Below are 57,671 nucleotides of genomic sequence, written 5' to 3' on the forward strand. Positions count from 1 at the left end.
TGAAGTACAGATTCTAAGCCTCAAACCCAAGCATAAAGACTGTTTTACTTCTGAATTCTGGATTCTAACTCCTGAATTCTGCTGTATATGCTCAAGAGCTTTGCTCTGGAAAGTTTTTTCAAAAATCAAATCATTGCCTCATAGTTAGTTGCTAATTAACTTGCCTTACAACCCCAGATGAAATGGCTTAATTGTTTGCTCTCACAATATTGCTCAATTTGGCTTTGAGGTCTGCCCATGTAATACCTGCTAAACTGGGTAGCACAACATGAGCTTCACCCACGCGCTCAACCGGGCCGAGTCCTACTGTCCACATCTTGGCGGCTAAAGCAGCTTCAATGCCAGCTGCGGCATCTTCTACGACTACACATTGACTTGGTGGTAACCCTAGCAAGTTAGCTGCGAACAAAAATAGATCTGGTGCTGGCTTGGGTTTTTGGACACTATAACCATCTGCGATCGCATCTACTTTCTCAGCAATCCCCAATTTTTCGACAACTGTGTGGGCATTTTTGCTAGCCGAACCGATCGCGATTTTAATCCCGGCTTGGCGCAGTTCATCTAATAAGGCGATCGCGCCTGGTAACAAATCTTGGGGTGTAATATTTTCAATAGATTCAACGTAGTAGCGGTTCTTGCGCTCCATCATCTCTTGGATTTGAGCTTCCGAATACGGTCTATCTTTGACAATCAGCATCAGTGATTCCCGACGAGACACACCCCGCAACTCCTCGTTATCCTGCCGATTAAATGGTATCCCCTCTTCATCTGCTAGCCTTTGCCAAGCGCGATAGTGATACTCTGCCGTATCTGTCAAAACGCCATCTAAATCGAAAATCACTCCCTGAATCTCGGACGAAAGAGTCGCTTCGCTGTGTAATTGCGTTTTAGGAACTAAGGAAGAGAGACTTTCTGCCCTTCCTTCTGTACCCTGCACCCCTACCTCTTCCCTACCACCAATCTCCAGTTCTGAGCGCAAATCAAACTCGTGCCACTGACCACGCCAATGTACTTGGAATTTTAGGCGCGTCCAACCTGGGGGTAGGTGGGGATGAGCTACAGGGCCATTTTCTGTCATTTGGATGCCACCAAAGCCAAAAACCACCGCCTGCCAGATACCGCCAGCACTTGCACCGTGAATCCCGTCGTTAGTATTACCCCGGACATCTTGTAAATCTACCATTGCTGCCTGCATAAATCGTTCGTAAGCTGCCGCTGATTGTCCTAAATCCGAGGCTAGGATGGCGTGAATAGCTGGGCCCAGGGAAGAACCATAGGTAATATCTGTGCGGGGTGCGTAGTAATCCCAATTTGTCTGCAAGGTTTTTTGGTCGTAGGGAAATTCCGCTGATTGTCGCATCAGATAAAGCAGCATTAAGACATCTGGTTGTTTGAGTACCTGCCGCTTATTAGCTCCTTCAATACCCAGTATGGCTTGCATGGAACGAGTGCGCGGCTCATATTGATTTAAGTCGATATCTTCCAATTGGAAAAAGCCCTCGTACTGCTCGATCATGCCTGTTGCCGGATCGTGGAGAATCCAGATATTAGCGATGATATCTTGCCAGCGCGATCGCTGTTTGGCACTCAGATGCAATTTTTCCTCTAGTTCCCCTGCCCGTTCGGGGAAGGTAGCCTTTAGCCAATCATAGACTTTGATTGCTCTTTCTAAATGCCATTGCACCATGCGGTTGGTGAAGGTATTGTTGTGGACAAACTCGTGGTATTCGTCTGCACCAATGACTCCGCGAATTTCATAGCGTTCGTATTTGGGGTTAAACTCAACTCGGCTACCCCAGAATATCGCCGTATCTAGAACAATCTCTGCACCACAATCTCGCATCCACTCGTCATCGCCAGTTGCTTGCCAGTAGTACCAAATGGCATAGACAATATCTGCACTAATGTGAATTTCGCGATCGCGACACCAAATCCGCACATCTTCCCCATAGGGATCGTTAGGTAGCGCCCACCGGGGTGTAACTTCATCTCCTGTATCAGCACTTTCCCACGCAAACATCGCTCCTTTATACCCATCATGAGCTGCCTTGCGTCGCGCTCCATTTAAGGTGTGGTAGCGATAACTGAGGAGATTGCGAGCTAGATCGGGTTGAGTATAAGTAAAAAATGGCAGTATAAAAATTTCTGTATCCCAAAAAACATGACCGTGATAACCGAAGCCAGATAGAGTTTTGGCAGGAATACTTACCTTGTCATCATTTTTTGGAGCCGCAATTAATAGCTGAAACAAGTTGTAGCGCACAGCAAAAGCCGCCGTGCTATCCCCCTCAATCAAAATATCGCTTTTTTGCCAGATTTCATGCCATGCCTGTTCTTGGTCTTTCAGTAGCGTTGTGTAATCTGGTAGTAGCTTGAGTTTTTCTCGCGCTGCTTTTTCTGGTGCAGCAACATCTCGCGATGTAAAAACTGTGACAATTTTTTCTGCCGTTACTGTCTGGTTTGAGGAGGCTAAAAATGTGGCACTCAACGTAGGATACCCTGGGGCACTGTTAACCTGTAAAGATGCCTCCGCCCCAGAAATTGTCAACTTAGCTGCTAGACCGATATCAATTAGAGAGTTGCGAGTCCGGCGATGCAACCAAACACCCTGGTCAGTTTTGTCTTGTTCTAGACATTCCCAGTGATTAAAACCGGGATTTTCTGGATAGCCGTTGATACTAGCTTGAATTTCAATCAAACCATCAAAATCCAAGGAGGTGACTTGGCAGCGTTGCCCCAACACATGCTGATCTGCGATGCTGGCGAAGCGCTCAAAATGTATATCTATCGTATTTCCTGTAGGACTACGCCAACGCACAGAACGGCTCAGCAGACCCCGACGCACATCCAGTTGCCGATTATAGTCTAATATCTCTCCTTGATCGAGGCGGAAGCGATCGCCATTAATCGTTACCAGTAATGGTAGCCAGTCAGGACAGTTTACCAGTTCTGTGTATACGACAGGAACCTCATCATAGACACCGTGAATGAAGGTAGCTGGCAATGCACGCATGTAACCTTCTTCAAAGCTACCCCTGGTTCCTAAGTAACCATTCCCGATTGTGAACATGGTTTCTCGGTAGTGCAACTGGTCGGGGTCAAACTGGGTTTCGGTTAATATCCAATCGTTATAGATAAAATGGCGAGAACGACCTGTTATATCCATTGTGACCATCTTTGCTAAGGAGAGACTAAGAAAAATTTCTAAGAATTTTGAATTTTGATTGCAACCTAGCGATGCATATGCTGTTCTAAAATCTTTTCGGCTCTGGGTTTATAAATCAGATGAAATAAGCTGTCCACGTAGCGGACTCTAGCTTCGGTATTTTCTGGAGCTACAAAATTCCAGAAACCGTAGATTTTAGCTAGCAAAAGTAACTGATTGCTGTGTAATTGCCAGTTGTACTTATTACGAATTCGCTGGATCATCCAATCTGAGACTTCACTCCATTGTTCGGGATGAGCATCGCATTGGTTAAGGAAATCCAACATCCTATTAGCAGATCCTTCTAAATCTGTAGGGTTGAGAGTGAATTTATGTTCTCGCTCCTCAATAATTTCTAAAGCACCGCCAAATTGAGTGGCAAAAGTTGGCAAACCAGAAATCATCGCTTCCAAAATGCTTCTACCAAAGGCTTCAAAACTGGCAAAGTGAACATAAATACCTTTTTTATCAGCTACTAATCGGTAGACTTCGCCAATGTCACTACTAGGCAAACGCATCCCCAGCCAACGGATATGACCGTGGAGATTGTAGTGGTTGATAATATCGTGAAGTTTTTGGATTTCTGCGGCTTCTTCAGCGTTAACAGCTTCTGATGTATGCAACTTGCTAGTTAATATAAACAAGTTGCAATGCTCTTGCAAAGCCTGACTTTTGCCAAAGCACTCAGCCAAGCCAGTGAGATTTTTGATTGAGATAATCGGAGCGACACTAAGGATTGGCCGCTTGTCAGGGTTATCTAAGTGACCCAAAATTTGCGAATCTTCGCGGTTAAAAAGTAAGTCATTGAGATTTTGGCGAAGATTCGGATCGCGGTTTTCCGAACTGCTAAACGGGAAAAAAATGTTCTCGTTTACTCCTGGTGGCACCACGTTGAATTTATGACTAAATAAATCGATGCCATCAATTACGTGATATAGCTGGGGCATCGTAAAACATTTGTAGGATTCATACTGTCCAATACTTTCTGGTGTGCCGACAATTTCTTGATAGGACGAGGTAACAATAAAGTCGGCTGCATTCATGTTAATCAAATCAGCAGTGAACTGTGCCGAGAAATGGTAGTGATCCTCTAAATCCTGCCAGTAAAGATTACTAAATAGATGTTTCGGCTTTTCTAAAGCGTGGGCAATATGGCAATGGGTGACTTTGAGCTGTTTAGCAAGGAGAAAGGCAACTAAGTTGCCATCGGTGTAGTTACCAATCAGCAGATGTGGTTTACCTTTAAATTCAGCTAGCAGTTCTTTTTCTGCATCTTGGGCAAATGTTTCTAAATAAGGCCAAATCTCATATTTAGTAATCCAATTATTCGTAATTTCGGGATTGAATTCACCAAAAGGTACGCGCAATATCCAGCCATTTTCTGTACCTTCAATTTTTTCTCGACGCAGGTTGCAGTATGTGCCTTCGCAGTTAGGAATCAGCCGAGTCAAAATAATTACGTGGGGTTGAATGCCCAAACGGTCAAGACCAGCAAGTTGAATTTCTTTACGTAGTTTGTTTTCTAAGCTGCGCGCTTGTTCCACGACATAAACAACTTGACCTAATGTTTCATCTCTGCCAACAACTCCCTCTTGTCCCACCCAGCCGTGTATGGAAATCAGAACGACCCGAAAAACGGCAGGAACACGAGCCACAAATGCTTCCAGCATTGCAGGCTGTGGGTTGTCAATGAAGCGTTCGAGAAGTTCTAGGGTTTCGCGCACCCGCGAGGCTGTGTTACCCCAACCTGGTTCAAAGCCGAGTTCTTGGAGGTCAATATGAAATTTTTCGTAGGGTGTGTCAGGATGTTGCTGGCTAAGCAACTTGAGGACTTGCTGAATTTTTTGGGCTAACTGAGTACCTGAGTGAATGCGATCGTTGATCAGCATTTCAACACCATCGTAACTGAGTCGATGTAGTACTTTAAATAAGACCTCTAAACAGTAGTGAGGGTCTGTAAAGACCTGACTGCACAGATAACGGTTGAGAAAAGCTAGACCTTGACCAATATTTCTCGGATCGCTAATCGTTGGGGAATTAGCGTAAAAGGGATGGAGGTCTATATCTAGAATGTGGGGTTGGTAGCGATTAACTAGGCGATCTCTGACATCTAGCAATGCTTGGGGTGTCATGAGTTCAAATTTAGTAAATTCCTCTGTTAATCGCCAAACCTCCTGACTAGCAATCCTGGGACGAACGACAAACCAGGTACTTTCCTCTTCCAAAATGATTTCATGACAGTAGTGAATGAGTTTGCCTACTGAAGAAGAATAATAAAAATAAGTAGGCTTTTGGGATTGCTGGCAGTATTCCGCAAAAGCTTGTAAAATCTCATTTCTCAGGAAGTAACGCTTACCTGTATTACTCAGCATCAAAATTAACTGATGCAGAGCAGTTTTATCATCACTGTTTAAGGCAGCTTGAACTAGTTCATACATGACTAAGTCCTAAAACTCTAAATTAGGTCACGACCTCATTAGTTCTTTCCGCAACAAACAAGGTTTTAGATCGCTGGTGTTTAGAGGTACATTTCCTCTGTGATCGTAACTAAAGTATCAAGCCATTTACTTCTAGCTGTAGGATGAGATATTGCAGCGAATCTTAGACCTATGCTCAACAATTGTGCTACACATCAATAACTCCTTGTTCTGGGACTATATCTTTAGCTAAATTTCCATAAATTCCCATAATCTATAGAAGTGTTAAGGCAGATTAAGTGTTATTTCAGGGGAACGGCTGCGCCGAACAGGACTGGACTCACCATTTACTACCCTGCGGGAATGCCTCTAGCGAACAAGCCGGGGAACCCATCCAAAGCAGTGGCTCCCATAGGTAAATTTTAAAATCAAGTATGAATCCTATAGTTAAAAAAAGAGTGGAAGAAAGCATAACAGTCGCTTCATTCTTCCACCCTGGCATTTACCGCTGTAGAGAGCAGGAATATCTAGAGAAATTGCCTTTTTTCCAGGGTTAATGTTTATAATTAAGGCAAAATCTATCCGCGATTAGAATTCCTGGCGCAGTAAATGTTAAGTCTAATTATTATGATTTTCTCTTCTAATTTTTAGAGAAATATATTCCTGGTAAATAAATACAAAAAACTTGTAATTACTCAGTTTTTCCTGAAGTAATCTAATGGCTTGGTAGACCCTGATAACAACACCCTTGAAGTCGTTTATCTTCTCTACCTTAACTGTAATAATTGCTAGTTAGTTGCCAAATTGGCATTTTTAAAATACTTGAATTGTTCATGTCTAACTTTTTTACAGCGTTTTTCAAGTAAATAGACCACGCGTTAGGGACACGGCACCAGTAAGATTATTATATGTACCGAAAGATTGTGGATGCCGTGCCCCTACTTTGGATTTCTGGTTCAATAACCTGGAAACTGTTGTAATCTAAATTAATGTGATTAAAAATCGGCTATATAATATTAAACACAAGTAAGGGTATGGAATTCCCATACCCTTAATTACAAAATAGTTAATTCGACAGATTTTTCTTTTGCAACGATATTAATACTTGCGTAAAATAGCAGACAAAGAACTCTGTTTACGAAGATCCATCAAATCTGCCAAAGACTCTTTACTTTTCTCCATGCGATAGCTGTGTTCTGGTGGTAAAACTGTCATCAGCGGTTTTGTCCTAGATTGCATGGAGACAAGAGGCGTTAGTGATTGTGGCGGTACAAATACTTGGGGAGTTTTGGGAGACTGTGGTTGTACTCGTTGCGGTTGACTTTGTACCGTGCGCGTTGGATAGCGTTTAAGATGTTTCTGGACTTTTTGACCGTTTGCTGGACGGTTGAGGATGCGCAAAATTATCACACAACCACTAGCACAGCTGAGGGCGATCGCTGCAACCATCCATAAAGGCATAGGATTGCTATTCTCAGAGGGCGTATTGATTGCTACTTCAGCTACAGTTGTAGTTGCTACATCTGGGTTTTTATCTGGTTCTTCTGACTGTTGTACATTTCCCACAGAACCCAGGTTATACAAGGCAAGTACAGCACTTGCAAAAAACGTTGCTGATAACCCAATCAACAACAACCAAGGATGGCGTGCGACCAGATGTATCAAAACTTGTGAGCTACTGTTTGCTCTCGATTTACTGTTTGTCAGCTCTGGAGTGGCCCCAGTAGATTGGGTTGGCTCGTGCTGTACATTCTGACTATTTTCCATAGATTACTTTCAGATTTGTACCCCTCTTGATCCAAGATCATACTGGAGGATTCAAGTATCAGGTATCCGTAGCCAAATTTTGCAATAAAGTAACTTTTGTGTGCAGCTTAGACTACTAAATCCAATAAGTTTCTACAAAAACGCTAATTTTGACACATGTATGAGTTTTTGCTAGCTCATTGCTTTGCCTAACTCTTCGGTTCGACAGCAGAATCTCTCTCTATAGCTAGTTGAATTAGTTTATCTACTAGTTCAGGGAAGGATATACCACTATATGCCCATAGTTGAGGATACATACTAGTTGCAGTGAAACCAGGTAAGGTGTTGATTTCATTGATCAATACTTCACCTGTGGCTTCTACGTAGAAAAAGTCTACTCTTGCCAGCCCAGCAGCGTCAACAGCGGCAAAGGCTTGCAGAGCCATGTCTTGAATTTGACGAGCGATCGCCTCTGGTAACGCGGCGGGTATCAGTAAATCTGCTCGACCTTCAGTATATTTTGTTTCGTAATCATAAAAATCGCTATTATAAGTAATTTCGCCAATAACAGAAGCTTGGGCTTGATCGTTGCCTAAAACCGCACATTCTACTTCTCTAGCAACGACTCCCGCTTCCACAATTATCCGGCGATCGTAACTAGCAGCATTATCTAATGCCGCTTCCAATTCTTGCCGCGATCGCACTTTGGCAATCCCCACCGATGAACCTAAATTCGCAGGCTTGACAAAACAAGGGTAGCCCAGGGTGGACTCAATTTCATCACATAATTTCGGAAATACGCAAGGATTTGACCAAACTTGCGCTCTTGTTATTGCTTTGTACTTGACTTGGGGTAGTCCGGCTTGAGCAAAAGCGACTTTCATGCCAATTTTATCCATCCCTGTTGCCGAACCTAACACCCCAGAACCCACAAACGGAACTTGCATCAGGCTAAGTAATCCTTGAATTGTGCCGTCTTCACCGTTGGGCCCGTGCAGAATCGGAAACCAAAGATCTACTTGTTGTGTCTGTGGTGGAAATTGCCAAAGATTAGGAGTCGTTCCTTGGTTCTGAATAGCAGCGCCAGATGCTAAAACTTGTTGGGCGACTTCCCCAGCTTGCCAAAATCCATCTTTTTGGATATAAAAAGGCAGTATTTCGTACTTATTAGCATTTTGTTCTGCACTTAATGCTTTAGCGATCGCCCGTGCTGAACTAATCGAAACTTCATGTTCCCCAGAACGTCCGCCAAATAGTAACCCCACCCGCAGTTTAGTCATCTTCCGTACCTCTTAGCTCTTTCTCGCAGATAGCGTATCACAACCTGCTCAAAAATCTCGATCGGTTATCATTTCCCAGCCTGTAAACTGTTAACTGATTAACAATTACCTCAAAATCACAGATTGTCCTGAAATCTCAACAGGAGTAATTGTCTGAGCTTTACCAATCCTGTTAATATGCCTTGATGTCAGAAACACAACATCACCTCAAGAAAAAACTCGGTTGGTCTTTGGATGAGCGAGATCCAAGATTCATCGAATCACTCATGCCACTAATTGGGTGGTTCTATGACCACTATTTTCGAGTCCAAACTAGTGGTTGGCACCATGTCTCACCCCAAGAGAAAGTTTTATTTGTTGGTTCCCACAACGGGGGGCTAGCGGCTCCTGATATGGTGGTGATGATGTATGACTGGTTCCGACGATTTGGTGTAGAGCAACCAGTTTACGGTTTGATGCATCCCAAAGTCTGGGAGGTAACCCCACCAATAGCACAACTAGTAGCCAAAGTTGGCGCAATCATCGCTCATCCCAAAATGGCTTATGCTGCTTTGCGCTCTGGCGCTAGTGTAGTGGTATATCCTGGTGGTGCTGAAGATGTCTTTCGACCGCATTCTTTACGGAACCAAATCTATTTTGCAGGGCGACAAGGATTTATCAAGCTAGCACTGCGGGAGCGAGTACCAATTGTACCTGTGATTTCCACTGGTGCCCACGATACGCTGATTGTACTGACTGAATGCTATAACATTGTGCAGCAACTCCACAAATTGGGGATGCCTTGGTTGTTTGGAATTGATCCGGTAGTATTTCCAATTTATCTAGGCTTACCTTGGGGGTTAGCACTTGGCCCATTGCCCAACATCCCATTGCCTGTAACTATCCACACGCGGATTTGTCCACCGATTAAGTTTGAATATTATGGCAGAGAAGCCGCGTGCGATCGCGAGTATGTCAATGAATGTTATGAGTTAGTTGTTAGTCAGATGCAGCAAGAGTTAGACCAATTAGTCAAGCTGAGTGCTAAGTCATGAACACGATCGTAACTGCTAACCATTGCGGATATGTTCAAGATATCTGGATTCCAAACCAAATATGATTGTTAGACAGCCTTATCTTTTGGCTCCGAACCCTTGCGCACATGTTCAAGAAATTCAGGATAATTTTCTAAGTCTTCTGGAGATTCTAAAAATGGCATTTCAACCCAGCTAGCTTCTGCATTTAACTTGTCCACATAGGCATAAAATGCTTCTTGATCGTGCCGATGAGCCAAAACGTATGCCTGCAAGTCTTTGTGACTCATCGCCTGAAAGTTAGGTTTGCTCATTGCACGTATCTCCATCTGCCATTGGGATATATCTCAATAATATTCTCCTCACCTGCCAGAAAGAACACATTTCCTGTGCGTTCGTCTACACGAACCACATTTATAGGCAAGTAAAGTTTGGTAAACCAGCAGCACAATGTAAAGCACTGGGTCTTTTGTTCTGGCGTAGTAATAATAAAAGCTCCTTATGACTTCTCATCGCGCAGAGTATAGCACCTTGTACATTAGGATATTCAATTAGCATTGCTTGCACCACTTCTATATAATTCGCCAGCTAAAAGTGGGAACTTCGATAATTTTGACTTTCGCTAACTCTTTGTGTTGAGTTTCTTGATAGTTTCAGGGCGCATAAACGCTAGGGAAAAGAGAGGGTGCCTAATATGTCTTCTTTTGAATTAAATGACAGTAACACTTTTAAAGTGGATGGTATCCATATAGAAATTTGGGAGCCAAACCTAATAGTGTTGCCTGTTCCTAATACCACAGAAAACGCTAATATCTCTTTACAAATAACAATTTGCATTACTAACAATGCACTGTCTTCTTTCCCCTTCTTCTGTGACAAATTGTCTCCAGAAATCCTTGCCTCTAGTGGACAAGTAATACATCCACAAAAACTGATAAATGCTCAGATTACTCCAAGTATAGATAACAGCATTGCCATTCCATCTAAAAAGACTCTACTTTGCTATTTAATTGCAAAGTTATCTATACAAAATAACTTATTTCAACTTCAATGGAATATTTGTACCAGTTTCCAATTCTCAACTAATACTCACCATACTTGGTATCTTGATACTTTCCAACTAGGAATCTATCAACTTCGATTGATTTACAACAGCCCTAGCGGAGAGTTAATAGTTAAAGATAGACAAACTGGGGACAACATTTTACTCGAAAGCTATTTAATAGATCCCATAATAACAACATTTGTCAATGTTCAATTTGTTGAACCTGTGGAAACCGATCGCAAAGCTGTGGAAGTGAATGGTATCCGCTTTGAAACTATTGTGCCAGAGAACATATGGAGAATCTCGCTCTCCAACTTGTTCGAGGTCAGCCCCTCTGTAGAGATTGGAATTCGCATTACTAACAACTCATCAATCTCTGAGCGATTCTGTTCCTATACCACGTTGATTCCAGTACTCTTGGGAGAAAATGGTTTAATTTTAGGGCAACAACTAGGCGGCGGTAGCACTGGGTGGGTAGGTTCTAAGGAATCCGACTATCATTTAGTCAAGCCTCAAGAAAGTGTGACGTTTTTTGTTACTGCACACATTGAAGGGCGAACAGATGGTTTATTAAACCTAATAGTTAATGGTACAGGTTATGGCTATTGGTCGCTTGAGGGTTTGAAGTTGGGTATCTATCAGCTTCAGTTAACCTATAGAGCCTTAACAAACCCACCTGATGGTGGGTTGTTTGAAGATTTATGGAAGGGTATGGTGCATACCCCTTTTGTAGAGTTTTGTCTTATTCAATCTTGAAATAGACATCTACGAAATATTAATATTTTGTGGCGTTGGGACTGCCTTCTATTTACGTAGGTTTATGATCTAAACGGGTAGCTTGCTCTAAGGCGGCTTTTTCTCTGGATCTGCGAGCATAGGGTTGTAATTGGGTGCGATCGCAGCCAGTGAGGATACTCAAATTTTCTAAGCTAATACCTCGAATTAACATTTCTACACGCCAAGTATGTTGTGCTTGGGCGATCGCTGGTGGTTGTCCTTGAGGTGTTAACATTCCCTGGGTCCAAGTTTCCCAGCAACTCTGAATTTCTGAATCGGAAATTGGTTCTCCTGAAACGTTGAGAAACATCGCTTGTTGAGTATCTTTACGACTTTTCAGCCATTTAATTAAAGGATTATTAGTATAAGAGCCATAGTGTTTACCCATAATCCATTGATTCACAGGCACTTGGCGGACTAATCCGGGAGTGGTAATTTGCAAAAAGTGCCCTTGCTCATCATAGATTTGGTGCGATCGCTGCAAGCTAACCATTTCTGTGGGAGATAAGCCAGCAGCAAATAAGATATATGCCAAAGAATAATCTTGTAGTCCCAATCTCTTGGCTTGTCGCAGAATTTCATGGACTAAAGTTGCAGGTAAATCAGCTACTTCTGTGGTGATGCTGCTTTCTGGTAAGTTATTGATTACTGATTCTGGTGAAGGTGACATCGCACCGCGTAAAAACAACTCCACTAAATTCTCCAGAAAATCATCTCGGTCTTCCCAAAGTTCATGAAATTCGCTAGTAAATTCAATAACTGCATATCCTAAAAGCATTCCATTCAGCAAGCTGGCTAATTTTTCTGCCGGCAGATAGGTATTTAAGTGTCCTTGCTGAATTACCGTAGCTAAATACTGGGCCACATAGCGGTTAGCTTCTGTTAAACCCCTTCCCAAAGCACGGCGATTTTCCGCAGGGTATTGGTCAGCTTCACCTACTACAGATCTGACAAACTCTGGTACACGCTCTAGCGCAAGCAAGCTATCACTTGCATAATCTTTGAGGGCTTGGTAGACGCTACCAGGAGGGCTGGCGCGTCTTACCAAAGATTCACCTAAATTTTTAAAGGCCGCAGATTCTTCCAAAACAGCTAACAGCAATCCATGCTTATTGCCAAAATGCCGAAATAGCGTGACTTCGTTTACTTCTGCCTTTTCCGCAATTTGGCGGGTTGTAGTGCCACTGACTCCTTGAGCTGCAAATAGTTCCAGTGCTGCTTGAATCAGACGTTGACGAGCTGAATGAGTTGGAGATGCCATAAAAGCAATGCAAGCGGCACTTGCATATAAAGAAGAGAGTTGTTAAGATAAAAATGTAAGTGATACTTGCTCTACTTTACTGTAACCAACTTATACAGAACGGGTAAATCCCTTGTAGGTTGTGAAGCGCAATAGCCAAATACACCCAATGCAAGAGTAGATCCAAAAGAAAAGCAGGTCGCTTGATCGTTCATCAACAGGAATTTTTATGACTGCAAAATCTCTGGCGTTCGCCCCAGAGCGAGGAACGTCACTTCGCCTCAGTTGGACGAATGTCGTATTTTTCGGTACATTTCATGCTTTAGCTCTCCTAGTAGCTCCTTGGTTTTTCTCTTGGTCAGCGTTAGGTTTACTGCTGTTTTTGCACTGGTTATTCGGAAGCATTGGGATTTGTTTGGGATATCACCGACTACTGAGCCATCGGAGTTTCCAAGTACCGAAGTGGTTAGAATATGCGATCGCCCTCATTGGTGCTTTAGCTTTACAAGGCGGGCCGATTTTCTGGGTTGGTGGACACCGCCAGCATCACGCCCACACTGAAGATACAAATTTAGACCCATACTCTGCCAAACGAGGATTTTGGTGGAGTCATATGTTGTGGATTTTCTATCCACGTGCGGAGTTCTTTGATTACGAAGTTTATCAAAAATATGCGCCCGATCTAGCGCGTCAACCATTCTATCGTTGGTTGGATAAGTACTTCGTGCTGCTGCAAATCCCCTTAGGTCTGTTGTTATATGCTTTAGGTGGTTGGTCTTTTGTGATCTACGGCATTTTTCTGAGAGCCGTCTTGCTTTGGCATTCGACTTGGTTTGTGAACTCAGCAACGCACAAATGGGGCTATCGTTCCTTTAATGCTACTGACGACTCACGTAATCTTTGGTGGGTATCTATCGTTACTTATGGTGAAGGATGGCACAATAACCATCATACTTATCCCCATGTAGCGAAATCAGGATTTTCTTGGTGGGAAATTGATGTTACTTGGTGGAGCATCAAAGCTCTCAAGAGCTTAGGTTTAGCTAAAAAAGTAATAATGCCTCCCTCTAGTAGTGCAAGTCAAGGATAAATTCTTATTAAATTAGTATGTATCTACCCAGCCCACAGCGCGATCGCCCGTGGGCTAAATTATTTCAACTCCTTCATGTGCCAGCAACCAACGTTTTCGCTCCAGTCCCCCGGCGTATCCTGTAAGTGCAGCGTTCGCACCAACTACCCGATGACAAGGAAGAGCGATCGCCACTGGATTAAGTGAGTTTGCCATGCCAACAGCACGATAAGCAGTAGGCTTACCAATTCTTGCTGCTAGCTCACCATAGGAAATTGTATTTCCCCAAGGGATATTTCGTAATGCAAGCCACACTTGCTCTTGAAAGAGTGTCCCGCCAGTGCTTACAGGAATATCATCTAAGCTAGTGCGTAGACGCATTCGCGGAGCGTTGCCGCAGGCTAGCGGCTTTTCGTAAGACATCGCCCTCAAAATAAGCTTGAATTCTGCTACTAAAGCCCTGTGGGTTTTTCACATTGTGGAAGTTTAAGCTACGATAACGCCTCTGGAGTAGTTTCAACATTCGTTGCTCATAATCGACAAAGTCCAGAGAGCAAAGTTTCTCTCCATCCGAGACAATTACAATCGTCCCAATTTCTGAACTAATTTTATCAACTAGCAATTTCACAGTAGTGGCGTGAATGAAAAAATGTAGATATCAGCCCTAATCATTAAGGTAATCATTGTGTACTTGTGGCGGTTACTATATATTCGTAAGTCCTGTTTGTTTTGAATAGAGGCTATCTACATTGTGAACTCAGTCCGTATTGACGAACTTAGTAATGAAGCTTGCTCAATTTTGTATGATTCAGATGTCCCATGCATCATTATGGAATGGCACGCCTATGGAACGAGTACTCAGTTTCGACTGATTAGTGAAAACGTATTACAATTACTCATCGATAAAGGTCTTAGTAAAGTTGTTGCTGATACAACTAATCTCCCAATCATTGCAGCTGAGGATCAGCGTTGGGTGAATGAAGACTGGTTACCCCGTGCCATTGAAGCAGGTTATCATGCTTGTGGAATGGTTAACTCTCGCTTTTATTTCAATCGTGTAGCTGTTGAAAATGTAGTCAACAGAGTTAAATCAGATAAATTCCGTGTGGAATACTTTGATAGCCAAGCTGCCGCAAAAGAATGGCTAAAAAGCTTGTAGTTTCAATAACCAATGAAATTCGCTCAATTCAGCCTTTCAAGCAAAACAGCAATTAGGCATGGGGTACAAATCGCTTCAAGAATTGATGAATGCGTCACATCTCAAGAAAAATTAATATAAAAATTTAGTTAGCCTACCTTGAATTTTGGGGAATGCTATGAAAAAGCAGTTGACTCACAACTGTTAATAACCTCAATTTGCATAACACTCAAAATAGTATGGAACAGAAAGGAACTATAAAGTACCTTCGCAAATATACAGGAAGTCAAGGATTTGGCTACATTGCGCTTGAATCCCCAATCTCTAACTACAACAAGGATATTGTCTTCTTCGAGGATGACTTAGAAAACCTAACTTTTAAGTCCTTAAAAACAGGGATGGAACTAGAGTTTTTATTGGAGCAAAGACAAGATAAAAAAGGGCAGCCAGAGTGGATTGCTCGTCAAATTCATATGTCAACAGCCGCAGCATCCGCTCAAGGAGCTTTGCCTGTTATCAAAACATTTTCAACAAGTGTTAACTCGATCTCATTCAAACTTTTCTTAGAGAACTTAAGCCATGCTTTCGGGCTAATAGAGCAAATTAAAAGCAGTGATGAGTTTGAAGATGCTGTTTTCTCTCTATTGCGGCTTATTGGAATTCATGCTGTATATCAGTACAGCAGAGAAGCTCAAGCAGGACGTGCTGATGGATTCTTTATCCTTGAAAATCTAGCTGTTATGTATGATTGCACTCTCAGAGATTCGTTTGAGGAATACAAAAAAGATCAAATTGAAAATTACATCAACAAATTAAGTAATAAATCTCAACTCACTATTGAAACACGGAGAGCCGATGGAGGACGTGGATCAAAGACGCTTCAAATTCAAGGTAAATCTCGACAAGTTTGGATCATTACGCGAGGATCTACGCGTGAAATTCTTGATTTTGATGGCATCAAGGTTAAAGAAATTGCTGTAAAAGATTTAATTGCAATTGCCACTAAACGTTGCAAGCAACTTAGCTATGATGCTGATATTTTATCTAATGAACTATTAATGTTAGGAGTATAAGCTAACAACTAAATTTGAAACTACAAGGCATTAGGTTTGCAAGAGCGCTTGGCAGGCTAATACTTAGTTGCGGAAGTTATATCTTGCCTAGTGAAAGGCTGATCATCTAAGACTGCAAAGGAAGGCAGTGCGTAGAAAGGTAAGGGCACAACAATGTTGTGCCCTTACAATAATTTAGTGTTAAAAACGTGAATTATATAAATAAAAAGCACTTTTAAATTCCATTTCATATATACAAAAAGGATTAATTATATTGATTTAAATTCTCTTATGAGCGTTATTGATAAAATATTTAAATAACAATTTAAATTTAAGATTTGCTTACTTTCCACCCTTTGTCTGTTTGCTTGAGTGTAAAACAACCACTAGACTGCAAAAATTTAATAAAATTACCACTTATATGCAAACTCTTCATCTGTTGAGTAATTGATTTACTATATTTTTTAGTGAATTCACTAGCTAAAATTTCAGCATTAATATAACTTTCAGATGATTCATTAGTTAGACTTTTTATGATATTTATGAGTGCTTGTTTTAGATCTGCTGTTGTATTAATATTTGGCAATGAAGATTCTGTATTGATACTAGCTTGAGCTTCATTATTACTATCTGCTGGCTGAGATTGATTAACTTCCAATAGGGTTACATATAATTCAGAAGTCGCATCAATTTGATGAATAACAAAATCAGCAGGATAGTTAATAAAAATATCTCTAGCCTTTTTACCAGGTAAATAATGAGAAACTACTTGGCTAATAGTTACTTGATATTTATTTTTAAATATTTGTGATAAGTTTGAAAGTTTAATCCAAAAACTTTTACTGTTTATTTGCTCTATTTTTATTAAAATCTTTAACTCTTGAATAAATTTTTCAATGGATGAAATTTTGGCGGGTAAATTAGGAAAGCTGGTAATAGTTTTTCCAGTAAAAGAATTAAATACTTTTACAGTCTCTCCCTGCTTGCTAACGCGATACACTATTAATCCATTCTGCTGCATATGATTGCATAAGTTAGTCATAACCGTATCTGATGAACAAACAAAAACTTCTTTAGCGTTTGGGTAACGCTCATGGATTGATGAGCCAAAAGCTATCATTTTGCCATCAGCATGGTCTCGACCAGCAGGAACATGAATCAAATCATAGGCGCGATTATGTAATTCAACATCGATTGTTTTACCTATACTGCGCCAGTTAGCGAAGGCAATCTTGACTTGAAGAGGAAAATGAGAGACTTTAGTTAAAAACTGTTCAGCTTCCTGGTTGATAGTTAAGTTTTCTGCATCTAAAAGTAAAATTGCTATTCCTGTCTGCTGTAAAGAAACAACATGACCATTAGGCAGAACTGTTTCAGCCGATGTTACATCTTTGACAATATCTGTGCTATCTAAATCATTTTTATAAGGGTTAAGTTGATGAACTTTATGCAGTAATTCTATTAAGATTGGAGAATTAAAAGATTCGGGAGTCAACCAATTTTTTAGGTGTCCATTCAACTTTTGAATTAATGCATTCCAGTCTGTTGTTTGGCTCAGTATTGCTGCGAACTTAGATTCAATATTATTGCTACGCCACTGAATATGCTTAAATTTTTCGTTTAATAATTCTGGTTGCTGCTCTTGAATACAAATAATAGCTTGAAAAACATGGGATGCGATAATGTTTATTTGTGAATTATCTTTTTTAGTTAGTAACGACTCTTCATGTGGCATAGCTAAAACAATAATATATATTAAGATAGGCTGATTCAGATCATCCTGAAATAAGATAATCTACTAATGTTATATCTAGGCAAAAAACAATTTGATATCCGTGACAATGCCTAAGGGTAGGGCTTAAGTTGAGGATGTAGATTTAATGAACAAGTATTTAGTTAGCTAAAAATGCTCGGATGAAGTCAGAATTTCTTCAACAATTAGAATTGAAGTATCCCATTTTTCAAGCACCGACAGGTAGCCTTGCAGGGCCAGAGTTAGCAGCGGCAGTTTCTAATGCAGGTGGGATGGGTGCTTTGGCTTTAACTTGGACTAATCCAGAAGATGCAACTCGACTGATTCAAGAAGTTCGCTCTCAATGCGATCGCCTATTTCAGGTAAATTTTGTTTTAGCTTTTCCTCCCAAATCCCTCACATCTGCTTTAGATGCTGGTGTCAAAATTGTCACTTTTTCTTGGGGCGATCCTTCACCATACCTCAGCCAAGTCAGAGCCGCAGGTGCTTATGTGGGAATGCAGGTAACAAATGTTGCCGGGGCACGTCGAGCAATTGAGTTAGGAGTTGATTTTGTGATTTGCCAAGGCGTAGAAGCTGGCGGTCATGTACAATCGACTTCACCACTATGGAAAATCCTACCGCAAATTTTGCAAGTGGTTGGTGATATACCTGCGATCGCAGCTGGAGGAATTAGTACAGGAAAAAGTATTGCTCAAGCATTATCTATGGGTGCAGCTGGTGTATTGCTGGGAACCCGGTTTGTCGCTACCCAAGAAAGCCGCGCTCATCTAGTATACAAACAGCGTCTTACCGAAGCCAAAGCTGATGAAGCTGTTTTAACTGTTTGTTTTGATGGCGGCTGGGCTTATGCAGCTCACCGTGTCTTACGCAACTCTACATTAGATACATGGGAAGCATTTGGCTGTCCGCCTTCAGGAAAACGACCAGGAGAAGGCGATGTAGTAGCCACTACCGCTTCCGGGCAAATTATCCGCAGATATGAAGACTTGACCCCAAGAGTGGATATGTCAGGGAATCTTTTGGATATGTGCCTTTATGCAGGTAAAGGATGTGAGGAAATTAACGATATTCCCAATGTTGCCGATTTGTTAGCGCGTTTGTGGGCTGAATGTGAAACTGCTTTAATTTAAGCTGGCAATGTATAACGTTCTTCAATCGCAGCTTTAATTGCATTGCGACTTTCATTAGCTGATTTGTGCTCGCTTTTTTCAATTTCCGCAATTTCTTTTGCTAAGGATTCATCTTTAATCGCCTCTCTCAACCAACGGGAATAATCTCCTCGTTGCAGATGAAATAACCAGGTATCGTCATCTACACCCTCAGCAATTTGAGTGAACAAAATCAAATTTTGAGCGCGGAGATTTAACTTTGCTTCTGGCCCCCGGAAGTAAAAGCTTTTATCTTCCCCTAATTGGCCTTCTGCATATTTGCGAACATGACGACGACGTTCGGTATGTCCTGGGGTAATCTGAAAGCGGAAAGGTTCGGAATCTTCTGCACTGAACCAAGCTAGTGCTTCCCCTGGTTCTAAAGTTTGGGGTGTGAGTTGCGGCGGACAATGACCGATAGTTTCACAGAATGCTTTGATGTTTTTCTCTGGTGTTTTCCCTACAGTCAGGATTGTATCTACCAATGATAAGCCTGCTGATGCAACTTGATCGGGGTGGACAGTAATTAACATCATCCCCTTGAGTTGTTGGGGTAATGTCAAAGAAGCAGGGTTCCAGGATACAGGAATGAGATGATGTGCTTCATCTACAACTATCCAATGAGGACGGCCAGTACGCGATCGCAATTCCAATAAAACTGGTAGTAGTTCAGCGAAAAATGCCGGACGATCCTGTAGTGCAATTCCCAGCAAGTTCACCACCACATTTTGATTCGGCTGTTCTAATAAATCTATAACTTCTGCTATTCTAGGTGCTCGCCCACTATCACCTAAAATTACTCCAGCTTCAAAGTTTTCGTAGTCGCCTTCTAGGTCAATAATACAAAATTGGTAGTTTTGCTCGGCAATCCGTTCTAATACGGCTGTGGCTAAAGTAGATTTTCCACCACCAGAAGTCCCAGCTAATAAGATACTAGAACCGTAGGGTTTAATATGGACTTCCGCACCATCTGCTTGAGTACCCAACAAAATTTTGTGTCTTTGCAACTGTTTATCTAAATCGGACACATCATCAGCGATGATTTTGTCAATTAATTCGACAACACCATCCCCCCGATTACCTTTGGTGACAAAATCCACCTGTTCTTTTAGGATTGGTAAGGCGTTAGCCACCGCTACAGATAACTCGCTTAATTTAAGAAAATTCCATTGCTGCCAAAGTCTTCTCATTTACATGGCTATCTGTGGCTAGAGTGCCATCGTAATCGGTAGCTAATACAAAATAACGCATGATAAATTAAGAAATTTGCATATCTTCGTCCATATCTAGGATGCCAGCCTTTAGTAGCTTTGTTTATCCAGCTTGAGAGATAAAAATTTATGCCTGCAAGAACGATCTGCGAGCGCTTTTTTGGCGATGTTCGTTGAATAAGGCATAAAGCTTTCTTGATTTGTACGGCTTCAAGACGTACGATAAAGTAAAGAGCAGAAAGAGAGTTGCCCTAATGTCCGACAAGCAAAAACCTGACAAAACAGCAGACAGGCGTAGCAAACCGGAGCGCTTGGAAGCACGCCTTACCCGCGAACAGAAAGAATTGTTACAGTGGGCAGCAGACCTGGAAGGCAGAACCGTCACTGATTTCGTGGTCAGTCATGCTCAGGAAGCGGCAGTACGGACAATTGAGGAACACACCATTATCAAGCTCAACCGGGAAGACAGCATCGCTTTCATCGATTCTCTTCTCAATCCTCCTGCGCTACAGCCCGATGCACCGCTGACACGGGCAATCAGCCGTTACAAGGAAAGCATGGGTCACTCGTGAGCGTCCCTGCTTTTGCGTATACCATCGAGTTGCTAAACTCAAGGCACAATCGGGCGGATTTTCAGTGTGGAACTGAAGCCCTCGACCGTTATCTGCAAGAACAGGCTGGTCAGGATCTACGGCGTTATGTGGCAACGCCGTTTGTGCTGCATGATGTGGACACAAACCAGATAGCAGGCTACTACACGCTGGCCGCAACATCAATTCAGGTAGAAGACTTGCCGGAAGCACTGCGAGCGAGGTTGCCGAGGTATCCTCTCGTCCCAGCAACACTACTGGGCAGACTTGCCGTAGATGAACGCTACCAGGGGCAAGGGTTGGGGGCGTTCCTGCTCATCGATGCCCTGCGACGCAGCCTGATGAGTGAGATTGCCGCGATGGCAGTGGTGGTGGATGCCAAAGATGAGCAGGCGCGGGCTTTTTATGAGCATCATGGATTTACCTTGTTTCCTAACCAACTTCGACGGTTGTACCTGCCGATGGCGCTCATCGCCAGACAGTTCCGTTGAACCTTTCCAAATCTCTAGAATCTAAAACCCCTGGCTCTTTAACGTTTGCTGTTCTCTGACTACAAGCAATGCAACAGAATTTAGACTGCTGATACTATCTGGGTTTACCCGTGAAATATTGACCCCTTCTGCCGCAAGCAAGATTAACCAATGCCATACTTGACTAATGCTCGTGAAATTAATGCAATTATCGCTAAATATACCCAATCTCAAACTTTGTGGATAGATAGTGAAGTAGCTGATTATAAAAGTCGTAATCCCAGATTATCGCTGATTCAAGTATTAGATGACCCCCATGATATGAGTGGCGATCGCGTCCACCTTTTGGATGTGTTAGATCAACCTGATATCATCAAAGAATTTATTGAAAAAATAATGCTTGATCCTGATATTGAGAAGGTCTTTCATAATGCCAGTTATGATTTAAAACTTCTTGGTAACAAGCAAGCTAAAAATGTTACTTGTACGTTAGAAATATCTAAAAAAATACCCTACTATCTCTTGCCCTTACCTAACTATCAACTCAAGACTTTAGCAACAGTACTTTGTAACTTTAATAATATCGATAAACAAGAGCAAAATAGTGATTGGGGAAAGCGACCCCTAACTGAAGAGCAAATTGAGTATGCTTACCTAGACTGTATATATCTTGCGCAAGTGCATTTAAAATTATTAGAATTCCAATCGCAAATTAGTCCCGATCCAACAACAGAAGATTTAGCATTACTAGGTGCAAGATATACTCAAGTTGAACAGCAATCTCAACTATTAAATTCGGAATTAGAGCATCTGCAAGAGCGAATTAAAAAAGCTATGCAGGCTCAGGATGTATCAGAAACATCTTACTGCAAGTTGACTAGTTACGAGCGCAAAACAGTGAAAGTAGCATTTGCTGAACTAGTAAGGCTAGTAGAAACCCAAGGTATTAATCTAGATTTTCCCATCACACTGACTCAGAAACTCCAAAAAGATTTAGGTAATAACATAGAACAATTGCCTGTAGAGATTGATGAGACTACTGCTTGGCGGTTAACTTCCAAAAACCAAGAAAATGACATTGAACGCGAATAAATGCTTACACAAATACACCCAAGGTTAAGTATTTAGTGACCTTCAGCAGAAAATTTAATATTGATGAAGATTTTGCTAAAAACAATGAAATTATTATTTTTATAGACTTTAAAAAGTATAATTAAAGGCGGCAAAAATAGAGTATTGCTGCCTACAATATCACTTAAAGAATGAGAGAAAATCAACAGATAAATCAGGATAGATAACAGTTTTTATACTTCACTCTAGCCTGGAACAAGCCACTCTCTGTCTAATACTGTGTTGCTGTGGTTTCTTTATTACAACAAATGATGGTGATATCTACGCACTTCACATCTTATCCTCAAGAGAATCGTTAATTAAACCTAGATAATATAGCAACCATAAATGATTTGTGGAATATTCTTTCTCTTCTCCTCCTTGGCGTAGTTGGCGTCCTACCCTGCGGGAAGCCACTTCGTGTCTAATGCGGTTCGCTAAAAAAATAATTTTCATAAATCAGCTTGGATTGCCATATAAACTTACAGCCAAATGATTAATCGAAAAAATAATTTTATCTAGGTATAATGACGTTTTAAAACAACTTATGAAACTGCAATTGTTTGAGCAAGAATGGACAAAACTAGGTAGAGCATTAATTATATCTTTGTTAACTATATTGAGTGCAATTACCAGCCTTTCATGTAGTAAGAATAGCGATGTATTAGTAACAGAAATTGGTGTCAGTCCCCCTAGCCGCCGTCCAGCGAGAACATCCAAGGCTGTAGAATTCTATTTGCAAGGACAAAATCAGCACGCCAAAGGAAATTTGCAAGCCGCGATCGCATATTATGATAAAGCGATTAGCCTCAATCCCCAATATAGTGCAGCCTACAAAGCTCGGGGACTAGCTCACTTTGATGCCGGAAACAAACCAGCGGCGATCGCAGATTATAACGAAGCACTGAAGCTCAATCCTAACGATGCAGAAGCTTATAATAGCCGTGCTAATGCTCGCGCCTCCCAAAGAGATCAAAAAGGAGCGCTAGAAGATTATAACGAAGCCATTCGCCTTGCTCCCAACTATGCCGAAGCCTACAATAACCGAGGGAATGCTTACGCCGCTGGGGGAGATAACAACAGAGCATTGGAAGATTTTAATCAAGCTATTCGCCTCGATACCAGATATGCGATCGCCTACAATAACCGAGGTAACCTCCGCGCTGCCAAAGGAGATAATCAAGGCGCAATCTCGGATTACAATCAAGCTATTCGCATCAATCCTAACTTTGGCCCTGCTTACAATAACCGAGGTAATGCTCGTGCAGCCCAAGGAGATAAACCAGGCGCACTCAAAGATTTACAAAAAGCCGCCGATATCTTTCAAGGCGAAGATAATAAAGACTTGTACCAGCAAGTGATGAACAACATCAAAGAACTGGGACAATAGAGAGGAAGCGCACAATCATCAACTCCACTTTATTGTCTTAGGCATCGCTGAGTGACAAGAACAGCTTCGTGTTTATTGCCAAAAATGCAGTCAAACTTGTAAATGCGCCATTCATTTCTATAAATGCTGGAATCAAATTAACTTTGGTTCGACAAAATTTGTAAATATTCCATTCATTTCTATAAATGCTGATACCAAATTAACTTTAGTTAAACAAAACTTATGAAAACTCCATTCATTTCTATAAATGCTGATACCAAATTAACTTTAGTTAAACAAAACTTATGAAAACTCCATTCATTTCTATAAATGGTGGAACCAAATTAACTTTGGTTCCACAAAACTTATAAATGCGCCGTTCATTTCACTCCCGATTATCTATCTGAGCGCGTTGTAAACTCTCAGAAAAGTCAACATAAACACTCTTCCATTCAGTGAAAACATCTAAAGCAGTAGTCCCAGCTTCCCTATGACCGTTGCCTGTATGTTTCACACCACCAAAAGGCAAGTGTACTTCTGCACCAATAGTAGGGCCGTTAATATAAGTGATACCCGCCTCAATGTCGCGCATGGCAGTAAAAGCCCGATTGATATCGCGGGTGTAAACTGACGAAGAAAGACCATAATTGGTGTTGTTGAGGATAGCGATCGCTTCATCAAAAGAACTAACCTCAATTAATGCCACTACTGGCCCGAATATCTCCTCACGCGCCACACGCATTTCGGGAGTTACATCATCCAAAATGGTTGGTTGAAAGAAGTAACCATTTTTTAGTTGCTCCTCGCTGGCAATTCCCCCACCAATTAAAATCTTTGCACCTTCCGCATAGGCAATATCCATATAATTATTTACCCGTTGAAGTTGCGATTCATTGATTAACGGCCCGATATCTGTATCAGGATCGGTGCCAGCCCCTAAGCGTAACTTACTGGTACGCTCATAAAGCATGGCAGTAAATTTTTCTTTAATATCGCGATGCAAAATTAGGCGACTAGTAGCTGTACATCTTTGTCCAGTTGTACCAAAGGCTCCCCAAACAGCACCATCTAAGGCTAGTTCTAAGTCTGCATCTTCCATTACCACCTGGGCATTTTTACCGCCCATTTCCAAACAAACGCGCTTGTGAGTGCGTCCGCAAGTCGCCCCAACAAATGCGCCCGTTTCCGAAGAGCCAGTAAAAGACACCAAATCAACATCAGGATGCTCAACTAAAGCTTTCCCGGCTTCTTCACCGACACCATGCACCAGGTTAATTACTCCTGCTGGTAAACCAGCCTCGGCAAAAATCTCAATTAGTTTAGTTGCACAAGCGGGGGTATCTTCAGCAGGTTTGAGGATGACAGTATTCCCACATACCAATGCTGGCATAGCTTTCCAGCAAGGAATCGCCACAGGGAAATTCCAAGGAGTAATTAAAGCGCACACCCCTATAGGCGATCGCACTGTCATGGCAAATTTATTCGGCATTTCCGAGGGTGTAGTTTGCCCGAAGAGTCGCCGCCCTTCGCCAGCACTGTAAAAGGCACAATCAATTCCTTCTTGAACATCTCCTCTGGCCTCAGTTAGGGGCTTACCCATTTCTCGACTAATTAACTGAGCGAGTTCTTCTTTATGTTGAAGTAATATTTCCCCAACCCGAAAAATATATTCTGCTCTGGCTGGGGCTGGAACTTTTCGCCAACTTTGGTAAGCTTTGCGGGCTGCGGCTACTGCTGTATTCACATCATCTGCTACGGAACCGGGGAAAGTAGCAACAACTTCACTTTTATCAGCAGGGTTACGACTTTCTAAGGTAGCTCCCCCTAAAGCACTCAACCATTGACCGTCGATGTAATTACGACAACTTAACGCAGTAGTCATCTTTAAGACCTCCAGCTTTGAATCCACTGGAACTTTTGTACTAAGTTTGGCGTGTTTTAGAGGTTGCCGTCAAGTCGGGGATTAAGCAAAAAACTAAGTTTATCGTACTTAAAACCACAAGAAAAATAAAGAGACTGGTAGTTTTGTTAACCAGTCTCTTTGATGATGTGTTCCTTGAGTCAGCGATTTTACTTCATAGCAGTTAGAGTCCGGCGTCCAATGATTCCATCTGCTCTTAAGCCTTTAGATTTTTGGAATTTCATAACAGCTGAACGTGTCTGTTTATCAAAGACACCATTAACATTTCCTTTGTAAAATCCTTGCTTCTTTAAAAAGTCTTGAGCAACTTTAACTGATTGTCCTTGGCTACCTAATTTGAGGGTGATAGTTTGTGTTGCTGCTGTAGTGGGTTTTTTCGTAGTATGAGGCTTTTTGGTAGCGTTGCCTTGCTGACTAGGTTGTGTAACTTGAGTAGGGTTAGTAGTATTTGGGCTTTTATTATTCATCTGAGAGTATGCTGGCACAGCAGTAGCTAGAGTCAGCATCGGGAGCACAGCGAGTAATTTCCAATTCATATTTCTTTTTCCACCACACAGAAATTGCAATTTGCAGAATTAGTAATCTTAATCAGGTATTGCCTGATTAAAATTACTAGTAAACACTGGTGTTTGTTATAGCTTGATGCTATTTCCTCATCCAGAGTTGAAACAAGCATCACACATCTTATTGACAGAGCTATTGCAAATCTATGACAAAATTATGTCTAATTTAAGTATTATTTTTTATGCAATTAAAGAGACATATTTATTTACGTAATGCTGAGCGCAAATCTCTTGTTGATTACTTTTGTTCACAAAAAAATGTCTAAATTTAGAAGCGCATTAGCTTAGTCTGTTTGTTACTCAAGGCATCACCGTGCCAAAAAGGGAAAATCATACACTAAGGCTGAAAGCTTTATACAGCAATAGTTTTAACAATCTATATCTGAAGTGATATTTCATCAGATAGAGACGCAATTAGAAATTCGGTTTAAGAAACGTTGATGACTCTATTTCTTACTTTCTACCTGAAAGCCAGTTTTAGAGGGCATTTACAAAGCCAAGACCGCGCAAGGAAGTTGCGCGGTCGATGTTATTTCAATATAAAAGTAAGTTAGTGGACTTTTTTAACTGCATTTTTTATCTATAACTGTTAACATCCTTTATTTCTAATACTTCCATCTGACATAATAGTTCTACAAAAAATTGCACCTTCAAAACTACATCGGTGATCATCATCTTCCATATACGCTCCTTCAAAACTTGCATCACTTAAGTTTACGCCAGTGAAGGAATTGTCAGCTAAACCTGCTTCTTTAAAAAGAGTGCCACTCAGATCAGCGAAATCAAAAAATGATGTTTGTATATGTGATTTTTCAAAATTGCAGTTCCTTAAGTCAGCATAACGCAATTCAGACTGTGTAAGCCAAAAACGTAGAACACTACCGCTCAATCTGATTCCTGTCAAATCTACAGAACGCTCAAACGTAAAAATTCTTTCTCCTGAGTCATAGCGTTTTTGTAATGACTCAACGGCTTCGCTAGGTTGATAGTTATAACTTTCAATATCTCCATTGGGTAATATGGCTTCATGAAAAATTACGTCAGTGTAATTCCAATCCCAATTAGCACTTAGAAAAATTGTTTGGCGACAGAATGAACCTGATAAGTTACATTCCTGTATCGTTGCTGAGGTTAAATTCATTCTAACTAGACTAGAGTCACATAGAAATGTTTTGGTTAAATCAGCATTGGTTAAATTACTTTCGTTAAAATTAGTTACCTCTATTTGTGAGTTACTTAAATTAGCATTGCTTAAATTGGCAGAACCTAAGTAGCAAAACCTTAAATTAGCACCGCTTATGTTTGCACTGCTTAAATTGGTTCCCATCAAACAAGTAGATTCAAGCCAAGCTTGATTTAGATTAATGCCGCTCAAATCAAGGTGATTTAGCTGAAGGCCTTTCAAAACTACCTTAGAAAAATCTCGTTCTCCTGATTCATAACGTCTAATAAATTCTTCGGCATTCATTACACACCTCAAGATGCGCTCAAAATCACTGCTCCTTACAGAGCTACCGTACTAAATTTAGCGAAAATATATCATAACCCATCTCTTAAAGCCGCGACCGCACAAGAATGTTGCACAACACTGGCTCTTTTAATGCTCTCTACAACCTGTCTTTCAGATAGAAAGTAAGAAATGCCGTTATCAAGTTTCTTAAATCAAACTTCAAGTTGTATCTCTATCTGATGAAATATCACCTCAGATATAACTTGATGAAAGCATTGCTGTATAAGGCTTTCAGCCAAAGACGTACAATTTTTCCCTTTCGACACGGTGATGCCCTCAACTTTAAATTCTCACCTATAAAAAACAAAGAATCCCCTCAACGCCTACAAATTTTAGGCTATCTGAGGGGTCCAAATGTTGCAGCAAAAAGTGAATTACTATTCAGTTAACCGCCTTCTGATTAACATTTCAATAAATTTAGGTTAATTTTGCGTTAAGAAGCAGTCAAAGATTCATAAAGACCACCATGCAATGCAGCCATACTCCACTCAAAATATATGGCGGTGGGCGGTTTTGAGGAATCTTCGACCAGTAAAAATATTTAGAAATTGATTCTCACATGAAAACTTATTAGTGACGAGAGGGTTTGCTCCCCTCATAGGCCAATACGGTTCAGTTAACAGTAGCCGTCACCTAAAGGGCTTGTCATTACCCAAATTTTTGTGACAGTCCAAGTATCGCGCTGACCGTCATCCCGCCCAGAACTGAAGTTCCGGGCTAATAGCCTAAGTCCACTTAAGTGGACTGAAATATGCAGCTTAGTCTACTTCAGTAGACTTTAGCTATTAGCCTTGGAATTGATTCCAAGGCAGGATACCAACGAAGCGAGAGAATTAGAAGATCTGCTTATCTGAACCGTATTGCGTCATAGGCAGTCGCAAAGAACGGCAGATGAGGAAGAAAAAGCAGGGAGCAGGGGGAAGAAATCTTTGACCCTTGACTGTTGACTCTGGACTCTTGACCAATGACAAATGACCAATGACCAATGACAAAAAGAGATAATTCGCGATCGCACCCTTTTTTGCCAAGAGCGATCGCGAATCTAACCGATCGTGATTGCCAAATCTATCTCTATGCAGCACCCTATCTAGTTTGCTGCCTCTAATGCCACTATGCGGCAGATTTTATCGATGCACTTGATTTTTAGGAATGCATATAGTTGATTATCTGATATATCAAACAGAAAATAGTTAACAAAAAGCACAATTTCTAAGTTTATTTTGCAAAATTTTAGGATTAAAAATTAGTTAATTTTTTTTAATTTTGAGATTGCTTCGCTGCGCTCACAAAGCTTGGCAATTTTGAATTAGAACAAAGCGAATGTCACATTTTTTGTGTTATAAAACTCACAGCAATTTATCTTAGAGCAAAAAATACTCTATGGAAACAGAACAACTGGAGCGTTTTAAAGAATATGGCGAATTCATCCTCCAGAAATTAGACTCTGTGCCTGAATATCCCTCCAAGCAAGAAGATTGGGTACCAGCTAGTCTTGATGAGAGTCTGTTTCGCCTCCGGGAAGCTGCCGAGAAAACTGTAGAACTTGCTACTTCACCAGTGAAAATCGGGGTGATGGGTGAATTTAGCAGCGGGAAAACTTTGCTGTTAGGCAGCTTGATCGGATACGCCGATGCTTTACCAGTTAGCGAAAACCCTACGACGGGCAACGTTACAGCCATCCATATCATACCCCAGGACGGCTTTGCAACTACCCAGTTAAGCAACTTTACAGTCGAGTATCTTTCTCACGAAGGTGTGAGTGATTGTCTGCGGTTCATGATTGGAGAAGCCAACCGTCGGACAGTGGCCGCTGGACTCCCACCTGCGCTGCTATCGAAGCTGAAAGAAGGAAAAGATATTCTTAGCTGGTGTGAGGAAACATGGAAAATTAGCAATAATTTAGAGTTACGTTATCTACTGCGGGAATTAGTATTATTTGTTCGCGCTTATCAATCTTATGGTGAAGTCATGTGTGGTGGTTGCTACCAAATTGATGCTACCACTGCCCGTGAGGGATTGCAGCTAGCCGAGCAGCCAATGGCAATTCAAACTATTAACTTTGATGATTTACCGCCAGCTCATATCAAATTACCGAGTCCACCCCAAAAATTACCATCAAAGTTATTACAGAATAGTTTCCCACTAATTCGTCGCGTAGATATAGAAGTAAAAATCTCACGAGAAATTTGGGATGTTACTGGTGCATCGGAATTTATTCTGCTCGACTTTCCGGGATTGGGTGCTGCTAATTCGGGAGCGAGGGATACATTTTTATCGCTGCGAGAATTAGCAGAAGTCCAGACAATTTTGGTGCTGTTAAATGGTAAATCACCAGGAAGCGATCGCGCCAATAAAATCTTTACGATGATGCAGCAGCAGCGTCCAGGACAAGACCTCAAGGATTTAATTATTGTAGGTGTGGGACGCTTCGATCAACTTCCCCTAGAAAGTGAAGGCGGAGAAAGAGAACTCGACCAACTAATTAACGATGGTGCAGACAATCATCGTTTACAGGAAAGTAGCGTTTTCCAAAAACTCAAAGTTCTACAAACTACTATTGATGGTGCTAGTGCATTTACAACCCAAAAAGATCGCATTGTTTTACTCTCACCACTACTAGGACTGGCTGATTTAGCAAAACGTTCAACAACAGTAAAAGCCGGCTCACCAGAATTTTTGGCTAACCTAGATTATCCCGATTATTTAGACCGTTCCAAGCGGTTACAAGATAAATGGGGACGGTTAAGCGATCGCTTATTAGCATCTGATGCGCGTAATTATCTTGGGAGACAACTAGGTTACTTTGCTCAAGATGGCGGGATCAGCAAGCTGCGGGAATTGATTCAAAACCACGTAGCTACTCATGGTCTGAAACAACTTTATGAAGACACTAAAAGAGCTGCTGATGCTGTGCGTCAACAACAGGATAACCTCAAAACTATTCTGCAAGAAATTCACGAGCAAGGTATGCCAACTTCAGAGAGTCCAGCTTTGCTAGATTTGCGGGCGGCGATTGAAAACTTGGACAAAACCTACAGAAACTTCCAAAAAGATTTAGGTAAAGAACCACTCAAAGATAGACGCGGAATTGGTGTCAGCGATGTTGTGAAAGACGAGCTAACATATAGAATTCTTAATTGGAATCAGTGGACTTTACTTTTCAACAAAGCTAATAATGGCACGATCGCACTTACCGAATCTAAAGGCGCAGCCGGGAAATTATTTGCTCGGGGTAACAAAGTCAATACTACCATTCCTACCAAAAGCGACGACTTTTATCCCACATTTGCCAAAACTGTTCAAGAAGTAGAAGAATTTGCCCGCGATCGCATCCAGCAAGCAATTGTAGATTTACTGAACAAATTATCAAATATTGTCGCTCAAGAACGTGAATATTTGCAAGCAAATCTCCACTCAGAAATGGAATCAGATATCGAATCTAAATTTGGTATTGAAGAAGCTGAACTTTTTTATAAACTGCTATTAGGTTGCGATCCTAACCAATGGCAAGAAGCAATTATTTCAGAAATTCACAGCAAAGAAAAAGCAATTTCACCAGAAATTATCTTCCCTTTAGCTCGTCAAGATGAGAAACACAATATAGGTCAAATCTTTGATTGGGCACCAGAAAGAAATGGTTCACCCAGATCTAACAATCACCAGCTTTTTGTACTGCGGCTACGGGATGAAATTACTGCTAGTGCCAGCCTTCATCTTGTTCAATATGTTAGCGAAGTCAATCAGCAAGTTAATGCAGAATTAGCAGGTGTTTTGGATCAAATTATTCCTAGTTTGCAAAATCTTTCTAAAAAAGAAACATTACTCAGATATATTGCCGCTGGAGAATCGCCATCACAGTTATCTATTCCGACTTGGTTACAGATTCTTTCAGATATCTCAGTTATCAATTATCAGTAACCAGTTATCAACTCACTAATTAGTAATAACTGTTTACTGAATAAGGAAAATATGCAATGCCTGTGGAGATTCGGCTGTTACCTCGCTACCAAGTACGTGTTAAACAAAATAGTGAGTTGGATATTCCTGCTATCCAAATTCTTGCCTATGGCAGTAATATTCCTTACATTTATCGCATCACTTGCACTGTCAAGGGAACGCCAACAGAATTAGCAGCAAAAATCCAACAAGCATATCAACAATATTACTCTGCCATTCCTAGCAAAATTTCGTACATCAGGCAATTAGGACAATATCCCTGTAAATTAGAGCAACCTTTAACACAGCCAATCAACTGTAATTTACAGGTACTTGTTGAGTATTTTGATTCTGATGCGGCGGGTAATTCGCTACTAACAGTAAGAAAGCAAATTGAGGCTAACTGCAATCTCTTCTCCCAAGCTTTTGTGCAGCTACCAAAGCAAACAACAAAAATAAATACTAAAATGAACCCTTTTGAACTTAATAGTAATAAAGCGCCAAGCGAGCAACAAAAAAGATTTCCCGGCTGGTTTGCCTTAGATTTTGGTACATCAAACTCTACGGTAACACTGTTCGATCCAATTGAAGTACCAATTGCCGAAGTATTACCCAAAGAACAAGAAATGCGACTGCGCGATCGCATGGCGCAATGGTTGAATTCCCCCGCCTCAGTTGCTTTACCAGATATCAGTGCTAGTGACTGGGAAAAATTTATTGCTGACATTAGTAAAAATTTGGAGATAGAACCCAGCCGATTAAGTGAAGTTTTTGAGAGTGATAACAAAGAGCGATTTTTAGAAGCAATTCGCCAAATAGAATTATGCTTAGGTACTAGCGATCGCTTTCGACGTGCAGTCAGCAAAAAGCTTTATCAGATATACCATGAAGTCTTTCGCGTTCCTACTTTAGAATCGCAAAATCTCATCCCGGTTGTATTAGATATCGATCGTCGCAGTACCGAAATTAAAAGTGAGTTAGAAATTGCCAAACTTGCAGCTTTAAAACTGAAGATGGGCAGAGAAGCCAGCGACAACAGAAAAAAGGCGATCGCCCAAGGAACCAGCAGTGCTTTAAAAGAAATTATCAGCCGATTTCATCACTCACCCAAACGCTATTTTGGTCAGGATCGTTCTTTCCCAGTTATTTTAGATGAATCAGAAGAAACAATTAATGTCAACCAATTAATTCAAGCAGCTTGGGGACATTTAATTGAGTTAACCGAAGACTACCGCCGACGCGCCAGACGTAGATTTTCGGAAGGGGATTTCCTCTCAGCCGTTGTTACCTATCCCACTGTCGCCCCACCTGTTGTTCGCAAAGAAATTAAAGAATTAGTTGGACAGTTAGGGCTTGATGATGTCCAAACTGCTTATGATGAAGCTGTTTCTGTAGCGATATTCTTTCTCTGGCGAGAATTTGGCGGTAATCTCAATATTGGGATTGAATCTTTCAAAACTCGTTGTCGCCAAGAAGGAAATAAATGGTCGCAAAATGTTCTTGTCTTAGATATTGGTGGCGGAACCACAGATTTAGCTTTAATTGAACTAACTTTAGAAGATAAAACTCCCTTCTTTGCTGATCATGAAGACCGAGGCTTAGGAGGACGCTACTATAAACTTACACCTAAACTATTAGGTTCGTCTGGGCATTTACAGTTAGGTGGAGAGTTAATTACTCTGCGCATATTCAGACTTTTAAAGTTAGCGATCGCCGACTTTTTATTAACAGCCGTTACCACAGGCGATTTAGAAAGCGACAAGCTAGAAGATTTAATTAACTCCGAATTAAACGAACGTTTTCTCGAAAATGGGCAATTCAAAAGCGGCAGTATTTTAAAATGTTTGGATAAAGAAAATCCCGAAGGTGACGCTGCTTACAAAGATGCTCTAGATACGGCTGAGAAAGTATTACCTACCCGATGGCAACAAGCCCCCCAACGCCTACAAACTTTTTATACACTCTGGGATCATGCCGAAGCTGCCAAAATCAAACTCGGACAAAAGCCAGCAGAAGACGCTTCTCCCTTAACCTTTACTCTCTCAGAACAGCAAATTTCCGAACTGCTAACTCAAAGTGCGATTAAATTCCAGGTAAAAGATCCCAGTAGCATCTGCCTCACTATCGATAGTCAGCAATTCGATCGCGCTGCATCATCATCAATTAAAGAAGCGATCGGTATAGCCCAAGGTTTGATGGATAGTCGCTTGCGTCCCCAAGATAGCACTGTAGACGCTTGGAATACGCATAAAGTTGATTGGTTAATTTTATCCGGTAAAACTTGCAGCCTCGACCTCGTACAGCGCCACATTTACCAAGAATTTAGTAAATCTCCTTATTTCGTCTGGAATCCAGAACGAATTACCTTTGTGCTGGAATTTACCAAATTAGCCACCTCTGCCGGTGCTTGCTATGCCGAGAAGCTACGCAGATTAAGATTTGACCCCGAAGAGTCAAAAGGATTACTACGTAAAGGAGCTAACCAACTAGAAATTGATGTCAAGAACCTGTTTTATTATTTACCTTGCAACTTCAAACGCAAAACCCAAAGCAACGAACTGCTGACAATCTTTAAAGCTGGGCAAGAACTCTATCAACTAGCTGCTGAAGAAACCGTAGCTAAAGTTCGCACTGAGTGGCAAGGGATACAGTTAACTAACATTATTTATCGTCAAGACTACGAAGACGGCGACTTGCGGCTTTGGGGTAGCTTCGATGGCAAATCCTTGATGGAGAAATTAGGGTTGTCAGAATCAGACTTTCTTAGAAAAATCAAAGTCCAGTTTGAAATCGATCAAACTCTCCAGTTCAGCGTTTTGCTTTGTCAAGGAAATCCTCATTATTTAATAGATGTTTCTGGCATTGATGTCAGTTCGGTAATTTCCGCCGCCTCAGAAACTTCAGCACTGTTTGCTGATGGCAAATTGAAGTGGAATATTGCTGTTGAACGCCCCAATAAAAACTTGAATGATGGTGATATTGCCATTAACGTTCTAGAGTCAGCAACCGTCGATCAACCAGATGCCTACCATCTCGTATTTGAAGCCGATAAAGATGTGAGCAAATCGCTGCAAGAATTCCATTATTTACGCGATGGTTCACCAGAACCAGGAACCGGGTTAGTCAGCAATCCTTTGCCTCCCTTTCCAAATAATGGGCAACACACCTTCTACGTTGTGCAAACAGATGCCGAAACCAACACCAAAAAATGGATACGCATTGGCGCATTAAGTAAACCCGATGTCACCACAGATTATCCTTGCCAATATCGTGTGACTCTCGACAATCAAGGTATTTTACGAATGCACGCTGGTGAAGTACCTTACTGGATATCAAGCAAACAAGAAAGCCTTAAGCAACCAGGATGTGTTTACCGCGCTGAACTAGAGTTGCAACCCAATGAAGTCGATAAAGAACGCGATCCCTTTTGCGGAATTCATTAGGGTAAATAACTCACGCAGAGGCGCAAAGAAAAACTTTCTTAAAACATCTTTCTCTGTGACTTTGTGTCTCTGTGGTTCGTATACATCTTACCTTCGCGTGAGGTAAAAAACAGGTAAAACTAAAGGCGAAATTCATGCAGCACCTACGTCAGCTATTAGAAACAGAAAACTCACAGCTAGCCCAATTATTGCGGTTTAGCCTGTATGGAATACAAGCTTCTTTAAAGCAAGCCCAAAACGAATTTCCTCTCGATCCTGGCGCTAAATTATGCGACGAAATGCTGCAAGAAATCCATTCCTTATTACAACCAACATCCTACAAATCTAACTCTAATAGTGAATTAAAATTAAGTCGCCTCCAAGAAGCATTTGATGCTGATAAAGAACTCAAATTGTATTTAGGAAATTCCCAACTCCAAAGCCAAACAGACGCAGAATTATGGAACGAAATTCAACGTAAACTGCTGCGGGTTCCAGAAGACTTGGCTACATCGTGGCGACAGCGTGCCTTAACTCTGGCTCAAGAAGTGGGTGCAGTAGAAAACACTTCGGATCTCTATCCTCTACCATTCATCCGCGATGAAATTATTTACCCTGGACTGAGTGGTACTATTCAAGCTAAGGGTTTGTGTTTGTCCGAGAAAGCACTATCTTATACAGAAATTGCTCAAGCAAGTAAATCAAAAGATTTAAATTTCCTAGCTGGTTATTTATTTTTATGTATAAATATTATCGAAATAGAACCAGATTTACATCATGCGTTAAAGAGCGTTTTTAGCTTTGATATTGTCTCCTTACACTCCAAGCCAGAACAGCAAAATCAATATATTGAAGCTTTAACACACCGCTTTCAACGCACCCAAAAAGCTGTAGAAAATGCTGATTCAGTATCAACCCTACGTGCTTGGATTGACATGGATGAAGCAATCCACTCTTTGGTATTTATTCCCCCAGGCGATCGCTATTCTTGGTGGGGTAAACTACAACAAGAATCACGACGTATGTTAAAAAAATTTGTAGATGAGGCGAATAATGCAGGGTATGAAGTCAAAATTCGTCAATTATCGGGGCTTTATGCCGATATCTGCGCTTTAACAAAAGATGACCTGCAACTAGATTGTGGCGGTAATCCTGGGGAAGTTTTGACCTGTCTGCGAGTATATGCACGCATTAATCAAGAAGAATCTCCGGGGCGTGTAATCTTTCGCTCATCACGGTAATCGTTGGTACTTTTTATCCTAAAATTTTCGCGATCGCAGCAAATTATGCTCAAAAGCCCACTCCGTTATCCAGGCGGTAAATCAAAAGCAATCAATCAAATAATTGAATACTTACCAGAAACTTTTTCTGAATTTAGAGAACCTTTTGTAGGTGGTGGTTCTGTATTTATCTATCTAAAGCAAAAATTTCCTCATTTAAAAATTTGGATTAATGATTTAAACCGTGAGTTATTCCTATTTTGGAAATTTGCTCAATCTGATATATCTCAACTAGTAACTGAAGTGCGGCGGATTAAAGATAAATATACAGACGGTAGATTACTATTTACAGAATTAACCAGCGTAGGTATCAATAATTTATCTGATTTTGAAAGAGCAGTCCGCTTTTTTGTACTTAACAGAATTACATTTTCGGGAACCGTAGAATCGGGTGGTTTTTCTCAGGAAGCTTTTCATAAACGCTTTACTAACTCATCTATAGACCGTCTAGAGAAATTAGGAAATATTGTATTGAAAGATATTTTAATAACTAATTTAGATTACAGTGAATTATTGCATTCAACCGATGAAAAGGTGTTTTTATTTTTAGATCCGCCATATTTTAGTGCTACTAAATCTAAGTTATATGGTAAAGATGGGAACTTACATACTTCTTTTGAACATCTAAAATTTGCTGAATTATTAAAACAATGCCATCACCGATGGCTAATTACTTATGATAACTCGCCACAAATTCAAGAAAATTTTCACTGGGCTAATATTTCAGAGTGGGAATTGCAATATGGGATGAATAACTATAAACAGAGTAATGCTGCTAAAGGAAAAGAGTTATTCATTACTAACTATGAAATTCTACAGAATCTGGAGAAGAAAATTAAAACTTTTTTGTAGTGAGAACTTCAGTCCTCAAATATCTAAGTAATCAACTACTTACTACAAACTGTTTCCCATTTTCCGGTAGGATAGCTCCCAGACTCATCAACGAAAGCTCAACCCTACCACACGCAAACAGACCTTTTCTATGACAACTTCCCCCATCTCCACGCCAGAAACTTCACCTAGCTGGTATCTCCTGCTGCAACAATTAATCAATGGTGAATCTTTATCTCGCACTCAAGCTGCTGAATTGATGCAAGGATGGCTAAGTGAATCTGTTCCCCCAGAATTATCGGGAGCAATTTTAACAGCACTGAACTTTAGAGGCGTTTCTGCTGACGAGTTGACTGGGATGGCGGAAGTGCTACAGTCTCAATCTTCCTTTCTCAGAACTCAAAACTCAGCACTCCCCAGTCTCATTGATACCTGTGGCACTGGCGGAGATGGTTCATCAACTTTTAATATTTCTACAGCAGTTGCTTTTGTGGCGGCTGCCTATGGTGTACCCGTCGCTAAACACGGCAATCGTTCGGCTTCCAGTTTGACAGGAAGCGCCGATGTCTTGGAAGCTTTGGGTGTAAATCTCAGTGCCCCTAGCGAAAAAGTGCAAGCGGCAGTCAAAGAAGTGGGGATCACTTTTCTATTTGCCCCTGGTTGGCATCCAGCACTCAAGGCGGTTGCTACATTGCGTCGGACTCTTAAGGTACGGACTGTTTTCAACTTACTCGGGCCGTTGGTAAATCCTTTAAATCCAACTGGGCAAGTGGTTGGGTTATTTACTCCCAAACTTTTGGCAACTGTTGCCCAAGCTTTAAACAATTTGGGTAAGCAAAAAGCAATTGTTTTACATGGGCGAGAAAAACTCGATGAAGCGGGGTTAGGAGATTTAACCGACTTAGCAGTTTTATCTAATGGTGAGGTGGAGTTAACGACTGTAAATCCCGAAGCGGTTGGTGTAACGCCTGCTACTATAGGTGCCCTCAGGGGTGGTGATGTTCAGGAAAACGCTGAAATACTCAAAGCGGTACTGCAAGGCAAGGGCACTCAAGCGCAACAGGATGCTGTAGCGTTAAATGCCTCCTTGGCGCTGCAAGTGGCGGGTGCGATTCCATTACTAGACCATGCCCAGGGTATTAAAGTAGCTAAGGAGATCCTAGATAGTGGCGCTCCCTGGGTAAAATTGGAGCAGTTAGTTCAGTTTCTGCGGAATTAATTTCTGAGCGCGATTGCGGGCGAAATTCCACGACATTGCGTTTGATGGTGACATCATAGTTGCCGAAAAAGTCGTGACCAAGCAGTCCAGTTTCTAGATCTGAGCCTGCGATCGCTACTGGTACTTTATTCACCATTACTCCAGCTGCTGCCATCGAATCAACATAGCCAATCGTAAATTCCACTTGCTTAGAACTGGCTGTGTTCGCTTTAGCTTTGCCGACGGCTACTATACCTAAAGCATTTGCCATGTTTTGGGTAATTACAGTGCCACTAGCCCCTGTATCGACAATCATCTCGAATCTTCGTTGGCCATTGAAGGTAACGTCAATAATTGGTGTTCCCCCAATGCGGCGTTTGATTGGCGCGATAAAAACATCTTGCTCTTGCTCGATTTGTCGAGTTGGGAGCAAGACCGACTGTGGTAATGGCTGCCGCTTTGGTAAAACTGGCGGTAGAGGTTGAGTTGAGTTGAGTGTGGTTTTTCTGGAAGGAACAACAACAACTACCCTTTGAGGCTTTGCCGCTATTGGCGGTAGGGGTTTTGGGGTAGCTTGATCCAAAGCATATTTGATCTGGCGCTGGTATTCTGAGATTTTGATTTGGGCGACCGTGAAATTGGGGCTTTCTTGCTGCACGTTTTTCATCAGCGCGATCGCATCCTGGAACTGACTCACCACCAACTTCCAATCATCGGGCGATTGGGCAGATTTGCTGATCGTCATCGCACCTGCCGCTTTGTCCAGCGCCATTTCAAAAGAATTTAGTTCAATTGCCGACGGAGTCTGTGGCTGTGGTTCTGGGCTGGATAATGGTGTTGCTTCGACCAGAGGCGATGCTGCTGCATTTTCCACGGGCGTAGACTGCTCATGGTCGCGAGTCGCAGTAGTCTGTTTGTCTTTACTACAGGCAACACCCAAAACCGCTAGCGCACTTGATAAAATAATCAGGATTGCACGGGATAAAAAAGACTGGAGCATAATTAACTTCGATTTTACCTGCCCAGAGGGCTGCAAATCTACCTCTCCCCACCTATTTCCTGAGAAAGAATTTAGGGAAGAGATCGGAGACCAGGGGAGTGGGAGGACAAGGAGAAGGAAGAAAAAGCAGGGGGAAGAAATGCTTGATTCTTGACCCTATTTAAATTTTTTATTTTTAATTAATTAGCTTCAGAACGCTAAGTCTCTAAACTCATGGGATAATTAACATTCGCAGCTTATACGAAACTAGGGACTAAACGCTAGAAACTAGAAAAAATCTTCTGAAACCCTAGCTCTTATCCCCAGCCCCTAAACATGATTGCCTTCATCGCCTATGTCCCCGTCTGACACAATACCTGCTTTACTTGTCCTAGCGGATGGAACTGCTTATCGCGGTTGGTCGTTTGGTGCCACAGGAACCACAATTGGGGAAGTGGTCTTTAACACTGGCATGACTGGATATCAAGAAGTGCTGACAGATCCCAGTTACTGCGGTCAAATTGTCGTTTTTACTTATCCTGAATTGGGTAACACTGGCGTCAATGCTGAAGATGAAGAATCGGCTAGACCACAAGTGCAAGGTGCGATCGCCCGCAATATTTGTCAGCGACCAAGTAACTGGCGCTCGACACAATCCTTGCCTGACTACCTAAAACAGCACCAAATCCCTGGTATTTACGGCATTGATACCCGCGCCCTCACCCGCAAAATTCGGATGTTTGGAGCCATGAATGGTGGTATTTCCACATCTATTCTGGATGAGGCTGAGTTACTAGAGCAAGTACAGGCAGCCCCTAGTATGCAGGGATTGAATCTAGTGCGTGAGGTTACTACCCCAACAGTTTATCAATGGTCAGATCCCACAATCCCAGCTTGGGAATTCAACTCTAATCCAGCGAATAGTGCGGCAGAATCTTTTACCGTTGTTGCTCTTGACTTTGGGGTGAAACGTAATATATTGCGTCGTTTAGCAAGTTACGGTTGCCAGGTAATTGTTGTTCCCGCGCATACACCACCAGAGGAAATTCTCAAATATAATCCAGATGGCATCTTTCTTTCTAACGGGCCTGGCGACCCAGCGGCTGTCACTGAAGGTATTGAAACTGCCAAGGCACTGCTAGGCGCTGAAAAACCGATCTTTGGTATCTGTATGGGTCATCAAATTTTGGGTCATGCCTTGGGAGCAGAAACCTTTAAACTCAAGTTTGGTCATCGGGGATTGAATCAACCTGCGGGTTTACAACAACGGGTAGAAATTACCAGTCAAAACCACAGTTTTGCTATTGACCCAGATTCTTTACCTGAGACAGTTGTTGAAATTAGCCACCTAAACTTGAACGATCGCACTGTTGCTGGGGTACGTCACAAGTCTCTGCCTGTGTTTTCAGTACAATATCATCCAGAGGCTAGTCCTGGTCCCCACGATGCTGATTACTTGTTTGAGGACTTTGTCCAAGCAATGCGAGCAGCACGTCAATTAGCCGCAACTGGGGCTAAATAAAATCAGGATGAGAGATTAGGGAAGAAGGACAAGGAGGACAGGGAAGACAAGGGAGATAAAGGCAAATAACCAATCCCCAATGCCCAATGACGCCAGTTGCTTCAAGTCGGCAAAGCCGACGACACTTGCTTCAACCCGGGAAACCCGCGCAACGCAGTGTCTCCCCAACGCACTGGCTACTCCATGCCCCAAGCCCATGCCCTAACCCAGCAGGTTGTAGACAACTTGCACCAAAACCATCTATACTGGAGCGTTCACTTTCACCATGAGGAGGGAGTTATTGCTGAGCCACTGAATCTAACTGTGAGCCTGAGGGGTACTCGTGAAGCCCGGGATAACTGTCAGCTATTCCGCCTCACAGGTTTATTAGATGCTTTTTCTGAGCCGACATTTCGCAAGGTACTAGGTAGCAAGATTGATGAGGGTCCAAAGCACATTATTTTGGATCTATCACAAATTGACTTTGTTGATAGCTCTGGCTTGGGCGCTTTAGTGCAGCTAGCCAAACAAGCTCAAAACGCCACTGGCACCTTGCAAATTGTCACAAATGCCCGTGTCACTCAAACGGTCAAGCTTGTTCGCTTAGAGAAGTTTCTCTCCCTGCAACCAACTGTTGAAGCGGCTCTAGAAAACATCAAGTCGTCTTGATTGCTTGACCAAAAAAACAATCTAGCTATCCGATGCTTTATCTGGATAGCTTAATTTTTAGCTCAGCTGGCTAGCCAACCTCTCTATTTATGGCAGAGGTATCAAGCCAGCTAATATTAAAATCTCAACTTTTAAACAAAAAGATAAAATTTAGTCAGTAATTTTTGCTAGTGTAGATTATGCTAAGTATCTCAACAGATAATCAATGATGCCTGCCAAATGTAGCACACTAAGGAAAAATTAACTTGTGAAGCCTAAGGAGGAAGAGCTATTAGATGGACAAGATGAAGCTGCGAAACAGAATTCATTTTGGACTAAATCACTCTTGGCAAGCACATTTCAATTACCCGAACAAATCTCTGTTTCACAAGTGCAACAAATTTCTCCTGCTGCATTAGCATATGTGGGAGATGCAATATATGAGCTATATGTTAGAATGTTTTATCTAATGCCATTGCAGCGACCAGATACTTACCATCGTCTGGTAGTGGCACAGGTAAGAGCAGAAAAACAAGCGCTACATTTGCGATCGCTAGTACCTCATCTGAGGGATAGTGAATTAGATATTGTCCGACGGGGTCGTAATGCTGCCACAGGACGCTCGAAGCGGATTGATCCAGAAATTTACCAACAAGCAACTAGTCTAGAAACTTTAATTGGCTACCTTTATCTCACAGACTTCCCACGCTTAACCGAGCTGTTGCAAAAACTCTATCTAGAAAAATAGTCGGCGATAAATCTCACGAAAGCAAAATCCAGTAGAGTGAGCTTCGGTAAGTTTGGGAATCACTATGCCCACCCATAAGTTATACCAAATACTCTTATGTCATCGGATAAACCCAGAAAAATCAAGACTGCTGGCGAACCTAATCGCGGGCTACCTGTAAAAGTGAAAGGCAAGCGTGTTCTTGCTAATCCTATTCGCAATCCCAGACCGATTGAAGGTAATAAGCCAGTTCGCAATCCCAAACCGATTGAAGGTAATAAGCCAGTTCGTAATCCCAGATTTGGCGATGCTAAACCCGAAACTGGCGGCCCACGCCAAAATCGTACCGTTCCCCACCCCCCCTCAGAGATCAAACAAGCACCAGAAGATAGTGATATTATCTATGGTCGTCATCCAGTATTGAGTGCTTTAGAAAATCAGCGTGGTCTCAACCGAATTTGGATTACTACCCGTTTACGTTACGATCCCCGCTTTCATCATTTGATCCTGCAAGCCAAGGACAATGGTGCAGTTATTGATGAAGTAGAACCAAAGCGCTTAGACCAAATCACCGACGGAGCCAATCATCAAGGTATAGCGGCGCAAATCGCTCCCTACGCCTATATGGAATTGCCAGATTTAATTGAGAAGGCAAAATCTGTCAGCGATCCAGTGATTATCGTAGCTGATGGGATCACTGACCCCCATAACTTAGGTGCAATTATTCGCACCGCAGAAGCTATAGGCGCACAAGGATTAGTTATTCCTCAAAGACGGGCATCTGGGATTACTTCCACAGTGGTGAAGGTGGCAGCAGGTGCTTTAGAAAACTTCTCCGTCGCCCGCGTCGTTAATTTGAGCCGTTCTTTAGAAGAACTGAAGGAAGCTGGCTTTTGGATTTATGGCACAGCAGCAACCGGCAGTGAACCTCTACATACAGTGAGTTTTAGCGGTCCGATTGTTTTAGTAATTGGCTCAGAAGGTGAAGGACTTAGCATGTTAACACAACGTTCTTGCGATGTCTTAGTGTCTATTCCCCTCCACGGTAAGACCCCTAGCCTTAATGCCTCAGTAGCAGCAGGTATGGCGCTTTATGAAATTTATCGCCAGCGCTTGCTAAACACACATTATCTGGATAAATTACAAAAACCTCTTTGAAAAATAAGAGTAAAAGAGTATAAAGAAATGTAAAGCAAAAAAACACAGCAAAATACCGTTTAATATCCAGTACCTCATTCATAAATTGGCAACTACCATGAAAACCATTTGGGATGATCTCAAGGAAACGTTGATTAGCACAATCAACAATCTAGGCTTGGCTTGGTGGGTAGAGATTGTGACACAAAACCCCCGTTGCACATACTACTTTGGCCCATTTCTGAGCTCTGTGGATGCCAATGTGGCAATTAAAGGTTACATAGAAGATTTGGAGGCAGAAGGCGCACAGGGAATTATTGTAAATGTGAAGCGTTGTAAACCAGATTCTTTAACAATTGCTGAAGACTTGGGGGAAAGGATTGACCGCAAAGTAAAGCCTGCCTTTAGCGGTCAAATGTAAATTAGGCAATAGTCAGTATTCCTTGTGCTAAGACCTGAGTAGAACCGCGAATACTTGCGTTTCAATTTGCTTGCTTAAATCGCTAGATGCATTTAGTCTGGCGGCTAAACGCGCTAACTCCGCCATACTACAAGCAGCAGTATCTACAGCATTTTGTAGTCAATCGACCTGGAATTAATGACTGAAAATTACCACATTTCTTGAGAATGCTCTTCCAGCCAGTGGTCAATGTCTCTCAATACCTGCTCGGGAATTTCCCACGGGAAAAGGTGGGCAGTATTGGGGTAAGATTGCCACTGACAATTCTTGAGGTGGCGAGCCGTTTCTAAACTAGCTTCAACTGTGATGTGGCGGTCTTGAGCACCAGCAAGTACTAGACTTGGACATTCTATTTGCCACAAGTCTGTAAGTCTGTTGTACCCAGATTGTATGGCAGTGTAAAGGGCACGACTAGCAGCTGGAGAAGTTTGTAAATAAGCTGGCACAGCGTCCTTAGCGATATAGCTATATGCTGTTGGTGTATGTTGTTGGATTAAGTGACGAAACAGCGATCGCTTAGCAAAAGTTTCAATATTCCACTGCCAACTCGGTTTGATATAGTTCAATATCCCCGCAACACCAGTATAAACATTATCTTGCCAAGCGATCGGGGGATGGTTGCCACGCGGTCTGGCGGCTGTCGCCACTAAAATCAGCCCTGTAATGCGTTGTGGCAGGCGCAATGCCAGTTCCATCGCCAGAATACCACCAAGTGACCACCCTAATACCAAACATTTATCAATCTGAAAGCGGTCTATTAGGTCTTCTAGGTCGTTTAAATGGTCTTGCATAGCAAAATTGCCCTTGAAGCGACTTTTGCCATATCCACGCAAATCGGGTGCAAAAGTTTGGTAGCGCTTTGATAGGTGATTTGTAAAGACAGAAAGACTCCGACCGGAACCAGGATGTCCGTGTAAAGCCAAAATGGGCAACCCTTGACCTTGAACATAGACATTTAACTTCGCAGCATTAGCCGCAGGATAACTCTGGCGATCGCCCATCACTCTGCGTTCTCCTGTCTAGCAAACCAATGTTCTAAAATGGGTTGACTCTCTGTTCTCAAACCCCGAATTTCTCTAAGCTCAGTCACAATCCCTTCAAAGTTAGATTGAGTTGCATCATACTTAGGCTGATGGATTTCAACTACCTGCACCAGTGAATTCACTGTTGAATGCAGTTGTGCGATCGCAGTTCTGTTAGCCTCTATAGCTGCGGTGTTCGCTTCAGTTCTTTGTACTGCCCGCTCTAGTTTTTCTTGCATATAAATTTTTATATCTTGCTTCTAATTGTGACATAACCTTAGGAGCAAGGATTTCAGCAGTATTAAGCGAACCTTTAGACCGATTTTTCTTGATAGCCTCCAGCGTAAGTAATCACACACATCTGCCTATATATAGCGTGAATACCGAAAGCAACTCCCGTAACTTTAAAAGCAGGGTTAAAGATATTTTGGCGATGACCGCGATCGCCCACCCCATCATCAATAATTAATTGCATAATTATGTCTTGGGCTAAATGAAAACCATAGGCAATATTTTCGGCTGCGGTAATTTGCCAATCACCATAGCGGCTGATGCGAGTAAAGGGATCGCTACCATCGCTACCGTAGTGGCCAGTCGCGCCTGTGATTCCTTGGTCTTTAACGTGATCTTTAGCAGCCAAAGACATACCATTAGAAACGCTTAAAGCTGCCACAGGACGAACAGAATACAGAAATGAAATTGCTTCATCAACTGCTTTAACTCCTTCCTCAGTTTTTAAATAAACCCGCTCGGAGATTCTGACTTGCCTACCTTGGAAGCCCTGCTTCCAATTATTTAAAACTTGGAGGTATGCAGTTGGATTTGTCCGCACCTTGTTCATTTCTGCTATTACTTGTCGTTCTAGAAGTGATAGCATTTTTTATTAATTAACATAAATAAAAAACTCTTGTAGTCAGGGCTTAATTCCTGACTACAAACTTATGATTTTTCTCTATAACCACCAGCGTAATCAATTACGCAAATTGTTTTATATGATTTGTGAGTTCCATAAGCAACACCCGCGACTTTGAAAGCACCGTTAAAAATGTTTTTGCGATGACCGCGATCGCGCACGCCATCATCAATAATTAACTGCATGACAATATCTCTGGCAGTGTTTGGGCCATAGCTAATATTTTCGCCTGCGGTAGTTTGCCATTTACCATAGCGATTAATGCGACTAGCAGGGTTGCTACCATCACTACCATTATGACCTGTTGCACCTTTGGGACCTTGGTCTTTGACATGATCTTTAGCACCTAAAGACATCCCCTTAGATGTACTCAATGCTCCCACAGGACGAGCTGACTTGAGAAATGCGATCGCCTCATCCACGGCTGTGACTCCTTCTTGAGTCAGCAAATAGGTATTATTAGCGATTTTAACTCGGTTACCTTGAAAGCGCTTTCTATAGTTTTCTATTATGGGAAGGTATGCCTTGGGATTTGTCCGCACCTTGTTAGTTTCATCAATTACTTGTTGTTCTAATGGCGAAAGGTAACTTGCCTTGGCTAACAAAGTAGGAGTAGCTTTCTGACCTATAGACTGGGGCGATTTTGCTACAGACTGGTTAGGGGGTAGCAGTTGTTGATAACAGCTAGCTATCAGGGTAAGGGGCAAAAATAGCCAAATTCCAGCGCGACCCATGAATTACCTCACAATGTAATTTATACGGTTTAATTTATTTACTTTTGGATACACCACATAATAGTAGAATTTCGTAATCTTCAAAAAAGATATTTTGAAAAAAAAGCGCAGAGTTACGCCAAGGAGTACAGATAACTCTCCAATACTCGGCGTTAAACCTCTGCGTTATACAATTCTCACTCAACATCATGTTGTAACCTTTCTTACAAGAAACGTAAAGAGTGAATAGACTATCTAGGGGGGAATGTTGTTCCCCATAAATGCCTGCGGTTTACAAACTAGACCTGCCTTAAAAATAGAGGCTGAAACAACGCAAGATCGTTATTTTCATTGTTTCTTGTGAGCGCAGCTCATGGAGTCTCTTGCAAAAATATATTTTTGCAAGAGGGGGGAAAGGGAAAAGGTTAAAGGGAAAGGGTTTTGAGTTTCTTTCCCCTTTTCCCCTTTCCCTTTTACCGACTTCTGCAAGAAGTCTACTGAACATTGGTATAGGTTTTTTCGGGTTCGCGGTATGCCACGACCTACTTAGCATCAGCTAATATAGTTTCGATGTTTGATAACTGCACGACACCAGAGAAATTTTTACTCTTCATCACGAAAAAAGGTGTACCAGCAATGCCCAATTGTTCAGCTAGCCGAACATCTTTTCCTATCGCTTTTTCAGCAAGTGTGTTGATACCGAAGGCATCACTTTTAAACTTTTCTAAATCTAGATTCAAAGATTTTGCGGTATCGATATATAACGCTTCGCCAAGTTGTTTTTGATTAGCAAACAAAGCATCATGATACTCCCAAAATTTGCCTTGTTGATTTGCTGCCCAAGCTGCTTTAGCTGCCGGCAATGCTTCAGCATGAATTGCAGTTAGAGGGAAATGTTTGTAGACTAATTTCACCTCATTCTGGTGCTTTGCTAACAACTGCTTCAAGGTTTTATGCGCCTCAGCACAGTAGGGACATTGAAAATCAGAAAATTCTACCAACACAATTTTTGATGTTGCCGATCCAGTAGTAGGAGACTCACTAATTACCAACTGAGGATTTGTTTTTAAATCTTGTAAAAACGCTTGTCGTGTTTGTTGCAACTGTTGTTGCTGTTGCTGTTCGTATGTTTGGACAGATTCGATAATTACCTCCGGGTGTTGTCGGAGGATTTGTAATACTTGCTGTTCTAGTTTGGGATTGACGGAACTAGCCGCTTGTGCGGGAAGGGACCAGGCTAAAAGACAGCACAGTAAGCTGATGCACGCCCATATACGTATATACGGAAAAAATTGACGCATACAAAAACTCGATTTCTCAACATCCTCCTAGTATTCCCTGAGACGAGTCTAGGCGATCGCATTCTTGGGCAAAATCAAATTTAATCCATAATTGATTTAAGAGGCCAGCCAAACTCCGTCCGTATTATTGATGGTGTTGCGTGCAAATGGCGATCAAAGCAGAAAAATTGATTGGCGATGATGATTGTCAGAATTGTATTTGACTACTATGGATGTGGAAGCAGCTCATCTTAAATTTAAATTCTCTATATTAAGTCATTATTTATGCTATTTTTTTTTAAACTTCAGTATATACGCTTAAACAGCGATTCCCTAGAAAAGCGATCGCTATTTCAGCGTATTTGTACATGTTTTGGTTTTAACGCTCAAGAAATTCCTGATTTTACCTAAAAAATTAGTAATCAACAGTCAACTGTGAAAATACAGTTTTTTACAAAATATTATTGATTTGTATAGCAATTTCTCATAGAAGTGAAGCCAAAAAATTTATAAAGAAATAACTTATAGTTTTAAAAAATTATTGCAAAATAGTGATATTAGGAGAAAAATGCTATAATTCATTTAATTTTTTTAGATATTCTTTGCAATACTTAACTACCTTTTAATGAACAAAGGTTAACATAGATTAAAAATGATAAATACCATCATATTTTAGTAAATATATCAGGCTAAATTGAGAGTAAGCTTAATCATTAGAGCCTAGTTAAGAACTTGTGTAACTAAGCGCAAATAAACATCACAATCAAAAATGAAAATCCATATTCTGATTTTTGGACAACAATGATATGGATAATTAGCTGTGATTTTATATGTGTGAAAAACTTACTAGGTTGTACAGCAAGGTTATAAAAAGCCTAGCTGAGGCAAGTCACTAAGAGCAGAAACCAAAGCAATCTTAACAACAAGACAGACGTATGATGATAGAGAAAATTTTGCTGGCTGTGTCTGGATTGGGACATGCAGAAGAGATGCTGAAAGCATTGAAAGAAGTGCCATCAATTCAAACTGCAAAAGTTACAGTTTTGCATGTGGTACCACCTCAATCTACCGCTAATGCTATGACCCAAAAGTGGGAAGAAGGTGGCAAGATCCTAGCTAATGCTATTCAGTCTTTGAACTTAGATCCAAGTCAAGCTTCTTCAATCTTGCGGCAAGGCGATCCTAAAGATGTAGTTTGCCAGGTAGCTGATGAAATCGATGCTGACTTGATTATTATGGGTTCACGGGGACTTAAGCGGCTGCAATCGATTTTATCGAACTCAGTTAGCCAGTATGTATTCCAGCTGTCATCTCGCCCCATGTTGTTGGTAAAAGATGACATTTATGTTAAAAGAATTAACCGCGTTATGGTGGCAATGGATAATTCTGATGCCGCCAAACACTGCTTGAGTTTAGCTTTGTTTCTGCTGCGAGGTATCCAGGGCGGTCAGCTAATTTTGACTAATGTTAATACAGATTTGCGTGGTAAATCATCTGACGTGAACGAAATTACCCCAGAGAAAAATTCAGCTTTGGCAGCAGCAGTTGCAGAAGCCGAAAGGCAAGGGGTGAAAGCTCGTTGTTTTACTAGTAGTGGCAAACCAGGCGAAGAAATCTGTCGTTTGGCAGAGGAGTTGAACGTAGATTTATTATTGCTTGGATCTCCAGATCGGCGTCCATCGGTCGCGAAGAGTTTTGTCGATATAGATCGGCTAATCGGCGCTTCTTTGTCTGATTATGTTCGAGTCAATGCTAGTTGTCCTGTGTTGTTGGCACGAACCGTTAGTTAAGGTCACAATATATTTAGCGGTTGATAAACAAAAACCCCTACACCTATGGTGCAGGGGTTCTTTATTTTATAAAAAACGTATTAACTATCTTTTTTACCTTCGCGGCTGGCAGTTTGGATGTACAGAACTATCAAAAATACAGCGGGAACTAGTACGAACAGAATGCTCGCTACGAACCCCAGGTCATTAACTTGCATGGCAAGAAAGCCTCTCCTAGATTTCCAGTCAACAACATTAGGATAGCATCATCGATGACAGAGTTTGCCCAAATTTTCTGCTGCTATAAATGCTCAGCAAGGTGAAATTATCCCCAGGGCTAAGGCTTAGTTACGACGCTTACTGGTCCATTTACTAAGCTTTGACAAGCAAGGCGGTAATTTTCGGGTTTTTTCTTCAATTTCCGGTTTTCTACATCTGTACGAGGGGAAAGATTCTCTATACCTTCAACAATCTCGACTATGCAAGTACCACACTGGCCATAGCCACCGCAATTTGTCATTTTGCCAATTAATGTATAGATGTCAATTCCATTTTGTATTGCTTTAAGCCGGAGATTGGCACCATCTGCTGCTACTACTTCTTTATTTTCTTTAACGAATTTGATATTACCCATAACTGCTACCTTATTGAATTTAAGCCCGGTTGTTGGCTGTGTGTTAACTAGGTTGAATATCCTAACTTAAGTCTATAGTAAAAAATTACATATTATTAAGAATTATCAATTTTAGCAAAGCAAAATAGGCAAAAAAATAGGACAGGTTCAAAGACCTGTCCCAGAAATTAAAAATTAATTAACTTACCTAAATCCCACTGCTGCTTGCCAAACGAAAGCAAGTAACAAGAAGAAAACGGGAATTATTGGGAGAACATCCACCAAAGGATCAAAAATTTGGTAAGCCTCAGGCAATTTTGCTAACAACAGTGCTGCTTCCATATTCGTTTAAATCCACCTATCCAACACAGCTTTCATAATTGAGAAGTATCTTAACATGGTTTGGTCAGTAGTCAGTTGTCAGTAACCAGTTGACGTTTATCATTAGTCATTTGTTTTTTCATTGAATACTGATTCAGGTGAACTCAACCAATGAGCAAATTCTGTGGCAAAGCGATCGCTTAATATTGCTTCGCGGATGCGTTGGGTAAAGCGAATTAGTTCGGTGATGTTGTGAATACTCAATAGGGTGTAAGCTAAAATCTCTTGCGATCGCACTAGATGAGAGATGTAAGCACGGCTGAAGTTTTGACAAGCATAGCAAGCACAAGTTTCATCTAATGGTGTAAAATCTTCACGGAATTTAGCATTTTTTAAATTCCAGCGATCGCCTTGTACCATTGCCGTACCATGTCTGGCCCAACGGGTGGGAATTACGCAATCAAATAAATCTACGCCAGAGGCGATCGCAATTGCCATTTCTTTATAAGTACCCACACCCATCAAATAACGTGGCTTTTCGGGTGGTAGTAGTGGTGCAGTTGTTTGCACAATCTGAGCCATTAGTTCTGGTGGTTCTCCCACACTCACGCCACCAATGGCATATCCAGGCAAATCTAACTCAGCTAAAGCCAAAGCAGCTTGCGATCGCAAATCTAAATACACACCACCTTGGACAATGCCAAACAGTGCTTGATCGCTGCGTTTATGAGCGACAATACAGCGTTCTAACCAACGGTAAGTGCGCCCAGTGGCAGCTTCTACCTCTTGCCGAGTAGCTGGGTAGGGTGGACACTCATCAAACGCCATAATCACATCCGCTCCTAGAGTATTTTGAATCTCAATAGAGCGTTCTGGTGTTAAGTTAATAATTTGTCCATCATGAGGTGAGCGAAAAGTTACTCCTTCTTCTGTAATCTTTCGCATCTCACTCAAACTGAAGACCTGAAACCCACCAGAATCAGTGAGCATGGGACCATTCCAACCCATAAATTTGTGCAGCCCCCCACCTCCAGCCACAATTGCTTCTCCTGGCTGTAAGTGAAGATGGTAAGTATTAGATAATACCATCTGCGCTCCAGTATCCTGAAGTTGGGCTGGGGTCACAGTTTTGACATTTGCCAGCGTCCCCACTGGCATAAATCTTGGGGTTTCTACAGGGCCGTGAGGGGTGAAAAATACACCTGCTCTGGCTTTTGTCTGGCTACAGCAAGCAAGACATTCAAAAGAAAAATTGGCACTCAAAGTAAAAGTAATTTTATTTCGCTAAATAATGGACAAGTATAAAAAATGGTAACTGGGTCTTAGCTATCACCTTAGTGCTAACTACTAACCGATTACCAACTTTTCGACTATATAGTATTTCTGTTGCTAGTTAAAACGACTCAGAAGTGTCATCATCAATTTCTGCATCCCATCTAGCTGAGAGTACTTGCTCCATCATGGCTTCTATAGCGCTGACATTCAAGTTACGCTCCTTTCGCTCTTGTAGGGGAGTGGAGAGGGGAATTAGCCGCAGACACATACCTTCTTGCATTAAATCAAAGTAGGTTTCTTGTTGCGGGGACTGTTTCAATTCTAAGTAATCAAAACTATGAACATTTAAATAAAGCGCTTGGTTGGCAACTAAAGTAGATCTTTGTGGATTGGCAAACACTTCCATCACATCCCCATCACCCTCACTCTGTAACTGGCCTTCTTGGGTGTAGATGTAGTGGACTCGACCTAAGTCAGCCAACAATCGTCGCATGTCGAGCTTATTCACAATAATGCCCGTGTTAATAATGCACGGAGCTGGTATCCTGGTGTCGGGTAGATGGTGACTCATAAGGAAATGGGGAATGAGCGAAGGTCAGGTGCAACAGCGCAAAACATTTAAGCCCACAGTCTGTATACCCCCTACATTTACAAAATATCAACTTTCGAGGGCAATCGTCTAAAAACCTGGATTAGGTTCTTAATTTAAGAATACAAAACAAAATTCTTTCTGTTGAACTTTTGCATTTTTGAGATTTGTTAAAGCTTTGTATAAATTAATGCTTAAGTCTTTTAAGCACACTGAGACTAGCATAACAAAATTTTCTGGATGAATCTCAATAGCAAATAAAACTTATTTAAAGCTTTAAAATCTTCTAACACAGCTTGTGACGGAATAGTGAACTTATTCCATAAATAGCTGTTGAGCGAAGTAAATAATATGACAAATCAGCCTCCATCTGAGAAAAAGCTGCTGTTAGATTTAGCTGCTAGCGTAATATTTTATACTACTATTCCGTTGCCAAATTTGACGGGATTAGAGTTTGGGCGGGTGGCGCGTTTTGCTCCACTAGTAGGACTACTGATTGGCGGAATTTTAGGGTTATTTGATACAGGAATAAGTTATTTGGGTATACCAGTATTAACTCGTAGCGCCTTAGTAGTGAGTCTGAGCATTGGTATTACTGGAGGACTGCATTTAGACGGAACGATGGATACTGCTGACGGTTTAGCGGTAGGTGACCCAGATAGACGCTTAGAGGTAATGACAGACAGTGCTACAGGTGCATTTGGAGCAATGGCAGCGATCGCCTTATTGTTGCTCAAAACAACAGCCTTAACAGATATAGAAGCAAACCGTTGGTTGATCTTAATGGCGGCTTGTGGCTGGGGACGCTGGGGACAACAGCTAGCGATCGCTTGTTATCCTTACCTAAAACCTACTGGTAAAGGCGCGTTGCACAAACAAGCCATTCAATCTTACAAAGATTTGTTACCAGGACTGCTGTTGCTCATAGCTTTAAGCGGGTTACTTTTTTTGCTAGATAGCAAGCTGATGTTTTTGGCATTAGCAATGGTAATCGCTGGAAGTGCGATCGCCACTTTGACTAGTGCATGGTTTAACTATAAATTAGGCGGACACACAGGCGACACTTACGGCGCAGTCGTTGAGTGGACTGAAGCCTTATTTCTTTGTGTGCTGACTGTTTTTTAAGAGAAAGGGGCACAAGGAAGAAATAACTAATGACCCTTGTCTATTATCTTTCGACAAATCACAAATGACCAATGACTACTTCATTTTATCGGTTGCAGCTTTGTCACTTTAAGTTTAAACTTCCCAACACCAGTTTCTCCAAAAGAACGGACACGAATAATATAAGTACCTGTTTCTACAATACGAGTAAATAATAAGGAGTTACTGGTGCCATCGGGTCCGTCATCATTTTCTGCCAATGTTGCTCCATCGGGTGACAGCAGGGTGATAATGCTATCAAAGTTGTCAGATGCCAAATCAACTGCTAAATTATCACCTTTATTCAACTTCACCGTATAATCACGGGCAAATCCGCCTTGACCAGTGGGAATATCTTTCTCTGAGAGCGTATCGTTAAATTCAGCACTACTAGTAGTTAAAGGAATTGGACTATATAACTTATTTTGAGCAAAAGCTGCGCTTGTACTGACACCAATTGCCACTAATGTGGCTGGAATGATGATTACCCGTTTCAAACCGATTGTAAAAGCTTTACCGATCATTTCAAGCAAAATTCCCACACAAACAGGGTGATCTGGTCAATTATAGAGTTCTCTGAGATAGCTTGCCCATGAATTGTTTGGTTATTTATTTTTGATAGCAGTAGCAAGTGCTACTAACCCTGAGACCGCAATTCCCCAGTTACTAAGTGTTTGTACCGCAGCAGCAGCAGTAGCACCAGTAGTGTAAATATCATCAACTAATAACACTGGAAAATCTGGATGGCGATCGCGAAGTTCTGAACCGACAGCAAAAGCTGCTGACAAGTTTTGTTCTCGCTCTGATACTGATAAACCAAACTGCGCTTTAGTTTCTCTAACTCTTTCTAGACCATTTAGTTTGAATTTTAACCCAGTTGTTTGACAAAAACTTTGTGCTAAGAGTGCAGCTTGGTTATAGCCGCGTTGTTTTTGCTTACTAGCGTGAAGTGGTATGGGAACAACAACAAACTTTTGATTGCGTTTTGGCGAATTTAATAACCAAGCTTCTCCTAACCATTGACCCAAAGGACGAGCAATTTGAGGTTGATTTTCGTATTTCAGCGCTGCGATCGCTCTTTTTAGGGAACCACCATAAACTCCCCAGCTAAATACTGGTAGAGGCTCTTTCCATAAGATATTTGGGTCTTGGAGGTGACATTTTTGTAACTGTTTTTCACAGTATTCACAAAGTTCACGAGTTGTACTTCGTTGGCATAGAGGACAATGGGATTGAAGAAAAAGGTTAAGTAAACCTTTAAGTGCGGTTCTAGCATAAATCACAGCTAGTATGTCCTTTTAAGATCGGGTATGGCTGACATTAATCTGGCACAAATCAGATTTGTCATTTGTCATTGGTCATTCGTCATTCGTCACTTGTACTGAGCGAAGCCGAAGTATTGGTCATTTGTCATTTCTTCCCCTGCTCCCCCTTGCCTCATCCGCTTCAATTCCCAGCCCCGATTTTCAAGTTACGATACTAAAATCCCCCCGACCCTCACATTTGCTGAACAAGTCATGCAAAAGATAGAAACGACGTTACCACTTCGCCTGTGGACTGTTGAGGAATACCACCGAATAGCTGAGGTTGGGATTTTTGGTGCAGATGAACGTGTGGAACTCCTAGATGGAAAGATTATTTGGATGAGTGCCAAAGGAACAACCCATACTTCAGCTGTGGGCAGAACAAATAAATTAATACAAAATCGTTTAGGAAGTCGGGCTTGGGTATCTGTTCAAGACCCAGTAAAGTTAAATGAACGGTCTGAACCAGAACCAGATATTGCGGTCGTTAAAGTAGATCCTCTAGACTATGCAGACCATCATCCTACTCCACCTGAGATTTATCTGATTATTGAGGTGGCAGATAGTAGCCTGAAACTGGATTGTGAAACTAAAGGCAAAGCCTACTCAAAAGCGGGAATTAGTGATTATTGGGTGCTAGACGTGGTTAGTCGTCAAGTACACATCTTGAGAGAACCAAGTGAAGATGGCTATCAAAGTGAAAAGATTTTGGCAGAAGATGAGACTATTTCACCCTTAGAGTTTCCTGATTTGAGAATTCAGGTTTTAGAGATGTTACCGCTAGTGAGTAGGTCTTAGGTAAAAGCGATCGCATTCAAGTAAAATTTGGTAAACAGCACTAGTTTGGCATTTAGGGCTGGTTGAGTAATTTTACGTACACACGATCGCACCTTGGGGTTTCTACACCTGTTGCTGGTTTATATCCGTTACTTTCATACAGTTTGACCGCTTCTACTAAAACACTCGCGGTTTCAATCCAGATTTCCTGAAAACCACGGGCGGCGATCGCTGCTTCTAGTTGTTGTAACAAATATTTCCCTAACCCTATACCTCTGATACTGGGTAAAAGGTACATTTTGCGGATTTCTACAGCTTTTTCACCCCGATTTACAGGGTAGTATGCCCCAGTACCTACTAACTGGCCTTGGTGTTCAATTACCCAAAACTCGCCTCCAGTGGCTAAGTAGCATTCCTCCACTTGCACCACATCTCGGTCAGCGCCGTTGGGTTCCCAACCCAAACCGTATTCTGATAATACATAACTGATAACTGCGGCAGTGCTTGTGCGATCGCTCTGCTCCCAGTTACGAATCAAAAAATCTCGATAATAATCTCTCATCGGAAAATTTTCAATAATTTTTAATTTTGAACGGGAGCAAAGTGAGAGTCAAGTTTGCACAGAAAATTCTTCTGGATCTATATCCCAATTTACCCAACGAACAGCAACTCTGGCAGAGTTAATCTGTGGTGGTACTCTTAATGTATGAATTTTGCCAGTGCTAGGGCAAGTCATTTTTAATAAATGAATTGCTTCAACATCAACATCAGCATTAATGCGAAGTAAGGTGTATTCTTGCCAAGAATCGATGACTTGCGCTTGTAATTGCTCACATATGCGATCGTAGCCTATACCTTGGATTAAAACGCGCCTGAGTTCGGCATTATCTTCTGCTAAAAGCCACTGTGCTTGCCATTCGTGGGGGCGTACCTTGCCGTATTTCTCAGGTATTTTCACTCCGTGATAGTAGTATCCAGTATGCCAGCCATCGCTAAACTGAATCGCGGGTTCTCCTTCTGCGTGTAAGCGATTCTCTGTATCTAAAGAGATTTTACGGGGGCGATCGCACACTATACAAACTCTCTCAAAGGGAAATATCCAACCGCAGTTTTCAAATAGTTGATTGAGACACCGCAATGCTTCTTGTTCTTCTTGGTCAAGCTGATAATTAAATTCACGAACTAAAAACTCGGTCGAACCAATCATCGTCAGCAATTCTTCAGGCATAATAGTAATTTGCCCTAAAATCCTCAAATCATAGTCTTCTAACTGCTTGTGAAAACGTCTCCACACTTCTCTAGAAAAGTTATTTTGTGTAAGGCGGTTTTGAATATTACTGTATAGAAAACATCGCAATCCTCTACTCAGTTTTTTACCAGTAATTTTCTGGATTTTCTCTGCTATCTCTTTTTCCAATTCTTGACGTTCCGGTAAACACTTTAAATTTACGGATGGACTAGGTAAAAAAATAATTTTAGGTTCTTCCAGACCCATGTAAGCATAAATATCCTTAACTGCTTTTATGCTTTTTTGTTCATCAATTGGTACAGTATAAATATTAGAACACTTGCTTTGGAGTGATGACCAGATGCTCCTGTCGAAGATTGGTGGACGAATCCCCAGTGAATTTAGGTTTTTCAGCCCAAATAATAGGCTCAAGTCGGAAATTTGATTGCAATTGAGATATAAGCGGTTTAGGTTAGTTAGCCCAGATATGGGACTTAAATCCGAAATCTGATTGTCATTAAGTATAAGTTCAGTTAGGTTAATAAGTTCAGATATAGGGCTTACATCTGCAACTTTATTGGTAGCAATATCAAATCTAGTTAGATTGGTCAGTTGCGATATAGGACTGATATCTGAAACTTTATTATCAAGAAGATTCAATGTAGTCAGGTTGATCAGTCCAGATATGGGAGTCAGGTCGGAAATTTGATTACGATCGAGATGCAGTACAGTCAGATTTTTTAGCTCAGATAGAGGACTTAAATCTGAAATTTGATTGCGCTCAAGATTCAGTACAGTCAAATTTATCAGCCGAGATAAAGGACTTAAATCTGAAATTTTACTGTGAACGAGATGCAGTACAGTTAGCTTGGTGAGATCGCACAGAGGATTTAAGTCTACAAGGTTTTTGTTTTTGTTACTGAAATAGAATTTAGTCAGATTAGTTAGGCTAGACAGGGGATTTAAATTTAAAAT

At 41.5% G+C, this 57,671-nt stretch carries 54 protein-coding genes (1 of these 54 running past the window's edge); 23 read left to right on the forward strand and 31 right to left on the reverse strand.

Going from position 1 to position 57,671, the window contains the following annotated elements:
• Positions 1-187: 187 nt before the first annotated feature.
• The 4 genes from pgmB to BV372_RS10690 form a co-directional block, all read right to left on the reverse strand.
• The gene (pgmB, locus tag BV372_RS10675; protein ID WP_086686486.1) at positions 188-3,166 is read right to left on the reverse strand and encodes a beta-phosphoglucomutase; all 2,979 of its coding nucleotides are present in this window, start codon (positions 3,164-3,166) and stop codon (positions 188-190) included.
• Positions 3,167-3,231: 65 nt separating this feature from the next.
• A complete protein-coding gene (locus BV372_RS10680; RefSeq protein ID WP_086686487.1) occupies positions 3,232-5,643 on the reverse strand; it encodes a sucrose synthase in 2,412 nt (803 codons plus the stop codon).
• A gap of 1,077 nt (positions 5,644-6,720) precedes the next feature.
• Positions 6,721-7,389 (reverse strand): hypothetical protein, encoded by a 669-nt coding sequence (locus BV372_RS10685; RefSeq protein WP_086686488.1) that lies wholly within the window; start codon positions 7,387-7,389, stop codon positions 6,721-6,723.
• 188 nt (positions 7,390-7,577) lie between these two features.
• Positions 7,578-8,648, reverse strand: a complete 1,071-nt coding sequence (locus BV372_RS10690; RefSeq protein WP_086686489.1) for a D-alanine--D-alanine ligase family protein — start codon at positions 8,646-8,648, stop codon at positions 7,578-7,580.
• A 185-nt stretch (positions 8,649-8,833) separates the two neighbouring features.
• Between BV372_RS10690 and BV372_RS10695 the strand changes: the two genes are divergently transcribed.
• Positions 8,834-9,682, forward strand: a complete 849-nt coding sequence (locus BV372_RS10695; protein WP_086686490.1) for a lysophospholipid acyltransferase family protein — start codon at positions 8,834-8,836, stop codon at positions 9,680-9,682.
• Between the two features lie 68 nt (positions 9,683-9,750).
• On the opposite strand, the gene BV372_RS10700 is transcribed toward BV372_RS10695, so the two are convergent.
• Together BV372_RS10700 and BV372_RS38355 are read right to left on the reverse strand one after the other, a co-directional pair.
• Positions 9,751-9,975, reverse strand: coding sequence for a hypothetical protein (locus BV372_RS10700; protein WP_086686491.1), 225 nt, complete (start codon positions 9,973-9,975; stop codon positions 9,751-9,753).
• Positions 9,972-10,112, reverse strand: a complete 141-nt coding sequence (locus tag BV372_RS38355; RefSeq protein WP_373270759.1) for a hypothetical protein — start codon at positions 10,110-10,112, stop codon at positions 9,972-9,974. The genes BV372_RS10700 and BV372_RS38355 overlap by 4 nt, the downstream gene beginning before the upstream one ends.
• Positions 10,113-10,355: 243 nt before the next feature.
• On the opposite strand from BV372_RS38355, the gene BV372_RS10705 reads away from it, so the two are divergent.
• Entirely contained in the window at positions 10,356-11,462 is a 1,107-nt protein-coding gene (locus BV372_RS10705; RefSeq protein WP_086686492.1) for a hypothetical protein, read from the forward strand.
• A gap of 52 nt (positions 11,463-11,514) precedes the next feature.
• Here BV372_RS10705 and BV372_RS10710 read toward each other — a convergent pair whose 3' ends face one another.
• Positions 11,515-12,744, reverse strand: coding sequence for a TetR family transcriptional regulator (locus tag BV372_RS10710; RefSeq protein WP_086686493.1), 1,230 nt, complete (start codon positions 12,742-12,744; stop codon positions 11,515-11,517).
• Positions 12,745-12,952: 208 nt separating this feature from the next.
• Between BV372_RS10710 and BV372_RS10715 the strand changes: the two genes are divergently transcribed.
• Positions 12,953-13,813, forward strand: coding sequence for a fatty acid desaturase (locus BV372_RS10715; protein WP_086686494.1), 861 nt, complete (start codon positions 12,953-12,955; stop codon positions 13,811-13,813).
• 54 nt (positions 13,814-13,867) lie between these two features.
• On the opposite strand, the gene BV372_RS36180 is transcribed toward BV372_RS10715, so the two are convergent.
• Together BV372_RS36180 and BV372_RS36185 are read right to left on the reverse strand one after the other, a co-directional pair.
• Entirely contained in the window at positions 13,868-14,215 is a 348-nt protein-coding gene (locus BV372_RS36180; protein WP_179198046.1) for a methylated-DNA--[protein]-cysteine S-methyltransferase, read from the reverse strand.
• Positions 14,157-14,420, reverse strand: coding sequence for a hypothetical protein (locus tag BV372_RS36185; RefSeq protein WP_179198047.1), 264 nt, complete (start codon positions 14,418-14,420; stop codon positions 14,157-14,159). Before BV372_RS36185 ends, BV372_RS36180 begins: the two co-directional genes overlap by 59 nt.
• 123 nt (positions 14,421-14,543) lie before the next feature.
• Here BV372_RS36185 and BV372_RS10725 point away from each other — a divergent pair, with 123 nt between their 5' ends.
• Both BV372_RS10725 and BV372_RS10730 read left to right on the forward strand, forming a co-directional pair.
• Positions 14,544-14,951, forward strand: a complete 408-nt coding sequence (locus tag BV372_RS10725) for a hypothetical protein (protein ID WP_143845056.1) — start codon at positions 14,544-14,546, stop codon at positions 14,949-14,951.
• A 218-nt stretch (positions 14,952-15,169) separates the two neighbouring features.
• Positions 15,170-16,003: a hypothetical protein gene (locus BV372_RS10730; RefSeq protein ID WP_086686496.1), complete on the forward strand. Its 834-nt coding sequence runs from the start codon at positions 15,170-15,172 to the stop codon at positions 16,001-16,003.
• A gap of 310 nt (positions 16,004-16,313) precedes the next feature.
• Here BV372_RS10730 and BV372_RS10735 read toward each other — a convergent pair whose 3' ends face one another.
• Complete coding sequence (locus BV372_RS10735) at positions 16,314-17,717, reverse strand: hypothetical protein (protein ID WP_086686497.1); 1,404 nt, start codon at positions 17,715-17,717, stop codon at positions 16,314-16,316.
• Between the two features lie 179 nt (positions 17,718-17,896).
• Here BV372_RS10735 and BV372_RS10740 point away from each other — a divergent pair, with 179 nt between their 5' ends.
• Entirely contained in the window at positions 17,897-18,868 is a 972-nt protein-coding gene (locus BV372_RS10740) for a nitronate monooxygenase family protein (RefSeq protein ID WP_086686498.1), read from the forward strand.
• On the opposite strand, the gene BV372_RS35140 is transcribed toward BV372_RS10740, so the two are convergent.
• Complete coding sequence (locus tag BV372_RS35140) at positions 18,865-20,076, reverse strand: helicase HerA domain-containing protein (protein WP_143845058.1); 1,212 nt, start codon at positions 20,074-20,076, stop codon at positions 18,865-18,867. The two genes, BV372_RS10740 and BV372_RS35140, sit on opposite strands and share 4 nt — an antisense overlap.
• Before the next feature lie 275 nt (positions 20,077-20,351).
• On the opposite strand from BV372_RS35140, the gene BV372_RS10755 reads away from it, so the two are divergent.
• The 3 genes from BV372_RS10755 to BV372_RS10765 all read left to right on the forward strand — a co-directional run bounded on the left by BV372_RS10755 (position 20,352) and on the right by BV372_RS10765 (position 22,249).
• Positions 20,352-20,669 (forward strand): DUF1778 domain-containing protein, encoded by a 318-nt coding sequence (locus BV372_RS10755; RefSeq protein WP_086686499.1) that lies wholly within the window; start codon positions 20,352-20,354, stop codon positions 20,667-20,669.
• Entirely contained in the window at positions 20,666-21,178 is a 513-nt protein-coding gene (locus tag BV372_RS10760) for a GNAT family N-acetyltransferase (RefSeq protein ID WP_086686500.1), read from the forward strand. The genes BV372_RS10755 and BV372_RS10760 overlap by 4 nt, the downstream gene beginning before the upstream one ends.
• 150 nt (positions 21,179-21,328) lie before the next feature.
• A complete protein-coding gene (locus BV372_RS10765) occupies positions 21,329-22,249 on the forward strand; it encodes a ribonuclease D (protein ID WP_086686501.1) in 921 nt (306 codons plus the stop codon).
• A gap of 309 nt (positions 22,250-22,558) precedes the next feature.
• On the opposite strand, the gene BV372_RS36190 is transcribed toward BV372_RS10765, so the two are convergent.
• Positions 22,559-22,723: a hypothetical protein gene (locus BV372_RS36190; protein WP_179198048.1), complete on the reverse strand. Its 165-nt coding sequence runs from the start codon at positions 22,721-22,723 to the stop codon at positions 22,559-22,561.
• A 91-nt stretch (positions 22,724-22,814) separates the two neighbouring features.
• Here BV372_RS36190 and BV372_RS10770 point away from each other — a divergent pair, with 91 nt between their 5' ends.
• Positions 22,815-23,657 carry a tetratricopeptide repeat protein gene (locus tag BV372_RS10770; RefSeq protein ID WP_086686502.1) on the forward strand — a complete coding sequence of 281 codons (843 nt, stop codon included), beginning with the start codon at positions 22,815-22,817 and terminating at the stop codon, positions 23,655-23,657.
• 364 nt (positions 23,658-24,021) lie between these two features.
• On the opposite strand, the gene BV372_RS10775 is transcribed toward BV372_RS10770, so the two are convergent.
• The 4 genes from BV372_RS10775 to BV372_RS37080 all read right to left on the reverse strand — a co-directional run bounded on the left by BV372_RS10775 (position 24,022) and on the right by BV372_RS37080 (position 28,712).
• Positions 24,022-25,518 carry an aldehyde dehydrogenase family protein gene (locus tag BV372_RS10775; RefSeq protein WP_086686503.1) on the reverse strand — a complete coding sequence of 499 codons (1,497 nt, stop codon included), beginning with the start codon at positions 25,516-25,518 and terminating at the stop codon, positions 24,022-24,024.
• 188 nt (positions 25,519-25,706) lie between these two features.
• Positions 25,707-26,093 (reverse strand): peptidoglycan-binding protein, encoded by a 387-nt coding sequence (locus BV372_RS10780; RefSeq protein WP_086686504.1) that lies wholly within the window; start codon positions 26,091-26,093, stop codon positions 25,707-25,709.
• A 616-nt stretch (positions 26,094-26,709) separates the two neighbouring features.
• Positions 26,710-27,588, reverse strand: a complete 879-nt coding sequence (locus BV372_RS10785) for a pentapeptide repeat-containing protein (protein ID WP_086686505.1) — start codon at positions 27,586-27,588, stop codon at positions 26,710-26,712.
• An 875-nt stretch (positions 27,589-28,463) separates the two neighbouring features.
• Entirely contained in the window at positions 28,464-28,712 is a 249-nt protein-coding gene (locus tag BV372_RS37080; protein WP_218776703.1) for a hypothetical protein, read from the reverse strand.
• Positions 28,713-29,010: 298 nt separating this feature from the next.
• Between BV372_RS37080 and BV372_RS10795 the strand changes: the two genes are divergently transcribed.
• The 5 genes from BV372_RS10795 (at position 29,011) to trpD (ending at position 38,318) form a co-directional block, all read left to right on the forward strand.
• Positions 29,011-31,548, forward strand: coding sequence for a proteasome protein (locus tag BV372_RS10795; protein WP_086686507.1), 2,538 nt, complete (start codon positions 29,011-29,013; stop codon positions 31,546-31,548).
• Between the two features lie 56 nt (positions 31,549-31,604).
• Positions 31,605-35,009, forward strand: a complete 3,405-nt coding sequence (locus BV372_RS10800) for a virulence factor SrfB (protein ID WP_086686508.1) — start codon at positions 31,605-31,607, stop codon at positions 35,007-35,009.
• Positions 35,010-35,143: 134 nt separating this feature from the next.
• Positions 35,144-36,229, forward strand: a complete 1,086-nt coding sequence (locus BV372_RS10805; protein ID WP_086686509.1) for a hypothetical protein — start codon at positions 35,144-35,146, stop codon at positions 36,227-36,229.
• 45 nt (positions 36,230-36,274) lie between these two features.
• Positions 36,275-37,120 (forward strand): DNA adenine methylase, encoded by an 846-nt coding sequence (locus BV372_RS10810; RefSeq protein ID WP_086686510.1) that lies wholly within the window; start codon positions 36,275-36,277, stop codon positions 37,118-37,120.
• A 130-nt stretch (positions 37,121-37,250) separates the two neighbouring features.
• Positions 37,251-38,318 (forward strand): anthranilate phosphoribosyltransferase, encoded by a 1,068-nt coding sequence (gene trpD / locus BV372_RS10815; protein WP_086686511.1) that lies wholly within the window; start codon positions 37,251-37,253, stop codon positions 38,316-38,318.
• Here the strand turns inward: trpD and BV372_RS10820 are convergent.
• On the reverse strand, positions 38,248-39,297 hold the full coding sequence (locus BV372_RS10820; RefSeq protein ID WP_086686512.1) for a TIGR02281 family clan AA aspartic protease: 1,050 nt from the start codon (positions 39,295-39,297) through the stop codon (positions 38,248-38,250). The two genes, trpD and BV372_RS10820, sit on opposite strands and share 71 nt — an antisense overlap.
• A gap of 334 nt (positions 39,298-39,631) precedes the next feature.
• Between BV372_RS10820 and carA the strand changes: the two genes are divergently transcribed.
• From carA to BV372_RS10845, 5 genes are all read left to right on the forward strand, one after another.
• On the forward strand, positions 39,632-40,798 hold the full coding sequence (gene carA / locus BV372_RS10825; protein ID WP_086686513.1) for a glutamine-hydrolyzing carbamoyl-phosphate synthase small subunit: 1,167 nt from the start codon (positions 39,632-39,634) through the stop codon (positions 40,796-40,798).
• Positions 40,799-41,101: 303 nt separating this feature from the next.
• Complete coding sequence (locus tag BV372_RS10830; RefSeq protein WP_086686535.1) at positions 41,102-41,446, forward strand: STAS domain-containing protein; 345 nt, start codon at positions 41,102-41,104, stop codon at positions 41,444-41,446.
• Positions 41,447-41,693: 247 nt separating this feature from the next.
• Entirely contained in the window at positions 41,694-42,173 is a 480-nt protein-coding gene (locus BV372_RS10835) for a Mini-ribonuclease 3 (protein ID WP_086686514.1), read from the forward strand.
• A 96-nt stretch (positions 42,174-42,269) separates the two neighbouring features.
• Positions 42,270-43,310 carry a 23S rRNA (guanosine(2251)-2'-O)-methyltransferase RlmB gene (rlmB, locus tag BV372_RS10840; protein ID WP_086686515.1) on the forward strand — a complete coding sequence of 347 codons (1,041 nt, stop codon included), beginning with the start codon at positions 42,270-42,272 and terminating at the stop codon, positions 43,308-43,310.
• A gap of 97 nt (positions 43,311-43,407) precedes the next feature.
• Positions 43,408-43,710, forward strand: a complete 303-nt coding sequence (locus tag BV372_RS10845; RefSeq protein WP_086686516.1) for a DUF1816 domain-containing protein — start codon at positions 43,408-43,410, stop codon at positions 43,708-43,710.
• A 188-nt stretch (positions 43,711-43,898) separates the two neighbouring features.
• Here BV372_RS10845 and BV372_RS10850 read toward each other — a convergent pair whose 3' ends face one another.
• From BV372_RS10850 to BV372_RS10870, 5 genes are all read right to left on the reverse strand, one after another.
• Positions 43,899-44,750, reverse strand: a complete 852-nt coding sequence (locus tag BV372_RS10850) for an alpha/beta fold hydrolase (protein ID WP_086686517.1) — start codon at positions 44,748-44,750, stop codon at positions 43,899-43,901.
• Positions 44,750-45,010 carry a hypothetical protein gene (locus BV372_RS10855; protein WP_086686518.1) on the reverse strand — a complete coding sequence of 87 codons (261 nt, stop codon included), beginning with the start codon at positions 45,008-45,010 and terminating at the stop codon, positions 44,750-44,752. The genes BV372_RS10850 and BV372_RS10855 overlap by 1 nt, the downstream gene beginning before the upstream one ends.
• Before the next feature lie 74 nt (positions 45,011-45,084).
• Entirely contained in the window at positions 45,085-45,648 is a 564-nt protein-coding gene (locus BV372_RS10860) for a CAP domain-containing protein (RefSeq protein WP_086686519.1), read from the reverse strand.
• A gap of 62 nt (positions 45,649-45,710) precedes the next feature.
• Entirely contained in the window at positions 45,711-46,418 is a 708-nt protein-coding gene (locus tag BV372_RS10865; RefSeq protein WP_086686520.1) for a CAP domain-containing protein, read from the reverse strand.
• A 521-nt stretch (positions 46,419-46,939) separates the two neighbouring features.
• Positions 46,940-47,698, reverse strand: a complete 759-nt coding sequence (locus BV372_RS10870) for a DsbA family protein (protein ID WP_086686521.1) — start codon at positions 47,696-47,698, stop codon at positions 46,940-46,942.
• A gap of 917 nt (positions 47,699-48,615) precedes the next feature.
• Here BV372_RS10870 and BV372_RS10875 point away from each other — a divergent pair.
• The gene (locus BV372_RS10875; RefSeq protein ID WP_086686536.1) at positions 48,616-49,467 is read left to right on the forward strand and encodes a universal stress protein; all 852 of its coding nucleotides are present in this window, start codon (positions 48,616-48,618) and stop codon (positions 49,465-49,467) included.
• An 80-nt stretch (positions 49,468-49,547) separates the two neighbouring features.
• Here BV372_RS10875 and psbM read toward each other — a convergent pair whose 3' ends face one another.
• The 5 genes from psbM to BV372_RS10900 all read right to left on the reverse strand — a co-directional run bounded on the left by psbM (position 49,548) and on the right by BV372_RS10900 (position 52,226).
• Entirely contained in the window at positions 49,548-49,664 is a 117-nt protein-coding gene (gene psbM, locus BV372_RS10880) for a photosystem II reaction center protein PsbM (protein WP_086686522.1), read from the reverse strand.
• A 119-nt stretch (positions 49,665-49,783) separates the two neighbouring features.
• Positions 49,784-50,080 (reverse strand): 2Fe-2S iron-sulfur cluster-binding protein, encoded by a 297-nt coding sequence (locus BV372_RS10885; RefSeq protein ID WP_086686523.1) that lies wholly within the window; start codon positions 50,078-50,080, stop codon positions 49,784-49,786.
• Positions 50,081-50,263: 183 nt separating this feature from the next.
• Positions 50,264-50,401: a photosystem II reaction center protein K gene (locus tag BV372_RS10890; RefSeq protein WP_010995059.1), complete on the reverse strand. Its 138-nt coding sequence runs from the start codon at positions 50,399-50,401 to the stop codon at positions 50,264-50,266.
• Positions 50,402-50,503: 102 nt separating this feature from the next.
• Complete coding sequence (gene tgt, locus BV372_RS10895) at positions 50,504-51,643, reverse strand: tRNA guanosine(34) transglycosylase Tgt (protein ID WP_086686524.1); 1,140 nt, start codon at positions 51,641-51,643, stop codon at positions 50,504-50,506.
• Between the two features lie 130 nt (positions 51,644-51,773).
• Positions 51,774-52,226: a hypothetical protein gene (locus BV372_RS10900; RefSeq protein ID WP_086686525.1), complete on the reverse strand. Its 453-nt coding sequence runs from the start codon at positions 52,224-52,226 to the stop codon at positions 51,774-51,776.
• 369 nt (positions 52,227-52,595) lie between these two features.
• On the opposite strand from BV372_RS10900, the gene cobS reads away from it, so the two are divergent.
• On the forward strand, positions 52,596-53,369 hold the full coding sequence (gene cobS / locus BV372_RS10905; protein ID WP_086686526.1) for an adenosylcobinamide-GDP ribazoletransferase: 774 nt from the start codon (positions 52,596-52,598) through the stop codon (positions 53,367-53,369).
• Between the two features lie 80 nt (positions 53,370-53,449).
• Here cobS and BV372_RS10910 read toward each other — a convergent pair whose 3' ends face one another.
• The gene (locus BV372_RS10910) at positions 53,450-53,911 is read right to left on the reverse strand and encodes a PPC domain-containing protein (RefSeq protein WP_086686537.1); all 462 of its coding nucleotides are present in this window, start codon (positions 53,909-53,911) and stop codon (positions 53,450-53,452) included.
• A gap of 81 nt (positions 53,912-53,992) precedes the next feature.
• A complete protein-coding gene (locus tag BV372_RS10915; RefSeq protein WP_086686527.1) occupies positions 53,993-54,670 on the reverse strand; it encodes a ComF family protein in 678 nt (225 codons plus the stop codon).
• 234 nt (positions 54,671-54,904) lie between these two features.
• Here BV372_RS10915 and BV372_RS10920 point away from each other — a divergent pair, with 234 nt between their 5' ends.
• Positions 54,905-55,489, forward strand: coding sequence for a Uma2 family endonuclease (locus BV372_RS10920; protein ID WP_086686528.1), 585 nt, complete (start codon positions 54,905-54,907; stop codon positions 55,487-55,489).
• 52 nt (positions 55,490-55,541) lie between these two features.
• On the opposite strand, the gene BV372_RS10925 is transcribed toward BV372_RS10920, so the two are convergent.
• Together BV372_RS10925 and BV372_RS10930 are read right to left on the reverse strand one after the other, a co-directional pair.
• On the reverse strand, positions 55,542-56,030 hold the full coding sequence (locus BV372_RS10925; RefSeq protein WP_086686529.1) for a GNAT family N-acetyltransferase: 489 nt from the start codon (positions 56,028-56,030) through the stop codon (positions 55,542-55,544).
• A 48-nt stretch (positions 56,031-56,078) separates the two neighbouring features.
• Positions 56,079-57,671: the 3' portion of a leucine-rich repeat domain-containing protein gene (locus BV372_RS10930; RefSeq protein WP_086686530.1), read on the reverse strand. Its footprint extends 258 nt past the window's final position; the window shows 1,593 of its 1,851 coding nt (coding positions 259-1,851); its start codon lies beyond the right edge, outside the window — the gene reads right to left on this strand; the stop codon is at positions 56,079-56,081.

The organism is Nostoc sp. T09, from assembly GCF_002154695.1.
GTDB lineage: Bacteria > Cyanobacteriota > Cyanobacteriia > Cyanobacteriales > Nostocaceae > Aulosira.

Excerpts from the sequence above, each read along its gene's own strand:
- pgmB (WP_086686486.1), bottom strand. The coding sequence starts at position 3,166 with ATGGATATAACAGGTCGTTCTCGCCATTTTATCTATAACGATTGGATA.
- BV372_RS10680 (WP_086686487.1), bottom strand. The coding sequence starts at position 5,643 with ATGTATGAACTAGTTCAAGCTGCCTTAAACAGTGATGATAAAACTGCT.
- BV372_RS10685 (WP_086686488.1), bottom strand. The coding sequence starts at position 7,389 with ATGGAAAATAGTCAGAATGTACAGCACGAGCCAACCCAATCTACTGGG.
- BV372_RS10690 (WP_086686489.1), bottom strand. The coding sequence starts at position 8,648 with ATGACTAAACTGCGGGTGGGGTTACTATTTGGCGGACGTTCTGGGGAA.
- BV372_RS10695 (WP_086686490.1), top strand. The coding sequence starts at position 8,834 with ATGTCAGAAACACAACATCACCTCAAGAAAAAACTCGGTTGGTCTTTG.
- BV372_RS10700 (WP_086686491.1), bottom strand. The coding sequence starts at position 9,975 with ATGAGCAAACCTAACTTTCAGGCGATGAGTCACAAAGACTTGCAGGCA.
- BV372_RS10705 (WP_086686492.1), top strand. The coding sequence starts at position 10,356 with ATGTCTTCTTTTGAATTAAATGACAGTAACACTTTTAAAGTGGATGGT.
- BV372_RS10710 (WP_086686493.1), bottom strand. The coding sequence starts at position 12,744 with ATGGCATCTCCAACTCATTCAGCTCGTCAACGTCTGATTCAAGCAGCA.
- BV372_RS10715 (WP_086686494.1), top strand. The coding sequence starts at position 12,953 with ATGACTGCAAAATCTCTGGCGTTCGCCCCAGAGCGAGGAACGTCACTT.
- BV372_RS36180 (WP_179198046.1), bottom strand. The coding sequence starts at position 14,215 with ATGTCTTACGAAAAGCCGCTAGCCTGCGGCAACGCTCCGCGAATGCGT.
- BV372_RS10730 (WP_086686496.1), top strand. The coding sequence starts at position 15,170 with ATGGAACAGAAAGGAACTATAAAGTACCTTCGCAAATATACAGGAAGT.
- BV372_RS10735 (WP_086686497.1), bottom strand. The coding sequence starts at position 17,717 with ATGCCACATGAAGAGTCGTTACTAACTAAAAAAGATAATTCACAAATA.
- BV372_RS10740 (WP_086686498.1), top strand. The coding sequence starts at position 17,897 with ATGAAGTCAGAATTTCTTCAACAATTAGAATTGAAGTATCCCATTTTT.
- BV372_RS35140 (WP_143845058.1), bottom strand. The coding sequence starts at position 20,076 with ATGAGAAGACTTTGGCAGCAATGGAATTTTCTTAAATTAAGCGAGTTA.
- BV372_RS10755 (WP_086686499.1), top strand. The coding sequence starts at position 20,352 with ATGTCCGACAAGCAAAAACCTGACAAAACAGCAGACAGGCGTAGCAAA.
- BV372_RS10765 (WP_086686501.1), top strand. The coding sequence starts at position 21,329 with ATGCCATACTTGACTAATGCTCGTGAAATTAATGCAATTATCGCTAAA.
- BV372_RS36190 (WP_179198048.1), bottom strand. The coding sequence starts at position 22,723 with ATGAAAATTATTTTTTTAGCGAACCGCATTAGACACGAAGTGGCTTCC.
- BV372_RS10770 (WP_086686502.1), top strand. The coding sequence starts at position 22,815 with ATGAAACTGCAATTGTTTGAGCAAGAATGGACAAAACTAGGTAGAGCA.
- BV372_RS10775 (WP_086686503.1), bottom strand. The coding sequence starts at position 25,518 with ATGACTACTGCGTTAAGTTGTCGTAATTACATCGACGGTCAATGGTTG.
- BV372_RS10780 (WP_086686504.1), bottom strand. The coding sequence starts at position 26,093 with ATGAATTGGAAATTACTCGCTGTGCTCCCGATGCTGACTCTAGCTACT.
- BV372_RS10785 (WP_086686505.1), bottom strand. The coding sequence starts at position 27,588 with ATGAATGCCGAAGAATTTATTAGACGTTATGAATCAGGAGAACGAGAT.
- BV372_RS10795 (WP_086686507.1), top strand. The coding sequence starts at position 29,011 with ATGGAAACAGAACAACTGGAGCGTTTTAAAGAATATGGCGAATTCATC.
- BV372_RS10800 (WP_086686508.1), top strand. The coding sequence starts at position 31,605 with ATGCCTGTGGAGATTCGGCTGTTACCTCGCTACCAAGTACGTGTTAAA.
- BV372_RS10805 (WP_086686509.1), top strand. The coding sequence starts at position 35,144 with ATGCAGCACCTACGTCAGCTATTAGAAACAGAAAACTCACAGCTAGCC.
- BV372_RS10810 (WP_086686510.1), top strand. The coding sequence starts at position 36,275 with ATGCTCAAAAGCCCACTCCGTTATCCAGGCGGTAAATCAAAAGCAATC.
- trpD (WP_086686511.1), top strand. The coding sequence starts at position 37,251 with ATGACAACTTCCCCCATCTCCACGCCAGAAACTTCACCTAGCTGGTAT.
- BV372_RS10820 (WP_086686512.1), bottom strand. The coding sequence starts at position 39,297 with ATGCTCCAGTCTTTTTTATCCCGTGCAATCCTGATTATTTTATCAAGT.
- carA (WP_086686513.1), top strand. The coding sequence starts at position 39,632 with ATGTCCCCGTCTGACACAATACCTGCTTTACTTGTCCTAGCGGATGGA.
- rlmB (WP_086686515.1), top strand. The coding sequence starts at position 42,270 with ATGTCATCGGATAAACCCAGAAAAATCAAGACTGCTGGCGAACCTAAT.
- BV372_RS10845 (WP_086686516.1), top strand. The coding sequence starts at position 43,408 with ATGAAAACCATTTGGGATGATCTCAAGGAAACGTTGATTAGCACAATC.
- BV372_RS10850 (WP_086686517.1), bottom strand. The coding sequence starts at position 44,750 with ATGGGCGATCGCCAGAGTTATCCTGCGGCTAATGCTGCGAAGTTAAAT.
- BV372_RS10855 (WP_086686518.1), bottom strand. The coding sequence starts at position 45,010 with ATGCAAGAAAAACTAGAGCGGGCAGTACAAAGAACTGAAGCGAACACC.
- BV372_RS10860 (WP_086686519.1), bottom strand. The coding sequence starts at position 45,648 with ATGCTATCACTTCTAGAACGACAAGTAATAGCAGAAATGAACAAGGTG.
- BV372_RS10865 (WP_086686520.1), bottom strand. The coding sequence starts at position 46,418 with ATGGGTCGCGCTGGAATTTGGCTATTTTTGCCCCTTACCCTGATAGCT.
- BV372_RS10870 (WP_086686521.1), bottom strand. The coding sequence starts at position 47,698 with ATGCGTCAATTTTTTCCGTATATACGTATATGGGCGTGCATCAGCTTA.
- BV372_RS10875 (WP_086686536.1), top strand. The coding sequence starts at position 48,616 with ATGATAGAGAAAATTTTGCTGGCTGTGTCTGGATTGGGACATGCAGAA.
- psbM (WP_086686522.1), bottom strand. The coding sequence starts at position 49,664 with ATGCAAGTTAATGACCTGGGGTTCGTAGCGAGCATTCTGTTCGTACTA.
- BV372_RS10885 (WP_086686523.1), bottom strand. The coding sequence starts at position 50,080 with ATGGGTAATATCAAATTCGTTAAAGAAAATAAAGAAGTAGTAGCAGCA.
- BV372_RS10890 (WP_010995059.1), bottom strand. The coding sequence starts at position 50,401 with ATGGAAGCAGCACTGTTGTTAGCAAAATTGCCTGAGGCTTACCAAATT.
- BV372_RS10900 (WP_086686525.1), bottom strand. The coding sequence starts at position 52,226 with ATGAGTCACCATCTACCCGACACCAGGATACCAGCTCCGTGCATTATT.
- cobS (WP_086686526.1), top strand. The coding sequence starts at position 52,596 with ATGACAAATCAGCCTCCATCTGAGAAAAAGCTGCTGTTAGATTTAGCT.
- BV372_RS10910 (WP_086686537.1), bottom strand. The coding sequence starts at position 53,911 with ATGATCGGTAAAGCTTTTACAATCGGTTTGAAACGGGTAATCATCATT.
- BV372_RS10920 (WP_086686528.1), top strand. The coding sequence starts at position 54,905 with ATGCAAAAGATAGAAACGACGTTACCACTTCGCCTGTGGACTGTTGAG.
- BV372_RS10925 (WP_086686529.1), bottom strand. The coding sequence starts at position 56,030 with ATGAGAGATTATTATCGAGATTTTTTGATTCGTAACTGGGAGCAGAGC.